The organism is Ferrovibrio sp., from assembly GCF_002796975.1.
Classification (GTDB): Bacteria; Pseudomonadota; Alphaproteobacteria; order Ferrovibrionales; family Ferrovibrionaceae; genus Ferrovibrio.
In genome coordinates, this window is the sequence record NZ_PEKV01000009.1 from 5,331 (window position 1) to 59,728 (window position 54,398).

A 54,398-nucleotide genomic window follows, 5' to 3' on the forward strand; every position below is an offset into this window, starting at 1 on the left:
GGTTTCGCTGCCTGCGGCCTTGGTGCCGTCGCGCACGTCCAGCGTCTCGCCGTTATACTGCGACAGCAACTGGGCGTAGACCTTGGTGAGGTAATCCTCGAACAGCGCGTCGTATTCCTTCTTCTGCTCGGGCGTGATGTTGCGGCTGTAGCGACCCAGGCAGAAACGGCCGACGGCATCCATGTCGAGATGATTGGTCAGCAGGTTGCGCACCAGACCTTCGCGCTTTTCCGTGGTGAGCGAACGATCGCCCAGCGCCTTCAGCGTCTCGGTGCCCACCTCGCGGATGAACTGGTCGGCTGTTGCGGCCTGCACCGGGTTGGCGGCGAAGAGCGCCAGGCCAGCCAGGGCAGCGAGCAGGAAGCGGCGGGAAAGGGTCAGGGAAGAGGGCATGGGCAACCAGCTAAGCTGTGGAGACTAATGATCTTTTGCATTGGCAATACGGCTTTAACGAGGCGAATACATAGCCCGCCCGCAGTATGAAGGCCATGATTCTTTTTGCTATGCGATTTAAGGCTACACAAATACATAAAGATATGTTTATATATAATCCATGAACGTAGAGCCGAGCTTTACCCTGGATGTCCTGATGGCTGCGCTGCGGGCTGCGGCCGAGCCGACGCGGCTGCGTCTGCTGGCCCTGTGCGCCGACAGCCAGCTGACGGTCTCCGAACTCACCCAGATCCTCGGCCAGAGCCAGCCGCGCGTCTCACGGCATCTGAAACTGCTCTGCGAAGCCGGGCTGCTGGAGCGCGTGCCCGAAGGCACCTGGGCCTTCTACCGCGTCGGCGACCGGCTGGCGGGAGCGCCGCTGGTCCGTGCGCTGGCGACGCTGCTGCCGGCGGGCGACCCGATCCTGGCGCGCGACGGCGAGCGGCTGATCGCCGTGAAGCGCGCCCGCAGCGAGGTCGCCGAACGTTATTTCCGCGACAATGCCGCGCAGTGGTCGGCGATCCGCTCGCTGCATGTCGACGAGGCACAGGTCGAAGCCGCTGTGCTCAAGATGCTCGACAACGGCCAGCCGATCGGCGATCTGCTCGATATCGGCACCGGCACCGGCCGTCTGCTGGAAATCCTCAGCCCCAGAGTGAAGCGCGGCCTCGGCGTCGATACCAGCCGCGACATGCTGAGCATTGCGCGCAGCAACCTGGAACGTGCCGGCATCAGGCATTGCCAGGTCCGTCAGGCCGATATGTATGCGCTGCCGCTCGACAGCAACAGCGTCGATGCCGCGGTGATCCACCAGGTGCTGCATTTCGCCGACGAGCCGCAGAAGGCGATCCAGGAAGCCGCGCGCGTGCTGAAATCCGGCTGCCCGCTGGTGATCGTCGATTTCGCCCCGCATGACCTGGAAGATCTGCGCGCCCGCCATGCGCATCGCCGCCTCGGCTTTGCCGATGCCGAACTGCGCCCCTGGTGCGCTGCTGCCGGGCTCGATCTCGAACCCGTTACCGCACTGCCGGGCCATCCGCTTACCGTTCATGTCTGGCGCGCCGCCAAGCGCGGCGCGCCGGTCACTGCCATATCGCAAAAGAGTGCTGCCGCATGACCACGCTGACCGAACCCAATGCCCATGCCGCGCGCCGCTCCGGACCGCTGAAGGTCTCGTTCGAGTTCTTTCCGCCCAAGTCGGCGGAAATGGAGGAAAGCCTGTGGCGCAGCGTCACGCGCCTGGCGCCGCTCGGCCCGCGCTTCGTCTCGGTCACCTATGGCGCCGGCGGTTCGACGCGCGAGCGCACGCATAACACGGTCGTCCGCATCCTCAACGAAACCGGCCTGAAGCCGGCGGCGCATCTGACCTGCGTCGGCGCCGCCAAGGGCGAGGTGGATGAGGTGGCGCAGCATTACTGGCAGGCCGGCATCCGTCATATCGTCGCCCTGCGCGGCGATGCGCCGGAAGGCAGCGGCGGTTTCCAGGCGCATCCGAGGGGCTATGCCAATTCCACCGAGCTGATTGCCGGTCTGAAGAAGATCGCCGATTTCGAGGTCAGCGTCGGCTGCTATCCCGAAGGCCATCCCGACACCGCGTCGCCGCGCGTCGAACTGGAGCATCTGAAACGCAAGGTCGATGCCGGCGCCACGCGCTGCATCACGCAATACTTTTTCGACACTGACGTCTATTTCCGTTTCCTCGACCGCGCCCGTTCGGCCGGGATCACCGTGCCGATCGTGCCCGGCATCCTGCCGGTGACCAATTTCCGCCAGGTGGTGAAGTTCTCGGCCGCCTGTGGCGCCAGCGTCCCGGCCTGGATGGCTGACCAGTTCGACGGTCTGGATGACGATCCGGAAACCCGCCGCATGGTGGCCGCGCATCTCGCCGCCGAACAGTGCCGCCGGCTGCTCGCCGCCGGGATCGACGAATTCCATTTCTACACGCTGAACCGCGCCGACCTGACCTACGCCATCTGCCATGTGCTGGGCGTGCGGCCGAAACCGGCCATCGCAGGCGAGGCGGCAGCCTGATGTTCGATACCCCGGAACAGCGCAAGGAACGTCGCGCCGCGCTGAAGGCGGCGGCGAAGGAGCGCATCCTGGTGCTGGATGGCGCCATGGGCACCATGCTGCAGCGGCGCAAGTTGACCGAGGCCGACTATCGCGGCGACAGGTTCAAAGGTGCGAATAGCGATCTCAAGGGTAATCACGACATCCTGAATATCACCCGCCCCGATGTGATCGGCGAGGTGCATCGCGAGTATCTCGATGCCGGCGCCGATATCATCGAGACCAACACCTTCAGCGGCACCTGGATCAGCCAGGCGGATTACCATCTTGAATCCGCCGTGCATGACATCAACCATGAGGGCGCGAAACTCGCGCGCCAGGCGGCCGACGAGTATACGGCAAAAACCCCGTCGAAGCCGCGCTTCGTCGCCGGTGCGGTCGGGCCGACCAATCGCACGGCCTCGCTGTCGCCGGATGTGAACCGGCCGGATTTCCGCAACATCACCTTCGACGAGCTGAAGGACGCCTATAAGGAACAGGCCCGCGGCCTGGTCGAGGGCGGTGCCGACCTGCTGCTGATCGAAACGGTGTTCGATACGCTGAATGCCAAGGCGGCGGCTTTCGGAGTTTATGAGCTGTTCGACGAACTGGGCGAAGAGTGGCCGATCATGATTTCGGGCACCATCACCGATCTGTCCGGCCGCACGCTGTCGGGCCAGACCACCGAAGCGTTCTGGAATTCGCTGCGCCATACCAGGCCGTTTTCGGTCGGGCTGAACTGCGCCTTCGGTGCCGAGCAGATGCGTGCCTATGTGGCGGAACTCAGCCGCGTCGCCGATGTGCCGGTCAGTGCCTATCCCAATGCCGGATTGCCCAACCAGTTCGGCGAATATGACGAGCCGCCGCATACCACCGCCGGCCATCTGCGCGAATGGGCCGAGCATGGCCTGGTCAATATCGTCGGCGGCTGCTGCGGCACCACGCCCGACCATATCAAGGCGATTGCCGACAGCGTAAAGGGCGTGAAGCCGCGCCGCATCCCGATCATCCCGCCGCAGCTCCGGCTCAGTGGCCTTGAACCTTTTGCAGTCCCCGCAGCATGACCGATACCGACGAGTCCTTCTCCCCTGAATCTGAAAACCGCGGCTTCAACGGCCCGGTCTTCATCAATATCGGCGAGCGTACCAACGTCACCGGCTCGGCCAAATTCCGCAAGCTGATCCTGAACGACGATTATGACGCCGCCCTGGCCGTGGCGCGTCAGCAGGTGGAGAACGGCGCGCAGATCATCGACATCAACATGGACGAGGGCATGCTCGACTCCAAGGCGGCGATGGTCAAATACCTGAATCTGATCGCCTCCGAGCCGGATATTTCGCGCGTGCCGATCATGATCGACAGTTCGAAATGGGAGATCATCGAGGCCGGCCTGAAATGCGTGCAGGGCAAGGCGATCGTCAATTCGATCAGCATGAAGGAAGGCGAGGAAGCCTTCCTGGATCATGCCCGCAAGGTGCGCCGCTACGGCGCCGCCGTGGTGGTGATGGCCTTCGATGAGCAGGGCCAGGCCGACACCGCCGACCGTAAATACGAAATCTGCGCCCGCGCCTACAAACTGCTGACCGAGAAGATCGGCTTCCCGCCGGAAGACATCATCTTCGACCCGAATATCTTTGCGGTCGCCACCGGCATCGAGGAGCATAATAATTACGCAGTCGAGTTCTTCGAGGGCGCCAGACGCATCCGCGAGAACCTGCCGCATTGCCACATCTCGGGCGGTGTCTCCAACGTGTCCTTCTCCTTCCGCGGCAACGAACAGGTCCGCGAGGCGATGCATGCCGTATTCCTGTACTACGGGATGCAGAACGGCATGGACATGGGCATCGTCAATGCCGGTCAGCTTCCGGTTTATGAAGATATACCTGCAGAGCTGCGCGAGCGGGTGGAAGACGTGCTGCTCAACCGCCGCCCGGATGCCACCGAACGCATGCTGGAAATCGCCGAGCGTTTCAAGGGCGGTGCCCGCACCCAGGAAGTCGACATGTCCTGGCGCGAGAAGGATGTGCGTGCCCGCCTGACCCATGCGCTGGTTCATGGCATTTCCGATTTCGTCGAACAGGACACCGAAGAAGCGCGCCATATCGTCGCCAAGCCGCTGGAAGTCATCGAAGGCCCGCTGATGGACGGCATGAACGTGGTCGGCGACCTGTTCGGCGCCGGCAAGATGTTCCTGCCGCAGGTGGTGAAATCCGCCCGCGTGATGAAGAAAGCGGTGGCTTACCTGCTGCCCTTCATCGAGGCCGAGAAGAGCAGCGGTCCGGCCAAGACGAACGGCAAGGTTCTGATGGCCACCGTGAAGGGCGATGTGCACGATATCGGCAAGAATATCGTCGGCGTCGTGCTCCAGTGTAACAACTACGAAGTGATCGACCTCGGCGTCATGGTGTCCTGCGCCCGTATCCTGGACGAGGCGAAGAAGCACAATGTCGACATTATCGGCCTCAGCGGCCTGATCACGCCGAGCCTGGACGAGATGTGCTATGTCGCCAGCGAGATGCAGCGCGAAGGGCTTCAGCTGCCGTTGCTGATCGGTGGCGCGACCACCTCGAAGGTACACACGGCCGTCAAGATCGCACCGAATTACAAGGGTCCGGTGGTCTATGTGACCGATGCCTCCCGTGCGGTCGGCGTCGCCGGACGCCTGGTGTCGGCCAACGACCGGCCGGTCTATGCCGGCGAAGTGGCCAACGAATACGCCAAGATCCGCGAGATCCATTCGCGCGAGCGCAATACCGGCCCGCGTCAGACCATCGCCGACGTGCGCAAGAACAAGGTGAAGATCGACTGGACCGGCTACCAGCCGCCGAAGCCGAATTTCACCGGCGTGAAGGTGTTCAGGGATTATCCGATCGAGCGGTTGATCGAGCGGATCGACTGGTCGCCTTTCTTTGCCTCCTGGGAGCTGCGCGGCAAGTATCCCGCGATCCTGCAGGATGAGGTGGTAGGCGAGGCAGCGCGTGGCCTGTTCAAGGATGCGCGTGCCATGCTGGACCGCATCGTGAAGGAAAAACCGATCCAGGCTGCGGCCGTGATCGGCTTCTGGCCCGCCAACCAGGTCAACGATGACGATATCGCGCTGTTCGACGAGGCAGGCCAGGGCGGCGAGATTACACGCCTGCACATGCTGCGCCAGCAGATGAAGCGCGACCGCGAGCGCGCCAACCATTGCCTGGCCGATTTCGTCGCACCGCAGGACACCGGCATCACCGACTATGTCGGCGCCTTTGCCGTCACCGCCGGGATCGGACTGGACGACTGGATCAAGCGCGAATTCACCGCCAAGCAGGACGATTACTCCGGCATCCTGGCGCAGGCGCTGGCCGACCGCCTGGCCGAAGCCTTCGCCGAACATATGCATGAGCGTGTGCGCAAGGAATTCTGGGGCTATGCCGGCGACGAGACGCTGGATAACGACGCCCTGATTGCAGAAGAGTATCGCGGCATTCGCCCGGCGCCGGGTTATCCAGCCTGCCCTGACCATACCGAGAAGGCGACGCTGTTCCAGCTGCTGAAACCGACCGAGAATGTCGGCATCCAGCTGACCGAGAGTTTCGCCATGTGGCCCTCGGCCGCGGTCAGCGGCTGGTATTTCAGCCACCCGCAATCGGATTATTTCGGCATCGGCCGCATCGAACGCGACCAGGTGGCGGATTATGCCAGGCGCAAGAATGTGGAACTGGCGCAGATGGAACGCTGGCTGTCGTCCAACCTTGCCTACGATCCGGGCCGGTTCGATGCCGAGGCCGCCGAGTGAAGTTCCGCCTTGCCACTGAAGCCGACCTGCCCGAGATCGTGCGCCTGCTGGCCGACGATCACCTCGGTGGCAGCCGCGAGCGCTACACCGATCCGCTGCCGCCGGAGTATGGCATCGCCTTTGCCGGTTTGCGGAAGATCGGTGCGGAGGTGATCCTGGCCGAGGATGAGTCAGGCAAAGTGATCGGTTGCCTGCAGTTGCTGGTGCTGCCGGGTCTCGGCAGCCTGGGCAAGCAGCGTGCCCAGATCGAAGCCGTGCGTATCGAGTCGAGCTTGCGCGGCAAGGGGCTTGGTTCGGACCTGATCCGCCATGCCATCGCGCGCGCGAAGCAGAAGGGCTGCAAAATGGTGCAGCTGACTTCCGACAACAGCCGTCAGGGTGCGCACCGGCTTTACGAACGGCTGGGCTTCAAGGCCAGCCATGTCGGTATGAAGCTGGCGCTGGATTAAGTAGTATATTTGCTGCCAGAGCACCCAGCTCCCGGAGACTGGATGATGACCTATAGCCGCGCCAACCCTAGCTCGCGTTACAACGAGTTGGTCGGTTTTTATAAGCAGATGCATGCCGAAGGGACGCAGTCGCCGAGCCAGTCGGTGGCTGCCAAGGATACTTTCACGGGCCAAAGTCTGTTGCCGCATGTCGGCACGATCAAATCGCTCGTCGATCAGTTCGGGATCAGGTCTGTGCTCGATTATGGTGCGGGCAAGGCCAGGTTCTACACCGCACCGTTGTTCACCCCGACCAATGGCGGTGAGAAGGTGGATCTGCGCAATTTCTGGGGGGTGAATGAAATCCGGCTGTACGATCCGGGTTATGAGCCGCTGTCTAAACTGCCGCTAGGCGAGACATTCGACGCGGTGATCTGCACCGACGTTATGGAGCATATCCCCGAAGAGGATATGGACTGGGTCATCGACGAGCTGTATGGCTTCGCCAGCAAGATGATCTATGCCTGCATCGCGACCTATCCAGCCGGCAAGACCTTTCCCAATGGCGAAAATGTGCATGTGACGCTGAAGGATCCGCAGTGGTGGGCCCGGAAGTTCGAGAGCCGTCGTGCCGCTCTGGGCATCGCGACGGATTACTTCCTGGTGGTTTTTGCCCGTAACGACGACCCCAGGCCCATCGCGATTACCTCCTGCCAGTGAGCGTCAGCGCCCGCCAGCGACGTCCAGCAGCGATGCCGTCAGATAGTCGCTTTCGTTCTCGATCAGCCAGATCGCCGCTTCGGCCACTTCATCGGCGGTGCCGGCGCGGCCCATCGGCGTGGTGACACCCAGCCGCGCGGCGCGATCCGGCTGGCCGCCGCTGGCATGGATCTCGGTATCGATCAGGCCGGGGCGGATCGCATTGACCCGGATACCCTCGGTCGCCAGTTCACGGGCCAGGCCGAGCGTCATGGTATCGACAGCGCCTTTCGAGCCGGCATAGTCGACATATTCCCCGCCGGCGCCGAGACGGGAGGCGATGGAGGAGATGTTGACGATACTGCCACCCTTGCCGCCGCGCGATTTCGACATGCGCCGGGCCGCTTCGCGGGCACAGAGATAGGCGCCCAGCACATTGATGTCGAAAATCCGCTTCATGCGGTCGAAGGAATAATCGGCGAAAGCCTGTTTCGGCCCGACGATGCCGGCATTGTTGACCAGCGCATCCAGCTTGCCGAAGGCCTTCCCGGTTGCGTCGAACATGGCGATCACATCGGCTTCCACCGCCACATCGCCCTGGATGGCAATACCGCGTCCACCGGCCTTTTGCACCGCCTGCACGGTTTCGAGTGCGGCTTTCTCGTTCCCGGCGTAGTTCACCCCGACCGACCAGCCACGCTGGCCCGCCATGATGGCGACGGCACGACCGATGCCGCGGCTGCCGCCGGTGATGAGGATATGTTTCGTGCCTGCCTGGCTCACCATGGAATTTCCCCGCCATCGTAGTTGTAGAATTTGCCGGTATCCTTGAGCGCGAGGCCGTCGATCACCTGTTTCAGGCCGGCCGCGCTGGTGGCGACGTCGATATCCGCGCCGGCACCGCCCATATCGGTTTTCACCCAGCCCGGATGCAGGGTGATGCAACTGATGCCGCTGGACTTCAGATCGAGCGCCAGATTGTGCATGCCGGCATTGATGGCGGCCTTGGAGGCCCGATAGGCATAGGCGCCGCCGCCGCTCTCCGCGATCGAGCCCATCCGGCTCGAGATCGTGGCGATTTTGGCGCCGCCCATCTTATTCCTATTCTGGGCTGCCTTCAGATGCGGCAGGAAGGCGAGCGCCAGTTTCATCGGCGCCACGCTGTTGACCTGCAGCACCTGCAGGTAGGTATCGAAATCGCTGACCTTCAGCGCGCCATCGCGGTGGCCGTAGATGCCGGCATTGTTCAGCAGCAGGTCGATGGCGGTGCCATCGTAGGTCTGCGCCAGTTTGTCCACGGCTGTATAATCCGTGACATCCAGCGCCTCGACCGAGACACCGCGTATGGCCTTCAGTGTCGTCGCCGATTGCGGTTCGCGGCAGGCAGCGATCACGGTCCAGCCATCGGCCGCATAGCGCTTGGTCAGTTCCAGGCCGATGCCGCGATTGGCGCCGGTGATCAGCAAAGTCGGCATGGTCTACTCCATCAGGTCTGTAGCGCCGCGACGCGGCGATAGATCGGCTGCAAGAGGCCGGGCAGCATATACATGGGCAACTGGCCCATGGCGAAGAATACCACCATGTCGAAAACGGCACGGTCGGCCAGCGACACCATCACCAGGCCCATGTTGCAGTTGCCAGCGAGGATCCCGAGCGTCAGTGCTGCGGCCTGGTCGAAGCGCAGCACAAAGCGTCCGACCGCATAGCCGATGGCCTGCAGCGACAGGTTGGCGATGAAGGCCGAGACGGTGGCGAGGATCACATAGCCGGGCTGCGCCATCAGCTTGGCGGTCACGCCGTCCATGATGGCGATGGCAAACAGCACCAGGGCCAGAACGGAGGACCCATCCATCAGCCGCCTGTTCGCCTGCAGCCAGCCGCGCGGCAGGGTGCGATGCGCGATCAGCGCGGCGGCAAAGGCAAAGCCGACCATCAGCGCCAGCCGGCCCATGAATTCCACCAGCGACATCTGCACTTCGATATTCAGCAACAGCAGTGCGAGCGGCGGCAGCGTGAAAGGCACCAGCGCGGTGGTGATCACCATGGCGATCACCGCCAGCGCGGCATCGAGGCCGAGGATCAGGGCGATGGCAACCGTGCCGGTGATCGGCGGCGCGGCCGCCATCAGCACGATGGCTTCCATCAGCGGACGCGACAGGCCGAGCGGCAGCAATGCTGCGAACATCAGCAGCGGGCAGATCAGCAGCAGGAAGATGATGATCGGGATGAACAGCAGCGGCCGGCGCGCATAGGACTGGAAGGCGCTCCAGTCGAGCCGCATCAGCGACAGCGTCAGCGGCAGCAGCAGGAAGACGACAAGGCCGGGGCGCAGCAGTTCTGCCAGCGGCGGAATGAGCAGGCCGACGAGTACGCCACCGAAGAGAAACCTGGTGGCATGCCGGCCCATGAAATCGAGCGGTGCGAAGATGAGGGCTTGAATCATGTGTGCGGGAAGATCATGGCGGGGGAGAGCGCTTTTCTCGTTTATCGATGAAAAGCATAGCCGTGCCATGAGCGGGTGCAAAGACCTTCTCTACCCCGCGGCAGTCACACCGGGTCTGCAAAATTGGCGGGTCTGTAAAATCGGCAATGGATCGCCGCATCACAAATATGTCCGGCGTCAATCGATTCGGTCACGGANNTGTCTATTCTCTGTCGCGTTTTGATGGAGGAGTAGAGCCATGCAGAACCAAAATGATGCGGCTGTCCGGACACCCGTTCTGGACCGGGAGACCTGGATGTCAGCCGGCAAACTGATTCAGGTCTATGGTCCGCAGGCCCTGACCAGGGCGGCGCGGGAAGTCGAATATTGCTCGAACCACGGCGATGCGGCGGCCGAGACCGCATGGAAGCGCGTGACCTCCGCCATTGTACTGCTCACCTCAACCGAGGGGCAGTTGCCGAACTGAAATCCGCCTAGCGGATGGCGAGGAGAAAGACCGCGCCCACCACAGCGGCAACGATCAGCAGCAGCGGCGTATGCCAGCGTCCGGATTGCGCCTTTGCATGATCGGGAGACCATGCTTCCTCGACATTGCGGTTGGCCGGCGTGAAGGTCTGCGCCGACTGGACTGCGGCTTCTTCATCGGGTCCCAGGTCGGGACCGGGAGTCGGTGGATACGGCATCTTGTCAGCCGGTCCACCGGGAAAGTTTGCAGTTTTCGAATTGTCCATGATGTCAGCCTCCGGGATACACCTGGAGTTAATTTCCTTCTGCTCGGGCAGTTCCCGCACACCACGGAATCGCCACAGCCAAGGACGATAATTTGTCAGACAACCTGACAAATTCGGCAGGTTGACTTTCATATTTTAAACATTTAAACATTTAAACAGATATTGAAATGTTTGATATGAGCCACCTCAACAGCAGCCATATCCACCAGCTCGCCGACATGTTCCGGCTGCTGGGCGATCCCTCGCGTCTGCGCCTGGTCATCGCCCTGTGCGGCGGCGCGCTGCCGGCAACGGCTGCGGCCGAGGCGGCCGGCCTGTCGCCGCAGCTGGCCAGCCATCATCTGCGCCTGCTCAAGGCGGCGCGTCTGGTGCGCGGCATCCGGCGCGGGCGGCAGATCTATTACGACGTCGCCGACGACCATGTGCGCCACATGCTGGCCGATATGGCCGAGCATGTTGCCGAGCCGCATCGGGAAGACATCGCACTCGACGATCATCTCGAACCCACCGCCTGAAGGACCGGATCGCCATGGGCGCTTCCTGCTGCACACCCTCGCATAACCACAGTCATGATCACGGTCATGGCGGCCACGATCACGGTCATGACCACGGCAATGCCGCGCGCCTCGCGCTGTGGATTGCGCTGATCCTGAATGCGGGCATGTTCGTCGTCGAGCTGGGCGCCGGCCTGACCGCGGGCTCGACTTCGCTGCTGGCCGACTCTGCCGATTTCCTGGGCGATGCCGCGAATTACGGCCTGGCGCTGGCGGTGCTGTCGATGGCGCTGGTCTGGCGTGCCCGCGTCGCGCTGCTGAAGGGCATCACCATGGGCCTGTTCGGCCTCTGGGTCGCCGGCATGACGATCAGCCACGCAATCGCCGGCACCGTGCCTGAGCCGGCAACGATGGGCATCATCGGCTTCGCTGCGCTGGCGGTGAATGTGCTGGTCACGGCGATCCTGTATCGTTTCCGCACCGGCGACAGCAACATGCGCGCGGTCTGGATCTGCAGCCGCAACGATGCGCTCGGCAATCTCGCCGTGATGGCGGCCGCCACCGGCGTCTTTGCCACCGGCACGGCCTGGCCCGATCTCGCCGTCGCCGCCTTCATGGCGATCCTCGCGCTCTGGGGCTCGGTGCAGGTGATGCGGCAGGCCAGCGCCGAACTGCGGCAGGAGCGGGCGGCGGCTACGGTGCAGGGCGCCGCTGATTAACGGCATAAAATTTACATAAAACCCGGTCTTGAAATTGCCGTAATTCGCAGTACATTCCCTCCCACGTCCGGGCCCCTCTGGCTGGCAATACGGGATGACAGTGATGTCGGACGGCTAACGCCATTATCCCGTTCGGACTCGCATCATGGATTTCTCCATCGATCTCTCTGTATTCATGTCTGTTTCCGGCCTCATTGCGCTGGTCGGACTTATTGCGCTCGAACTCGTTCTTGCGGTCGACAATCTGATCTTCATCACCATCGTCACCGGCCGCCTGCCGATCGAGCAGCAGCCGATGGCCCGTCGCCTCGGCCTGATCGGCGCCGTCGTCACCCGTATCATGCTGCTGCTCTCGGCGGCCTGGCTGATCACCCTGACGCAGCCGTGGTTCACCGTTTTCGACCTGGAAATCTCCGGCCGCGATCTCGTGCTGATCGTCGGCGGCCTGTTCCTGATCTGGAAGGCCACGACTGAAATCCACGAACGCGTCACCCCGCACGCCGAAGAAGCGGGCCATGACGCGGAAACCGGCAAGCCGGTGCAGAAGAAGTATCCGGCCTTCTGGCCCACCATCGGCCAGATCGCCATCCTCGACGTGGTCTTCTCGCTCGACAGCGTGATCACCGCCATCGGCCTGTCGCGCGACATCGAGATCATGGTCGTGGCCGTGATCCTGTCGGTTGTCATCATGGTCGCGCTGGCCGAACCGCTGGCGCGCTTCGTGAACAACAACCCGAACATCGTCATGCTGGCGCTGTCGTTCCTCGTCATGATCGGTATGGCACTGGTGGCCGAAGGTTTCGATGTCGCGATCCCGAAGATGCTGATTTATGGCGCGATGGGTTTCTCGGTGGCTGTCGAAGCCCTCAACATGGCGGCGCGGCGTGCGCAGAAGCGTAGTGCGCTGAGCGATATCCGCGACCGTAAAAAGCCGGAACCGTCGGAGGACTAAGCTTGAGTGCGGCACTGGCTGGGTCATTTCCCGGCCAGTGCCGCCATTTCGCCGCATTCGAAAGTCAGGGTGGCCTCTGTTACCGGAGGCCATTTTTTATGTCTGCAACTGACCGGATTCCCGCCCGGTACAGCATCGCGCGCGATCTTGCGCGAACTGCCCTGGGCCTGCTGACCCGCGATGGGCTCGGTGCGCTGGCCGGCCATTTTGTCGGGATCGCCAGCATGGCGCTATTCGTTATACTCGGAATCGGCCTGATCCGTGCCGGCACCGACTTCACCGACTGGCTGCTCTGGTAACCCAATGACGACCGCCGTTGTGATCAATGCTGCTTCCGGCACGGCGCGCCAGTATGGCGCCGCCGCCCTGCAGGATGTGATCCGCAGCGCTGCCGTTGCTGCCGGCCGCAGCGACGTGCAGGTGCGCGTGGTGCCGCCGAAGCAGCTGCCGTCTGCGCTGATTGCGGCGGCGGAGAGCAGCGACGAGATCTGGGTTGGCGGCGGCGATGGCACGCTGCGCTCGGCCGCCGAACTGGTCATGCGGCGCGATGGCGTGCTTGGCGTGCTGCCACTCGGCACCATGAACCTGCTGGCACGCGATCTGAACATTCCGCTGGAAATCGAGCAGGCCGTTGCCGCGCTGGCCGGCGCGACCATCGAGTCGATCGATGTCGGGCGCGTCAATCGCGGCATCTTTCTCAACAAGTCGGCCCTTGGCCTGTATCCCGAAATGATCGTGGATCGCGAACGGCGCCGCCGGCTGTTCGGCCTGGCGAAATGGCCGGCCATGCTGAGATCGGCCTGGCGGGCGGTGCGCCGTCACCGCCTGATGGAAATCACCATCGAGCATCGCGGCCAGCGCCGCGAAGTTGTCTCGCCGGCCGTGGTCGTCGCCGTGGGGGCTTACGAATTCCGTGCCGCGCAGCTGTTCACCCGTTCCGACCTGCAAAGCGGCGAACTGACGGTCTATGTCAGCCATGAGAAAAGCTGGCTCGGCTCGGCCGGCCAGCTCGCCAAGCTGTTCCTCGGCACGCTCGACAGCGACCCGTCGCTCGAAGTGATCAAGGCGCACAGCCTGAAGATCGACTTCAACCGCTCCAAGCCAGTGGCGAGCGACGGCGAGGTGGAGATGCTGCCCGGCCCAATCCGCTATGCCGTGGCACCGAAAGCGCTGAAGGTGCGGATGCCGGCGGAGGCGGATGTCACCTCCTAAACCTCATCATTGTCAGGCCCGGGCTTGACCCGGGCATCCCATTTTTCACCCCGGCAAAGCCCGATCCGCGATCGCGCGCGTATCCACGCCCTTCGGCAGCGTGCCGAAAGCATGGCCCCAGTCGCCGCCGAGGCGCGAGGCGCAGAAGGCATCGGCCACTGCAGGGGTGGAATGGCGCAGGAGAAGTGCGCCCTGGAGCGTCGCCATCATCTTTTCCACCACGCGTCGCGCGCGATGCTCGATCTCCGTCAGATCGGCGAATTCGACCTTCAGGTCGTTGATGGCAGCATCCAGCCGCTTGTCGCTGCCGCGTGCCGGCATCAGTTCGGCGAAATAGGCGTCCAGTCCGTCCTGGCCCTTCTGTAGGGCGCGCAGCACGTCGAGGCACATCACATTGCCCGAACCTTCCCAGATCGAGTTGAGCGGGATTTCCTTGTACAGCATGCCGAGCGGACCTTCGTCGACATAGCCATTGCCGCCATGCACCTCCATGGCTTCTACCACGGCGTTGGGCGAGCGTTTGCAGATCCAGTATTTCACCGCCGGTGTGCAGAGGCGGCGGAAGGCGGCCTCGGCCGGATCTTCCTCGGCACGATCGAAGGCGCGGGCCAGCCGCAGAGCCAGCATGGTGGCAGCTTCGGACTCGATGGCGAGGTCCGCCACCACATTGGTCATCAGCGGCTGATCGATCAGGTGGCGCTGGAAGGCGCGGCGATGCGCGACATGGTGCAGGGCCTGCGCGACAGCGCCACGCAGGAGTCCGGTCGAGCCAAGGGCGCAGTCGAGCCGGGTATAGGTGCCCATCTCGATAATGGTCGGCACACCGCGGCCTTCCTCGCCGAGCAGCCAGCCATGCGCGTTGTGGAATTCAACTTCGGAGGAGGCGTTCGACTTGTTGCCGACCTTGTCCTTCAGGCGCTGGATCTGCACCGGGTTCTTGCTGCCATCGGGCAGCCAGCGCGGCACGAAGAAGCAGCTCAGGCCGTTCGGCGACTGCGCCAGCACCAGATGCGCGTCATTCTGCGGGCAGGAGAAGAACCACTTATGCCCGGTGATGATATATTCACCGGCGTTTCCGCTTGGCGTGGCGACAGTGGTGTTGCTGCGCACATCCGAGCCGCCCTGCTTCTCGGTCATGCCCATCCCGATCAGCGCGCCGGTCTTCTGCGTCACCGGTTTATTGCTGCCGTCATACTGGCGCGAATAGATTTTCGGCAGCCAGGTTTCGCTCAGATGCCGGTCTTTCCTGATTGCCGGCACGCTGCCGTAGGTCATCGTGGTGGGGCACTGGCTGCCCGGTTCGATCTGCGCATGCATGATGTATGCGGCGGCACGGGCCACATGCGCGCCGGGCTTGGGCTCGGCCCAGGGTGCGGAATGCAGGCCCTCGCCGATGATCAGCGACATAATGCTGTGCCAGGCGGGATGGAATTCCACCTCGTCGCGGCGGTGGCCGAAACGGTCGAACAGCTTCAGCTGCGGCGGATGCTTATGCGCCAGCCGGCCATTCTCGATAGTTTCGGCATCGCCCAGCCGGCTGCCATAGACGGTGAGGCGATCCTTCGCCCAGCCGGCGCCATTCACCTCGGCTGCCTGCATCAGCGCCTTGTCGGTGGTGAACAGGTTGTAGTCCTCCAGCGCCGGCGGCTGGTTGAGAACCTCGAAAACGTCCGTCATGGCATGTCTCCCTGAGGCGGGAGAGTCTAGCAGCCTGTAGGCGCTTGGAAAGACTGCCGTTAGGGCAGGTTGGGCCAAGCAGCCATATTGTTGCCCACGGGCTTGACCCGTGGGCCCCATTTTTTGTCACCCGGTGGAATGTGTCCGAAATAATGGGATGCGCGGGTCAAGTCCGCGCATGACAAAACTTAGAACCGCATCGCCAGGTTGACGCGCGCCTGGGTCAGGAAAGGATCTTCGCTGCCGGCGAATTCATCCTGTGTCACCGTGTAGCCGGCCATGATGGTCATGGCGCGGCTGGCCAATGCGGCCGGCGTCCAGTGCAGTTGCAGGTCGAGGCTCTGCTGCTGGCCGTGGAAAGGCATCGCATTCTCGGCACCAAGGCTGCGTTTCTCGCCGACACCGAATTCATGGCTGGCAGTGAAGTTGAGCGAATCACCGAGCGGCACGCCGACCTGCAGGCCAACGATATTGAGGTCGCGTTCCTCCTGATAGAAATATTCGTTGCGCCGCTGCAGCGAGGCACCGAGCTTGTAGCCGCTGGAAAAATGCTGCGCGATGGCGACGCGGTGGCGTTCGTTGTCACGGACCGAATAGGGATCGCCGATGGTGCCTTCCGAGGTGTAGCCCGACGAGAGCGTCAGCGTCAGGTTGCGGGCCACCATGGCCGACACAGAATTGTCGATGCCGAAACGACGATGGCCGCTGCCGGCCAGGTCGCCCCAGTTGGCAGCGGCATTTGGGTTGACCTTGAAGGTCAGGCCATATTCCTGATAGGCGAGACCGAAGCCGCTGCTGGCCGAGCGGTTTTCTTCGCCCGGACGACCGTCCTGACTGATCGCGCTGGTGTTGGTGAGGGCAAGGCCGTCGAAGAAGGGGACGTCATAGGCGGACTGCAGTGCACCCGGCGCTGCATCGGCTTCGCTGTAAACCGTCAGCTTGTCGCCGCCGGTATCATAAGGCGCGGCGTCGATGGAATTGCCGCGCCGGCTCAGCAGCGAGATATCGCCCGGCGCGAACAACGGCTGCCGCGACAGCAGGTAGTGGCCCTCGTCGGGGTCAAAACTGAGCAGTGCCAGCTTGCGGCGCTTTTCTGCAAACAGGCTGTCGTATTTCGGCGGCAGCGGCGCCACCTGGCAGAAACCGGGATCGCGCGGCGTGACGATGACGGGGCAGGCCGGCAGCACGGCCTGTGCCCTAGCGGTGGACGATACCGTCACCACGCCGACAAGCAGGCATAACAGCCTTGCGCAGGATCTGGCGTGGCGAAACACGACACCTCTTCCCCGAAAACTTTCTGCAGCAGAGTCGAGTCTGCCACAGAGGTATTACCCAAGTTTTATCGGGATGCGCTGTGGCCGAATTAGGGCGGCAGCGAGGCGCGGCGATTGTTTTCGCAGGGAACCGCGAAAGCCCGCACTGTCCGGCTGCGCTGGGGCAGCCGGGCGGTGCGGACGGGAAAAAATTATTCGCCCGCCTGCCGTTCCGGCTTGCCGAAACCGCCGGCCGAGGGTGTCGAGATGACAAAGACATCGCCCGGCTGCATCGGAGTCGAGCAGCGGCCTTCCATCATGTCCTTCGCGCCCGAAGTGCGTTCCACCCACTGTTTGCCGGTCTCACCGGTCTCGCCGCCTTCAAGACCGAAGGGCGGCACCGTGCGATGCGAGGAGAGCAGCGTCGCCACCATGTCAGTGAGGAAACGCATGCGGCGGATGGTGCCGTCGCCGCCCTTGTGTTTACCCTTGCCGCCAGAGCCGCGACGGATGCGGAAAGATTCCAGCAGGACGGGGAAGCGGAATTCCAGAACTTCGGGATCGGTCAGGCGGGCATTGGTCATATGCGTGTGGACCGCGTCGCAGCCGTCGAAATCTGCGCCGGCGCCGCTGCCGCCGCAGATCGTCTCATAATACTGGTAGTCGTTGTTGCCGAAGGTGAAGTTGTTCATCGTGCCCTGTGCGGCCGACATCACGCCGAGCGCACCGAAGATGGTGTCGGTGATACACTGGCTGGTCTCGACATTGCCGGCCACCGTGGCAGCCGGATAGACCGGATCTAGCATCGAATTCTTCGGGATGATGATCTCCAGCGGTTTCAGGCAGCCGCCGTTCAGCGGGATGTCGCTGTCGACCAGGCAGCGGAAAGCATAGAGCACGGCGGCCACGCACACGGCTGTCGGCGCGTTGTAGTTGGTCGGATGTACGCCCGAGGTGCCGGTGAAGTCGATCTTCGCCGTGCGGTCCTTGTGATTGACCGAGACCTTCACCCTGATCTCGTAGCCGTCGTCCATCGGATAGGTGAATTCGCCATCCTTCAGGCGGCTGATCACGCGGCGCACGGATTCTTCGGCATTGTCCTGCACGTGGTTCATATAGGCGCGCACGACATCGAGGCCGAACTGGTCGACCATCTTGCGCAGTTCCTGCGCGCCCTTTTCGCAGGAGGCGATCTGCGCCTTGAGGTCGGCGATATTCTGCGCCGGATTGCGCGACGGATATTTGCCGCCTTTCAGCAGCGCCACCATCTCGTCTTCCAGCATGCGGCCGCCATCGACCAGCAGCACGTTGTCGAGCAGCACGCCTTCGTCTTCGACGGTCTTCGAGTCCGGCGGCATCGAGCCTGGCGTGGTGCCGCCGATGTCGGCGTGATGGCCGCGGCTGCCGAGATAGAACAGCACCTCCTTGCCGGCCTTGTCGAACACCGGCGTGATCACGGTGACGTCGGGCAGGTGGGTGCCGCCCGCGTAGGGCGCGTTCAGCACATAGACATCGCCCGGCTTCATCTGGCCGGCACGCTTGCGCATCACGGTCTTGATGCTTTCCGACATCGATCCGAGGTGCACCGGCATATGCGGCGCATTGGCGATCAGCTCGCCATCGAGGTCGAAGATGGCGCAGGAGAAATCGAGGCGCTCCTTGATATTGACCGAATAGGCGGTCTTCTCCAGCACGCTGCCCATCTGCTCGGCGATCGACATGAACAGGTTGTTGAAGATTTCCAGCATCACCGGATCGACACTGGTGCCGATCGCCTTGCGCTCGGGCAGGGCCTCGACGCGCTTCAGCACCAGGTCGCGGCGCTCGGTCAGGCGCGCCTGCCAGCCGGGTTCGACCGCAATGGTACTGGTCGGCTCGATCACGATGGCCGGGCCCTTGATGGTCTCGCCGGGACGTAATGCTGCGCGGTCATAGACCGGCGTGTCGCGCCACTGGCCGGCCATGTAGGACTGGCGCTTCGCCAGTACAGGGATCGCATCCTGCTGACGCGGATCGACGATCTTTTCGACCACATCGGGCGCGCGTTCGCCCTGGCCGACCACCTCGACGGCGACGCTGCCGGCGATCAGGGCTTTCTCGGGGCTGATGAAGCCGAAGCGCTGGCGATGCGCCGCCTCGAAGGCGGCTTTGATCTCGGCCAGCGTGCCGAACTCGACTTCCAGTGCCGAGTCAGAGCCGCCATAGCGCACATGCAGCTTGCGCAGCACGGTGATCTTTTCCGCTGGCACGCCCTGGCGCAGCATTTCCGCGCGGGAGTCTTCCGCCAGCAGGTCCAGTTCTTTCGCCAGCGACGGAAGCGCGCTGTCCTGCAGCGCCACTTCGGCCGACTTCTCCTTGAGCACGCGCTGATCTGCGAGCCCCATGCCATAGGCCGACAGCACGCCGGCGAGCGGATGCAGCAGCACCTCGGTCATGCCCAGCGCATCGGCGACCAGGCAGGCGTGCTGGCCGCCGGCGCCGCCGAAGCTGGACAGCACATATTTGGTGACGTCATAGCCGCGCGCGACGGAAATCTTCTTGATTGCATTGGCCATATTCTCGACGGCGATGGCGAGGAAGCCTTCAGCCATCTCCTCGATGCTGCGCGTATCGCCGCTCTCGGCTTTCACGCGCGCCTGCAGTTCGGCGAATTTCGTTTTGACGATGTCCGCATCCAGCGGCTGGTCGCCGTTGGGGCCGAAGACGGCAGGGAAGAAATCGGGCTGCAGCTTGCCCAGCACCACGTTGCAGTCGGTGACCGCCAGCGGCCCGCCGCGGCGATAGCAGGCCGGGCCGGGGTTGGCGCCGGCGGAATCCGGCCCGACACGATACCGCGCGCCGTCGAAATGCAGGATCGAGCCGCCGCCGGCCGCCACCGTGTTGATCATCATCATCGGCGCGCGCATGCGCACGCCGGCCACCATGGTCTCAAACGCGCGCTCGTATTCGCCGGCGTAATGGCTGACGTCGGTGGACGTACCGCCCATGTCGAAGCCGATCACCTTCTCGAAGCCGGCCCGGGTCGAGGTTTCGACCAGGCCAACCACGCCGCCGGCGGGGCCGGACAGGATGCTGTCCTTGCCCTGGAAGAAATGCGCATCGGCCAGGCCGCCATTCGACTGCATGAACATCAGGCGCAAGGCCGTATTGGCGGCATCCAGTTCGCCGGCAACCTGGTCGACATAGCGGCGCAGGATCGGCGAAACATAGGCATCGACCACGGTGGTGTCGCCGCGGCTGACGAATTTGATCAGCGGCGAGACCTGGTGGCTGGCGGAGACCTGGGTGAAGCCCAGCTTGCGCGCCAGTTCGGCGACCTCGGCCTCATGGGCGGTATAGCGGTAGCCATGCATGAACAGGATGGCGACCGAGCGGATGCCGTCCGCGTAAGCTGCCTTCAGCGCCGCTTCGGCAGCCGCCAGATCGAGCGGGGTTTCGATGCTGCCGTCGTTGCGCACGCGCTCAGGGATTTCCACCACGCGCTCGTACAGCATCTCGGGCAGCTGGATATGCAGCGCGAACAGCTTGGGCCGGGTCTGGTAACCGATGCGCAGCTGATCGCCGAAGCCTTCCGACACCAGCAGCAGCACCCGGTCGCCCTTGCGCTCCAGCAACGCGTTGGTGGCCACCGTCGTACCCATCTTCACGGCGGCGATCCTACCCTTGGGCAGTGCATCGCCGGCCTTCAGCCCGAGCAGGTCGCGGATACCCTGCACGGCGGCATCCTTGTAGCGCTCGGGGTTCTCCGACAGCAGCTTATGCGTGACGATCTCGCCGTCGGGCTTGCGGCCGACGATGTCGGTGAAGGTGCCGCCGCGGTCGATCCAGAATTCCCACTGCTGGCTGGCGGGCGAGGCGGGGGCGGCAGTCTGGGTCATGCAGGGCTCCGGAGGATGGCCAGTCGAGGTTAGGCGTCCGAGCGACAGTCACAAAACGTTGATAATTTGTCAACGTTGCCGGGAGGCTGCGGCGAGGCGGCAGCCTACAATGAAGCAGCAGAGCGGGCCGCCTGGTCGTAGGTGCCCGAGAGTGCCCGCATCAGTTCAGCCACCCGCGAAAGATCGCCCTGCGGCTTGCCCAGGCCGGGCTGGCCGATCAGGGCAAAGGCCTCGCCCAGCAGCTGCTCGCGGATCTTGCGGTATTCCAGGCAGAGCGTGCGGCCCTTCGGCGTGGCGGCGTAGAAGATTTCCTTGCCGCGCCGGGTGCCAGTGATCAGGCCGAGCCGTACCATCTTCTTAAGCCCGTAATTCACCGTGTGGGTGTCTTCCACATTCAGTACCAGGCAGAGATCGGCCAGCCGCTTGGAGCGGTCGCGATGGTTCACGCCATGCAGCACCATGACATCCAGCGCGGCGAGATCGCCCTGGCCGGCCGCAGTCATGCAGCGCACGATCCAGCGGTTGAAGGCGTTGGCGGTCATCATCAGGGCGAATTCGAATTCGCTCAGGCCCTCCAGTCGCTCGCTGGCGAGATGGGCCGAGGACACGATCGGGCGGCGTGCTGCCGGCTTGCCGGCCGGGGGGCGGGATTTTTTAGGAGCGGTTTTTGCCTTTGCCATGCCCTTGCCTTCCGCCATCTGTCCTGCATCGGCCCGTCATGCCTGCAATCCGAGCATAACCGCGGCATCAACAACCGGGGTGCCGCATACCCCCCTTGCGCTGAGCGCATGGCCGAACCGCAAAACAAACGTAGCCCGCGGCAGGCCGGCTTTGCTAGGGTCGCGCCCCATGAAGCCCCAGCACCTCTCCCTCATGCTGCTGATCTGCGCCATCTGGGGGTACAATTTCGTCGCCTCGAAGATTGCCGTGTCGCATTTCCCGCCGGTCTTCTTCACCGGGCTGCGTTTCCTCGGCCTCGCGCTGATCATGTTGCCCTGGCTCAAGTGGCAGAAGGGCCAGATGCAGCTTGTGCTCTGGGCTGCCCTGATGATGGGCACGCTGCATTTCGCGCTGATGTTCAACGGCATCGCCCTTGCGGATGACGTCGCCGTCGTGGCTGTGGTGGTGCAGCTTGGCGTGCCGATTGCCACGCTGCTGGCCTGGGGCTTCCTCAATGAGAAGGTGCGCTGGCGCCGGGGGCTGGGCATCTCGCTCGCCTTCCTCGGCACTATGGTGATCAGTTTCGACCCGAAAGTATTAGGCTACAAAGGTGCCATCGCGCTGTGCCTGATCAGCGTGATCGCGATGTCGATCGGCCAGATCCTGGTGCGTCGCATCAGCGATGTGAACACGCTGAGCATGCAGGCCTGGGTCGGCGTGATCAGCGGTCCCAGCCTGCTGCTGCTGTCCTATGTGGCCGAGAGCGGCCAGGTGGCCAGCATGCAGAATGCCGACTGGCAGCATTGGGGCGTGCTGCTCTATGCCATTCTCGGCGTGTCGCTGATCGGCCATGGCGGCGCTTATTTCCTGTTACGCCGCTATCCGGTCAGCATCGTCAACCCCGGTTTCACGCTGGCGCCGATCCTTGGCATCCTCTCGGGTATTTATTTCCTTGACGAGCGGCTGAGCGACCGAGTCATCATCGGTTCCGCGATGACTCTGCTCGGCGTCCTGATTGTTACCCTGCGTGAATCCAAGGCCGCTGTTGCTGCCGGGCGTCCCCCGGTCCCGCAACCCGTCAGCGACAAGGCAGCCGGCGAATGACGCTCAAACTGGTCGATCATCCCTCGCCGAATTTCGACGAGCGCAACTGCCGCCGCCCGGTAGACATGGTGGTTCTGCATTATACCGGCATGCCGACGGCGGCTGCGGCGCTGCAGCGCCTGACCGATCCGGAAAGCAAGGTCAGCAGCCACTACATGATCGATGAGGACGGCACGATCTATCGCCTGGTGCCCGAAGAGAAGCGCGCCTGGCATGCCGGCGTCGGCTTCTGGCGCGGCATCCGCGACGTGAATGCCCGCTCGATCGGCATCGAACTGGTCAATCCCGGCCATGAATTCGGCTATCGCGAATTCCCGGCCGTGCAGGTCGATGCCCTGATCGCACTGCTGAAGGATATTGCCAGCCGCCATGAGATGATGCCCGGCAACTATGTCGGCCATTCCGACGTGGCGCCGACCCGCAAGGAAGATCCGGGCGAGCTGTTCCCCTGGCGTCGTTTGCATGCCGCCGGCTTTGGCCGCTGGTGGACCGATGATTTCAAAATCTCGCCGAGTGCGCCCACGCTGCGCGCCGGCGAACGCGGCGGTGCGGTGCTGGAACTGCAGGTCGCGCTCGACAAGATCGGCTATGCCATCGAAGGCAGCGGCATCTACGATTCTCACACCGAGGCTGCCGTGCGGGCTTTCCAGCGCCACTGGCGTCAGGATCAGGTGAATGGCGTCAGCGATGCCGAAACCACCAGCCTGATTCACCACATCGCCGAACAGATGACGGTGCGCCGGATCAGCAGCGAACGCGCCGGCTGATCCTTTCCGCTTGACGTGGGGTGGCGCAGGGCCTACCTGTGCGCCGGTGCCAGACGGCTGGACGGTCGCGGCGTTCTTACGAACGTCGAGGAAAGTCCGGGCTCCACGGAAACACGGTGCCGGGTAACGCCCGGCGGGGGCGACCCCAGGGACAGTGCCACAGAGAGCAGACCGCCATGACCTGTCATGGCAAGGGTGAAAGGGTGCGGTAAGAGCGCACCGCGCGGCCGGTAACGGCAGCGGCATGGCAAACCCCACCGGGAGCAAGACCAAATAGGGATGGCAGCAGGTGCAAGCCTGCAGAACTGTTTCCGGTTCGTCATCCGGGTCGGTCGCGCGAGGCGTCCAGCGATGGGCGTCCCAGAGGAATGGCCGTCCAGCTTACGCAAGTGAGTGGACAGAACCCGGCTTACAGGCCGTCTGGCGCCATTTCCATTCCGAATTGACAGACTCGGCCAAGCTGTGCAATTTGCCGGCCAGACGGTGCCCGCAAGGGCCTAACTGGGAACGCGGTTCAATGCCGCGGCTGCCCCTGCAACTGTAAGCGGAGAGTCTTCCGTCACTAGCCACTGGGGTCGCAAAGCCCTGGGAAGGCGACTGAAGACGACGACCTGCGAGCCAGGAGACCTGCCGTCATCCGTGGTCACACGCGATCACATCGGGCAGGGTGCACCGGTGGGTTAGCTCACCTGCGTCCCTTCTTTGTAAGGATCCCAGGAGCGACCTCGAACGCGGTGACGTGCCACATGGCGAACCGCCGAGGTTTCTATGACTGTTCACTCCATGGCCCTTCAGGGCCGTACTCCGTCTATTTCCTGTCGTTATGCCTTTCTGACAACCGCTGCAGCGCTCAGCATGAGCATCGGCGGTCAGGCCGTCGCCCAGACTGCGACGGCACCGACGCAGCTCTCCGCAATTTCGGTGACGGCGAATATGACCGAAACGCCGGTGCAGGAAGTTGGCAGCGCCGTCACCATCATCACCGGCGAGGAACTGCAGCAGCGCCAGACGCAGCTGGTCTCCGATGTGCTGCGCGAAGTGCCCGGCATGGCCGTGAGCCGCACCGGCGGTGTGGGTGGCCCGACTCAGGTCCGCATTCGCGGTTCGGAAGGCAATCAGACGCTTGTTCTGATCGATGGAGTCGAGGTCAACAGCGTGGCTGGCAGCTCCGAATTCGATTTTGCTCATCTGCTGGCGGCTGACATCGAGCGTATCGAGGTACTGCGGGGACCACAGAGCGCACTCTACGGGTCCGATGCTGCCGGCGGTGTCATCAACATCGTCACCAGGCGCGGCTCGGGAAAGCCGATCTTCAGCGGCGCATTCGAGGGCGGCTCGTTCAACACCTACCAGACCAATGCCTCGGTGCGCGGTGGTAATGAACGTTACCACTTCCTGCTCAGCGGCGTGGATTACCGAACCGGGGGCATCACCAGGGCCACCGAGAGCCGCGGTAACTTCGAGAACGACGCGTACAGGAACAAAACCATCTTCTCGAAGTTCGGCGTCGCGCCGGCAGAGAACCTGAATTTCGATTTCGTCGGCCGCTATACCTATTATCAGGGCGAATACGATGGATCGGACACCTTTGCATTCGACGATACGTCACGCACCAACGGCAGCCAGATCTATGGTCGCGGGCAGGGAAAACTGGTCGTCGCAGACGGGCATTGGGAGCATATCGTGGGTACGGCCTATACCCAGAACGACACCAACAGCTACAACACGACCAGTTCCAGCTACGGCGACAAGGTCAAATACGACTATCGCACCAACGTACTGTTCGACACGCCATCTTTTGCTGACGCCCGCCACACCGTAACGCTACAGGCCGAACAGGAGAACGAGAGCTTCGTCAGCAGCTTCGTCACGCCTTACGTGGAGCGCGAAATCAGCAGTACAGGCTTTGTCGGCGTGTATAAGGTCGATTTCTTCAGGCAGTTATTCCTGACCGGCGCCGTACGTGAAGACCGCAATGACATTTTCCGCGATGCCCGGACGTATCGCGGTACAGCTGCCTACCGCTTCCTGAACACGGATACCAAGCTTCGTGGCGGTTATGGCACGGGTGTGAAAAATCCGACCATGTCCGAATTGTATGGTTTCACTTCGACCTTCACCGGCAATCCCAATCTGCAGCCCGAAGAAACCAAAGGATGGGATATTGGTGTGGATCAGGGTTTCTGGGGTAACAGGGGGCAGGTCGGTCTTACCTACTTCGACCAGCGCGTCGACAAGCTGATCCAGAACAGCGGCGCCACGGCCGCGAACGTGAACGGAGAATCGAAAATTCGCGGTATCGAACTGGAGGGAACGATCGAGCCGGTCACTAACCTGACTCTGCGGGCAGCCTATACCTACATGAAAACCGAAATGCCCATTACCGGCGAAGAACTGGTGCGGCGCCCAGCCCATGTCGGCAGCTTCAACGCCAACTACCGCTTCATGGAGAACCGCGCGAACGTCAATCTCGGTATCCTGTATAACGGACGGCAGGTCGATAATAACTTTGAAACCGGGTTCGGCGCGAATACGAGTCGCCAGACCCTGAACGGCTACGCCCTGGTGAATCTGGCTGCGGGTTACATGGTCACGGAGAATGTCGAAGTCTTCGGGCGCCTCGAGAATCTGCTCGATAAGCAATACGAGGACGTCTACACCTATCAAACACCCGGTCGTGCCATTTATGCAGGCGTAAGGGCAACTTTCTGATCGGGATGGCGGCGGGGCATGTCTCCGCCGCCAGGCGAGGGCCGACATATTTCATGCGCCGGACTGGCGCGAGCGGTTTGATCGCATCGCCGAAAGGGCGCCCTCCGAAGAGCGCCACGGCTAACCGTCGTTCAGCGATTGACGCGGAGAATGAAGGCGTCCGGAATCTGCTCCGGGCACTCGATGAACTGTGGCTCGAAGATCGCCGAGAAACCCTGCCGGGCGCGCGTATCGAGACACCATTTCTTGCCGTCGATGCCCCTGAGCGACAAACCGCCGCCCTTGATATCCCAGAGCTGTGGCAGCTGCTCCAGCATTTCGGTGTTCAGCGCGCAGGCCGATGCCACAAGAATTTGCGCGCGCGGTTCCATCGCCAGGCAGTAGCTCGGATTGGCGGCGAAGAAAATCTGGTAGGCGTCCTGCTGCAGCGGCCGGCTGATGAAAAAGCCCTGCGTCTGGTTGTCGATGTTGAACTCGCAGGGCGACAGCAGCACGTTGGCGCGCAGGCGCTTGACGTCATTGTTGACCAGCTGCGTGGTCAGGCACTGGTTGTTCGCGGTCGCCGCCACAATGGCAAAGCGCTTCAGAGCGGGCGCGTTGCGCGGCAGGAATTCATTAACGGAAGCGAAGGCTGCCGTGGCTGACATCAGCAGGATGAGGGCTGCCGCCCGAACCGATCGCCAATACCAGGTCGATCGCTTTCCGCTATTCCCCCGTCGCTCACTCATTCCGTGCCCTGTAACCCCTGTGCGCTGTCAGGAGGATGTAGGCCGGGGTGAGCCGGGAGATCAAGTGAAATGACGAGAACAAAAGAGAACATTAAGGGAATTTACTAGGACCTGATCGAATGCAAACCTCGGAGATCATTGGGCTATCAGCCCCTTAATTCTCCATACCAAACCGTTAATTTCCATTGACCCCCATATGAGCCCATGTTATCCCATCTCATCCCAGGTCAGGATGCCCAAGGGGGGCAGTTCGCCGGGAAGGAGCGCGGGGGCGCGGCGTGGAGCTGTTTCTCTCCACCTTTAAAAACCGGATCGACGCCAAGGGCCGTGTCTCGGTGCCGGCGCCGTATCGCGCCCTGCTGTCCCGTCGCCAGCCGGAAGGCGGCCTCATCCTCGGCCCCGATATTTCCGCCCCGGCGCTGGTCGCCGGTGGGCGCGACTATCTCGACGGCGTCAATCGCCGCATCGACCAGCTGCCGGATCTCGATCCCGAACGCGAAATGCTGATCGACGGCCTGCTGCCGTTCCTGAGCGAACTCACTCTCGACCAGGAAGGCCGCATCCAGCTGCAGCCGCAGTTCCTCGATCATGCCGGCCTGGCTTCGCCGGGCGAGGCAGTCTTTGTCGGCCGCCGGCACAGCTTCCAGATTTGGGAACCCAAGGCCTGGGAGGCGCGCGCCAGCGAGGCGCGGGCGAAGGCCGCGGCCTGGCTCAAGAACGGCGGCGCTTCTGGCTCGGGGGCAAAAGCGTGAGCCCGGCGGACCGTTTTCGTCCGCAAGATAAAAACGGCCATGAAAAAGCCGCAGGAACGGCTCATCTCTCCGTGATGTGCGGTGAGGTTGTCGCGGCGTTGGCGCCGCGCGCCGGTGAAGTGCTTGTGGACGGAACCTTTGGTGCGGGTGGTTATAGTTCGGCCTTGCTGGCCGCGGCGGAATGCCAGGTGATCGGCATCGACCGCGATCCCACCGTGCAGGGTCATGCCGACCGCGTCTCAGCCGCCCATCCCGGTCGCTTCCGCCTGCTGGCCGGCCGTTTCGGCGATATGGACATGCTGCTCAGCGATATCGGCATCCAGGGCGTCGACGGTGTCGCGCTGGATATCGGCGTGTCGTCCATGCAGATCGATCAGGCTGACCGCGGCTTTTCCTTCCAGCAGGACGGTCCGCTCGACATGCGCATGTCGGACCATGGCGAGACTGCTGCCGATATCGTCAATACCCGCGACGAAGCCGAGCTGGCCGACATCATCTATCTCTATGGCGAAGAGCGCCGCGCCCGTGCGGTGGCGCGCGCCATTGTGGCCGCCCGTACCGAGGCTCCGATCACCCGTACGCGCCAGCTGGTGCAGATCGTCGGCCGCGTGGTGCGCGCCACGCCCGGTATCAACCCGGCGACGCGGACTTTCCAGGCGCTACGTATCGTGGTGAACGACGAACTGGGCGAACTGCGCCGCGGCCTGGTGGCTGCCGAGAAACTGCTGAAGCCGGAAGGCCGGCTGGCTGTTGTGTCGTTCCATTCGCTGGAAGACCGTGTGGTGAAGCATTTCCTCGACCGCCGCTGCGGCAAGCAGACCGGCGGTTCGCGTCATTTACCGGAGGCGACCAAGGCGCCACGCGTACCCAGCTTCGAACTGCTGCACAAGGGCGCGCTGGCGCCGACTGACACCGAGGCTGCCGCCAATCCGCGCGCCCGTTCCGCCAAGCTGCGTGCCGCCAAGCGTACCGCTGCGTCCGCCTGGCCCGATGACGATATGCGGGAGGCAGCATGAGCCGCGGCCTTTCCATTATCGCATTGCTGCTGCTGGCCGTGGTGTCGTTCGGCCTTTACCAGCTGTCTTATGAAGTGCAGCGCCTGGAAGAGGAACTGATCGAGCTTAATCGCGCGCTCAGCCAGGAACGCGAGACCATCGGCGTGCTGCAGGCGGAGTGGAGCTATCTCAGCCGCCCGGACTATCTGCAGGACAAGGCGCAGCGCCTGCTCGAGATGCGTCCCGCCACCGCGAAGGACATCGTCGCCATCGAGGCGCTGCCCTGGCGCCAGGATCGCGGGCCGGCTGCGGGTCCGCAGGCGCCTGCCGTTGCCGTTCCGGCATTGCCGCCGATGGCTGCCGCGCCGGCCCCCGCCGCACCTTCGATGCAGGTCGCTGTGAAGCCCGGTGCCGAAGCGCCGGCGGCTTTCGATGCCGAAGTCGCGGCCGTGCTTGGCGCGATGCAGCGCACCGGCAAAGAACCGCGGAGGGCGCAGTGATGGGTCTGTTCCGTCGCACGCCGAAGCACCAGCAGCCGAAGCTGAAGCCGCGCCCGCCCTGCACGCCAGCCGACATGCCGGGCAGCCCGGCAATGGTGCGTCTGGAGGGCGCCGCCAAGCAGGCACTGGATGCCAGCCACGGCCGTCTGGTGATCGGCATCGGCCTGTTCTCGCTGGTCTTCCTGGTGCTGGGCGGTCGGCTGGTCGAACTCACCGTGATCCGCAGCGCCGCCGAACCGGCCGTCGCACGCGGCTTCAATCCCGAGCTCGGTGCCAGGACGGCGCTGATGGAGCGTCAGCCGATCGTCGATCGCAACGGGCAGATCCTGGCGACCAACCTGAAGATCGCCTCGCTCTATGCCGATCCGCGCAAGGTGCAGAATCCTGTCAGCGCCGCCACGCGTCTGGTCCAGGTGTTGCCCGAACTCCCTGTCGGCGAAGTGCAGGCCAAGCTGGCCTCGGGCAAGAGTTTCGTCTGGCTCAAGCGCGGCCTCACCCCGCGCGAGCAGTATGAGGCCAACCGCCTCGGCATCCCGGGCCTCTATTTCCATAACGAGCAGCGCCGCATCTATCCGCAGGGTTCGCTCGGCGTGCATGTCGTCGGCTACACCGACATCGATGGCAAGGGCATTTCCGGCATCGAGCAGCATTTCGACGAGCAGCTGAAGGATCCGGCCCGCACCGGCGACCCGCTCGAACTCAGCATTGACCTGCGCGTGCAGCATGTGATGCGCGACGAGATCGCCCGCACGATCGAATATTTCAACGCCATCGGCGGCGGCGGCATCGTCATGGACATCTACACCGGCGAGATCATCTCGCTGGTCAGTCTGCCCGATTTCGATCCGGCCGAACCCGGCGCGGCGAGCAAGGAGGCGCGTTTCAACCGCATCACGCTCGGCGTCTATGAAATGGGTTCGACCATGAAGACGCTGAATACGGCGATGGCGCTGGAATACGGCAGCGTCAAGCTGAGCGGCGGCTACGACGCCAGCCGGCCGATCCAGATTTCGCGTTTCACCATCAAGGACGACCATCCGAAGAATCGCTGGCTCAGCGTGCCGGAAATCTTCATGTATTCGTCCAATATCGGTTCGGCCAAGATGGCCGTCGATGTCGGCCCGGAGCGCCAGCGTGAATTCATGCAGCGTCTGGGCATGCTGAACAAGCCGGCGCTGGAACTGCCCGAAATCGGCGCGCCGCTGATCCCGCGCAACTGGAAGACCGTTGAGACGATGACGATCTCGTTCGGTCATGGCCTGTCAGTCACGCCGCTGCAACTGGCCACCGCCACTGCGGCGATCATCAACGGCGGCGTGCTGCATCCGCCCACCCTGATCAAGCGCCCGCCCGGCATGCCCGCGCCGGGCCGCCAGGTGATCCGTCGCGAGGTCAGCGACATCATGCGCAAGCTGATGGTGCTGGTCGTCGAAGACGGCACCGGCAAGAAGGCCGCCTCTGAAGGCTATCTCGTTGGCGGCAAGACCGGCACCTCGGAAAAGGTCAACGACCGCGGCGGCTACAACAAGAAGGCTTTGTTCAACACCTTCGTCGCCGGTTTCCCGATGAATAATCCGCGCTACGTCGTGCAGATCATGATCGACGAGCCGAAAGGACAGAAGAGTACCTACGGTTTCGCCACCGCCGGCTGGACTGCCGCACCGGCCGTCGGTCGCGTGATCGGCCGTATCGCGCCGATGCTGGGCGTGCCGCCGGTGGATGAGAATTCGCCGGCCATGCGCCAGGCGATGTATGTGCCGATCCCGGGCCAGCCGGTGCCGAATTTCAGCGCACCAGTTGCCACAAATGCAGTGCCCGCCCATGCAACCGCCAGGACGCAGGAGAAGAAACTTGCGTCTCAGTGATCTTTGCGCCGATCTCCCGCTCGACCCCCGCGCCGCCGCGCTGGATGTCGCCGGCCTGACCGCTGACAGCCGCGCCGTGCGTCCGGGCTTCGTCTTTGCCGCGCTGAAGGGCGCCCTGGCAGACGGCCATCGCTTCATTCCCGATGCGCGCGAGAAGGGCGCTGTTGCCGTGCTGAGCGATCATGTCGATCCGGCCTTCGTCGATCAGATCGCCTTCGTCACCGATGCCAATCCGCGCCGTCGCCTGGCGCTGATGGCGGCCAGCTTCTTCGGTGCGCAGCCGAAGCATATTGCCGCCGTCACCGGCACCAACGGCAAGACCTCGGTGGCGAATTTCACCGCGCAGATCTGGGCGAGGCTCGGGCACAGGAGCGCCAGCCTCGGTACGCTCGGCCTGCATGGCACGGATCTGAATGTGCCGGTGGCGCATACCACGCCCGATCCGGTGCGCCTGCACGAATTGCTGAGCATGGCACAGCAGGCCGGTGTCGAGCATCTGGCGCTCGAGGCTTCGAGCCATGGCCTCGACCAGTTCCGCCTCGATGGCATCCGGCCGCAGGCTGCCGCCTTCACCAACCTGACCCGCGACCACATGGACTATCACGCGACGGTGGAGGACTACTTCAGCGCCAAGCTGCGGCTGTTCGACACGCTGCTGCCGGCCAGTGGCGCCGCCGTGATCAACATGGATGCCGCGCTGGGCGCGAAGGTCGAACAGCTCTGTGCACGTCGCGGTCAGCGCCTGATCCGCTATGGCCAGCTCGGCACCGAACTCAAGCTGCTGTCCGCCGTGCCGCATGCCGGCGGGCTGCAGGTCGAAGCCGAAGTCTTTGGCGTGCGTCGCCATGTCGATCTGCCGCTGATCGGCGGCTTCCAGGCTGGCAACGTGCTGGCGGCGCTCGGTCTCGTGGTCGGCTGCGGTGTGCATGCCGCAGCCGCCTGGGAAACACTGAGCTCGCTCGACGGCGTGCCCGGTCGCATGCAGAAGGCGGCGCAGCGCAAAAACGGCGCGGCCATCTTTGTCGATTACGCGCATACCCCCGATGCGCTGGACACCGTGCTGAGGGCCGCGCGACCTCATACCGTGCAGCGCCTCGTGGTTGTGTTCGGCTGCGGTGGCGATCGCGATCGCGGCAAGCGTCCGTTGATGGGCGAGGTGGCGACGAAGCTTGCCGACCGCGTCTTTGTCACCGACGACAATCCGCGCAGTGAAGATGCCGCCGCCATCCGTGCTGCCGTTATGGCGGCAGCGCCGGGCGCAACGGAAATCGGTGACCGCCGCGCGGCGATTTTTGCTGCAGCGAATGAATTGCAGCCGGGCGATCTGCTGCTGATTGCCGGCAAGGGCCATGAACAGGGACAGATCGTCGGCAGCGAGGTGCGTCCGTTCGACGACCTGCTGGTGGCACGCGAAGCCGTGTCTACTGCGGAAAAAGCGTCTGGTTCGGGCAGCGCACCATACGGAGGTAAAGGTTAATGGAAGCTTTCGCGCTGTGGACGTCTGCCGAAGCTGCCTCTGCCTCGCATGGACAGGGCACCGGGTTCTGGACCGCATCGGGTGTGTCGATCGACAGCCGCACCGTCGGTTTCGGCGATCTGTTCATCGCCATCCGCGGTCCGAATTTCGACGGTCACGTCTTTGTTGCCGATGCGCTGGCGAAAGGTGCTGCTGCAGCGATGGTCGATAGCGGTCCGCAGACTCTGCCGGGCGGCAACCTGCTGCATGTGAAAGACACCTTCCAGGGCCTGAACGATCTGGCTGCTGCGGCACGCCAGCGCAGCGGCGCCAGGGTGATTGGCGTGACCGGCAGCGTCGGCAAGACCTCGACAAAGGAAATGCTACGCCATGTGCTGGCCGCACAGGGCGCGACCCATGCCTCTGTCGGCAACCTGAACAATCACTGGGGTGTGCCGCTGACGCTGGCGCGCATGCCGGTCGATACGCGTTATGCCGTGATCGAGATGGGTATGAACCACGCCGGCGAAATCGCGCCGCTGTCGAAGCTGGCACGTCCGCATATCGCCATCATCACCACTATCGAACCAGTGCATCTGGAGAATTTCTCCAGTATCGAAGGTATCGCGGATGCCAAGGCGGAAATCTTTGCAGGCCTTGAGCCAGGCGGCATCGCCATCATCAACCGCGACACGCCGCATTTCGAGCGCATCGCGGCTGCCGCTCGTGCCGCTGGCGCCGCCGAGGTGATCGGTTTTGGCGAGCATCCCGAGGCGCAGGCCAAGCTGGTGAAATACGCGCCGCATTCGGCCTGCTCCTGCGTGGCCGCCGAAATCCTTGGCCATCCGATGACCTTCAAGATCGGTGCGCCCGGCCGCCACTGGGTGCTGAATGCGCTCGGCGTGCTGGCGGCTGTACATCTGGCCGGTGGCGATCTTGCCGAAGCGGGCATGGCGCTGGCCGAGGTCACCGCGCCGAAGGGCCGCGGCGAACGCCATACGCTCGACTGGCGCGACGGCGGCCAGCTCGACCTGATCGATGACAGCTACAATGCCAGCCCGCCCAGCATGCGCGCTGCCTTCGCCGTGCTGGCGATGGCCAAACCGAGCAATACACGCGGTCGCCGCATCGCCGTGATCGGCGACATGCTGGAACTCGGCCCCGAGGAACAGTCGGCCCATGTCGGCCTCGCTGCCGATCTGGTGCGCGAAAAGATCGATCTGGTCTTTGCCTGCGGTCCGCTGATGAAGGGTTTGTACGACACGCTGCCGCCGCAGATGCGCGGTCACTATGCGCCGAATTCGCTCGAACTGATCCAGCCGCTGCGCCGCGCCGTCCGCTCGGGCGATGTGCTGCTGGTGAAGGGCTCGCTCGGCAGCCGCATGGGCAAGATCGTCGAAGACATACTGAATCCGGCGCCGCAGCCGCGCGCCGCCAACGGTTGGTAAGGAAAGTTTAGACGAATGCTGTATCACCTGCTGTATCCGCTGGCGGACGAGGTCAATATCCTCAATCTGTTCCGCTACATCACCTTCCGCACCGGCGGCGCCATCCTCACTGCCATGGTGCTGTCGTTTGTGATCGGCGAGCCGCTGATCAACTGGCTGCGCGCCAAGCAGGGCAAGGGTCAGCCGATCCGCGAGGACGGCCCGGAAGGCCATCTGATCAGCAAACGCGGCACGCCGACCATGGGTGGCTTCCTGATCCTGCTCGGTATCGGCGTCGGCACGCTGCTCTGGGCCGACCTGAGCAACCGCTATATCTGGGTCGTACTGCTGGTTACTTTCGGTTTTGGCCTGATCGGCTTCTATGACGACTATCTCAAGGTCACGAAACAAAATCCGAAAGGCGTGCCGGGCAAGCTGAAGCTCGCCCTGCAGGTCGTCATCGCCGGCGTCGCCGCTGCCTGGATCAACCAGATTGCCTCCGCGCCGCTCAACACCAGCCTGGCTGTGCCCTTCCTCAAGGACGTGCTGCTCAATCTCGGCTGGTTCATGATGCCGTTCGCCGCCTTTGTGATGATCGGTGCGTCGAATGCCGTGAACCTGACCGATGGCCTCGATGGCCTTGCCATCGTGCCGGTGATGATCGCTGCCGCCAGCTTTGGCCTGATCTGCTACCTGGTCGGCAATACCGTGTTTGCCAATTACCTGCAGATTCATAATGTCGCCGGTGCGGGCGAACTCGCGGTCTTCTGCGGCGCGCTGGTCGGCGCCGGCATCGGCTTCCTCTGGTTCAACGCGCCGCCCGCCATGGTTTTCATGGGCGATACCGGTTCGCTGTCACTCGGCGGCGCACTCGGCACCGTCAGCGTCATCGTCAAGCACGAACTCGTGCTGGCAATCATCGGCGGGCTTTTCGTCCTCGAAACCGTGTCGGTGATGGTGCAGGTCGCCAGCTTCAAGCTGACCGGCAAGCGCGTCTTCCGCATGGCACCGCTGCATCATCACTACGAAAAGAAGGGCTGGAAAGAGCCGACCATCGTGATCCGCTTCTGGATCGTCGCGGTGATCCTGGCGCTGGTCGGCCTCTCCACCCTGAAGCTGCGGTGAGCCACGAATGATCGCTCTCACCCATACACGCGGACAGACCTGGGCGGTATTCGGCCTGGCGCGCAGCGGGCTGGCAACAGCACGCGCGCTGCTGGCCGGCGGTGCCGAGGTGCGTTTATGGGACGATACCGAAGCCTCGCGCGCCGCGGCAGCCGTGGCCGGTTTCCAGCCGATGCAACTGCATGAGGGTGCGCTGGTCGGCTGCGCCGGTCTGGCCCTGGCACCGGGCGTGCCGCTGACCCATCCGGCGCCGAACCAGGTGGTGGCCAATGCGCAGCGCGCCGGTGTGGCTGTTGTCGGCGATATCGAACTGCTGCTGCGCGAGTTGAAGCCCACCGTCTATGGCGTCACCGGCACCAACGGCAAGTCGACCACCACGGCTTTGCTGGCGCATGTGCTGAAGGCGGCGGGCCGTTCGATTGCGATGGGCGGCAATATCGGCCAGGCCGTGCTCGAACTGCCGCGTTTTGAGAACGACAAGGCCGGCAGCTACATCATCGAGATGTCGTCCTTCCAGATCGACCTGACGCCGGGCTGGCATGCGCGTATCGCGCTGCTGCTCAACATCACGCCCGATCATCTCGACCGCCATGGCAGCATGGAGAATTACGCCGCCATCAAGGCACGGATTTTCGCCAACCAGGCTGCGGGCGACACCGCCGTGATCGGCGTGGACGACGAGTATTGCCGCGCCATTTACGCGGCACTGATCAAGGAGAATACCGGCCGCGGCATCGTGCCGATCTCGATCCGCGAAATCCTGGCGCAAGGTGTCAGCACCGCGAACGGCCAACTCTATGAAAACGGCAAGGTTGTCTTTGCGCTCGATTTCCCGGCACTGCCGGGCGCGCATAACGGTCAGAATATCGCCGCAGCTTTTGCCGCTGCGCGCGCCGCCGGTCTGGATGTCGAAACCATCCGCGCCGGGATTGCGTCTTTCCCCGGCCTGAAGCATCGCCTGCAGCGCGTCGGCTGCATCGACGGCATCGCCTGCATCAATGACTCCAAGGCCACCAACGCGGACTCGACCGAGAAGGCGCTGGCGGCGTTTGAAAATGTCTACTGGATTGCCGGCGGCAAGGCCAAGGACGGCGGCATTGCCAGCCTGAAGACGCTGTTCCCGCGCATCCGCCGCGCCAGCCTGATCGGCGAGGCGGCAGCCGACTTTGCTGCGACGCTCGGCGCTGTGCCGCATGCGCTCTGCGGCACATTGGATAAAGCGCTTGATGACGCGCTGGCTGCCGCGCGCAAGGACCGCATCAAGGATGCCGTCGTGCTGCTGTCGCCGGCCTGCGCGTCTTACGATCAGTTCAAGAGCTTCGAGCATCGCGGCGACGAATTCATCCGCCTGGTGCAGGAACGCGGCGCAGATGAACAGGGAGCCGCGGCATGATCACCTTTTCGCGCACTGACACATCCATTCTCGGCCGCTGGTGGTGGACCGTCGACCGCTGGTTGCTGGTGGCGATTGCCGTGCTCATCGCGGTCGGCACCGTGCTGACGCTCGCGGCGTCTCCTGCCGTGGCCAACCGCATCGGCCTGGCCAATTTCCATTTCGTGCAGCGCCAGATGATCTATCTGGTGCCCGCCATGCTGATCATGGTGGCCACCTCGTTGCTCGACCCGGTCGGCATTCGCCGTGTTGCCACTGTCGTCTTCCTCGGTTCGCTCGCCGGGATGTGCCTCACCTTCGTGATGGGCATGGAAGTGAAGGGTGCGCATCGCTGGATCAATTTCGGCGGCCTGTCGCTGCAGCCGTCGGAATTCGTCAAACCGGCCTTTGCTGTCGTCGCCGCCTGGCTGTTTTCGGAATGGCGCAAGGGCACGGGCTTCCCCGGCTGGGCGATTTCCACCGTGCTCTGCGGCCTGGTGGTAGGCGTGCTGCTGATGCAGCCCGATCTCGGTATGGCCATCGTCGTGGCAGCCGTGTGGATGGCGCAGTTCTTCATCGCGGGTCTGCCCATTGTGCTCGTACTTGCACTGGGCGCGCTCGGGGTTGCCGGCATCTTCGGTGCCTATCTGGTCTTCCCGCATGTCGCCGCCCGTATCGACAAGTTCATCGATCCGGCCGCGAAGGAGAATTACCAGATCGAACGTGCCATGGAGGCCTTCGCTGCCGGCGGCATCTGGGGCCGCGGCCCGGGCGAGGGTGCGGTGAAGAGCGTGCTGCCCGACGCGCACACCGACTTCATCTTCGCCGTGGCCGGTGAGGAATTCGGCCTCTTCGCCTGCCTGTTCATCATCGGCATCTTCGCCTTCATCGTGCTGCGCTGCTACTCGCGCCTGATGACCGAGAACAACCTGTTCGTGCTGCTGGCCGCGGCCGGCCTCACCACGCAGTTCGGCCTGCAGGCGATCATCAATATCGGCGTCAACCTGCATCTGCTGCCTACCAAGGGCATGACCTTGCCCTTCATCTCCTACGGCGGTTCGTCGCTGCTGGCGCTCGCCCTAGCCATGGGCATGCTGCTGGCGCTGACACGCTGGCGCCCGGATAACGGAGCTGTGCGATGAGCAGCACAGCCGAGAATCCGATCCTGCTCGCCGCTGGCGGCACCGGCGGTCATGTGTTTCCGGCCGAGGCACTGGCAGCCGAACTGCTGCGCCGCGGCCATCGCGTCGGCCTCGTCACCGACACGCGTGGCAAGGGGTTCGGCCAGAACTTGCCGGAGCTGCCGCTGTATCGCATTCCTGCCGGCACGCCGAGCGACCGTTCGCTGCCGGGTAAGATCATGAGCCTGTTCGAGATCGGCCATGGCGTGATCTCGGCGCTGACTTTGCTTGGCCTGACCAAGCCCGTCGCCGTCGTCGGCTTCGGTGGCTATCCGGCGCTGCCGCTGCTGCTGGCCGCCCGTCTGCGCAAGATTCCTATCCTGGTGCATGAACAGAATGCCGTGCTCGGTCGCGTCAATCGCCTCGTCGCGCGCTTTGCCGCTCGTATCGCCACGTCTTTCCCGGCCACGCATTTCTTGCCCGAAGAGGCCGTTGTCACCGTCACCGGCAATCCGGTGCGCCCGGCGATCCTTGCTGCCGCCGATGTGCCCTATACCGCGCCGGACCAGACGCTGCGCCTGCTGGTGATGGGCGGCAGCCAGGGCGCGCGCGTATTATCCGACTCTGTGCCTGCCGCACTGGCCAGCCTGCCGGTTGAGACGAAGAAGCGCCTGCGCATCGTGCAGCAGTGCCGGGCCGAAGACCTGGAGCGCGTGCACGCCACCTATGCAGCGGCCGGCATCCAGGCGGAGACCGCCACCTTCTTCAACGACGTGGCGCAGCGGCTGGCCGTTGCGCATCTGGTGGTCAGCCGCTCCGGCGCTAGCAGTACTGCCGAAATCGCGGTGATCGGCCGGCCCAGCCTGCTGGTGCCTTATGCCCATGCGATGGACGACCATCAGACCGCCAATGCCCAGGCGCTCGCCCATGCCGGCGGTGCGGAAGTGATCGCGCAGGACAAGTTCACGCCCGAGCGTGTCGCAGCAGCTTTCAACGACCTGTTGGCCGATCCGGCGCAGCTGGCTGACATGGCCGCCCATGCGCGCAGTGTCGGCCGGCCGCTGGCGGCTCAGGCGCTGGCCGATCTGGTCGAACGCGTGGCCACCGAATATCGCCGTGCTGCCGCGACTGCGCAGCCGGCATCCCGGGATCATTCAGTCAAGAGGACCGCAGCGTGAGGGCTTTACCGCTCGATATCGGCATCATCCATTTCGTGGGGATCGGCGGCATCGGCATGTCCGGGATCGCTGAGGTGATGCACAATCTCGGCTATCAGGTGCAGGGTTCCGACCTCAGCGCCAATTATAACGTCAAGCGGCTGCGCGATCTCGGCATCAAGGTCTTCGAGGGCCATCGCGAGGAGAATGTCGCCGCCGCCGAAGTGCTTGTGGTCTCGACTGCCGTAAAGGCGGACAACCCGGAAGTGAAGACGGCCCGCGCGCGCCTGATCCCGGTGGTGCGCCGCGCCGAAATGTTGGGTGAACTGATGCGCCTGAAATGGGCCATCGCGATTGCCGGCACCCATGGCAAGACCACGACCACCTCGCTGGTTGCCGCTTTGCTCGAAGCCGCCGGCATGGACCCGACCGTGATCAACGGCGGCATCATCAATGCTTATGGCACCAATGCGCGCCTCGGTGCAGGCGAATGGATGGTGGTGGAAGCCGACGAGAGCGACGGCACCTTCCTCAAGCTGCCGGCGACGATCGCCGTGGTCACCAATATCGACCCGGAGCATCTCGACCATTACGGCACCTTCGACAAGGTGCGCGACGGCTTCAAGCAATTCGTCGAGAGCATTCCCTTCTATGGTTTCGCCACGCTCTGCATCGACCATCCCGAAGTGCAGGCGATGATCGGCCGCATCACGGACCGCCGCGTCATCACTTATGGCTTCTCGCCGCAGGCCGATGTGCGGGCCGTGAACGTGACCTTCAACAATCGCGGCGCACTTTACGACGTGCAGATCACCGACCGTACGCGCGGCACGACGGATACGATCGGCGGCATCCATCTGCCGATGTTCGGCCGTCATAACGTTCAGAATTCTCTCGTCGTGGCTGCCATCGCCAAGGAGATGGGCTTCAGTGGCGATGTGGTGAAGAAGGCGCTCGGCGGTTTCGGCGGCGTGAAGCGCCGCTTCACCATCACCGGCGAGGCTGCTGGCATTACTGTGGTCGACGATTACGGCCATCACCCGGTGGAAATTTCCGCCGTGTTGTCGGCCGCCCGCCTTGCATTGGGAGACCGCCCGGAAGCCAAGGTGATCGCCGTGGTGCAGCCGCATCGTTATACGCGCCTGCGTGACCTGTTCGAGGATTTCTGCTCCTGCTTCAACGATGCCGACACAGTAATTGTCACCGATGTGTATGCTGCCGGCGAAGCGCCGATCGAGGGCGTCAGCCGTGACGCGCTGATCGAAGGCCTGCGTAATCGCGGCCATCGCCGTGTGCTGGCATTGCAGTCGCCCGAGCAGTTGGCCGAACTGGCCAAGCAGGAAGCCTCCGCCGGCGATCTCGTCGTCTGCCTCGGCGCGGGCAATATCACCACCTGGGCCAATGCGCTGCCCGGCGAGCTGCAGGCCCTTTACGACAAGGGGGCGGCATGATGGCCGCAGAGCTGGTCCGGCAGGACGGTCTGATCGCGCGGCTGCCCGCCGTGCGCGGTCGGCTGTCGGCCGCTGCCGGCCTGGCCGAGATCACCTGGTTCCGCGTCGGCGGTCCGGCGGAGGCGATGTTCCGCCCGGCCGACCGCGACGACCTGGTTGCCTTCCTGAAGAATAAGCCGCGTGACGTGAAGGTCACGGTGTTGGGTGTCGGTTCCAACACGCTGGTGCGCGATGGCGGCATCGACGGCGTGGTGCTGCGGCTTGGCCGCGGCTTTGTCGAGATCGAAGCTGAAGATGACGAGATCATTGCCGGCGCCGGCGCGCTGGATGTGAATGTGGCGCAGACCGCGCAGATGCACGGCATCGCCGGCTTGGAATTCCTGCGTGGCATTCCCGGCACGGTTGGCGGCGGGTTGCGCATGAATGCCGGCGCTTACGGCACCGAATTCAAGGATGTGCTGCTCTGGGCCGAAGCGCTGGACGGGCAGGGTAATCTGCATCGGCTCACGCCGGCCGAGATGAAATTCGGCTATCGCCATTGTGGTGTGCCGGAAGACTGGGTTTTCCTCGGCTGCCGCCTGAAGGGCCGTGCTGGCGACAAGGCTGAGATCCAGAAGCGCATGGACGAGATCCAGGCCGCTCGCGAAGGCAGCCAGCCGATCCGCTCGCGCACCGGTGGCAGCACCTTCGCCAATCCGGAAGGTCACAAGGCCTGGCAGTTGATCGACGCGGCCGGTTGCCGCGGCCTGATCCTCGGCGACGCGCAGGTGTCCGAACAGCATTGCAACTTCCTGATCAACCGCGGCAGCGCCACGGCGGCCGATCTCGAGACACTGGGCGAAACCGTACGCGAGCGCGTCAAGGCGCAGAGCGGCGTCGAGCTGCGCTGGGAAATCAAACGCATCGGCAAGGGGATTGGCGCATGAAAAACCATGTGGCGGTCCTGATGGGCGGCTGGTCGTCGGAGCGCGAAGTGTCGCTCACGTCGGGTCGCGCTGTATCCAAGGCGCTGAAGGAAGAAGGTTTCAAGGTCAGCGAGATTGATGTCGACCGCGACCTCGCCACCAAACTGGCCGTCGTGAAGCCCGATGTGGCCTTCAACGCGCTGCATGGCCCCTTCGGCGAGGACGGCACGGTGCAGGGTCTGCTCGAACTGCTCGCCATTCCCTATACGCATTCGGGCGTGCTGGCCTCGGCGCTGGCGATGAACAAACCGATGGCGAAGGATGTCTGGCGCAATCACGGCCTGCCCATGGCCAATGGCCAGGTGGTGCACCGTTCGGCCTTCCACGCCGGCCCGGTGATGCCGTTCCCCTATGTGATCAAGCCACTCAACGAAGGTTCTTCCGTGGGCGTGCATATCGTCTTCAACGGCGACAACTATCAGCCGCAGGACGATGCCAGCTGGCATTTCGGCGAGTATGTGCTGGTCGAGCAGTATATCCCCGGCCGCGAAATCCAGATCGCGGTGCTGGGCGACCGTGTGCTGGGCGCCATCGAGATCAAGGCGCATGGCCGTTTCTACGATTACGAGGCGAAATACACCGACGGCAAGGCCACGCATCTGATGCCGGCACCGCTGCCGCAGGCCGTTTACGACGACATCTGCGCCCAGGCGCTTAAGGCGCATCAGACGCTCGGCTGCCGCGGCGTCACGCGCTCCGACTGGCGCTACGACGATACCGGCGGCAGCGGAAAATTCTACCTGCTCGAGATCAACACCCAGCCGGGCATGACGCCGCTGTCGCTGGTGCCGGAAATCGCCGCGCACCAGGGCCTCTCGTTCGGCCAGCTGGTGCGCTGGATGGTGGAGGACGCCTCATGCGATCGCTAGTCGTTCTGCCGGATGACCGCCCCTGCGCACCCTGCGCGCCCACGTTGCCGCCGGCACGCCCGAAGGGCTATTGCCGTCCGCTGCCGCCGGCGCGCAAGCGTCCGAAGTCGGTGCTGTGGCGCCGCGTCAGACAGACGGTCGCCGTGCTGCTGGTTGCCACGCTCACCGGCGGCGGCGCGTATGTGTGGCTCAGGACCGATCTGCCGGCGCAGGTGCGGCTGGCGGCACAGGACATGATCGGCGATGCCGGCGCCACCGTGGATATGCGGCTGGGCGAAGTGAATGTGCAGGGCCGTGTGCATGCACCGCTGGAAGCGCTGGCCGATGCGGTTGGCGTCGAGCGTGGCGATCCGATCCTGTCGCTCGATCTTGATGGTATCCGCCACCGCGTGGAATCGATCGGCTGGGTCAAGCAGGCGACGATCTGGCGCCAGCTGCCCGACACGCTGCATATCGAGATCGTCGAGCGCGAGGCTTTCGCGCGCTGGCAGATTGGCGGTCGGGTCTACCTGATCGATGCCGAAGGCAAGGTGCTGGAAGAAGGCGACCGCGCCGACTTCCACAACCTGTTCCTGCTGGTGGGTGAGGGCGCGTCCGACAAGGCGCATGACCTGCTGGACATGCTGCAGACCGAACCTGTTCTCGCATCACGCGTGGTCAATGCGATCCGCGTGCGCAATCGCCGCTGGGACGTCGAATTCGACAACGGCATTGTCGCGCGTCTGCCCGAAGAAGGTGCTGCGGCGGCATGGCATCGACTGATCGAACTGGAGCGCAGCTATGGCCTGCTGCGCCGCGACATCAAGGTGGTCGACCTGCGGCTGGACGACCGGCTGATCGTGCAGCTGAACCCGGACGCCGAACCGCCGCCGCCGACCACCAATACGCCGCGCAAGGCGGGGAAACGGACATGAACATGAGCATTGCTCGCAGGGGGAACTAGACATGGCTGTCTCGCGCAACGGACTGATTGCCGCCCTGGATGTCGGCTCGTCCAAGGTCTGCTGCTTCATCGCCCGCAGCGACGGCGGCACGCTCCGCGTCATCGGTATCGGCCACCAGCTGTCGCGCGGGCTGCGCAACGGCAACGTGATCGACATGGATGCCGCCGAACAGTCGATCCGTGCGGCTGTCGAAACCGCCGAGCGCATGTGCGGCGAAACCATCCGCGACGTCTTCGTCAGCGTGAATGCCGGCAATCCGCAGTCGCACAGCGTCGGTGTCGAAGTCGCCATCGACGGCCACGAGGTCACCGAGCATGACGTCGCGCTGGTGCTCGACCAGGGCCGCCGACACGAACATCCGGGCGACCGCGAGATCGTGCATTCGATCCCGGTCGGCTACACCATCGACGGCTCGCGCGGCATCAAGGATCCGCGCGGCATGGCCTGCGAACGTCTCGGCGTGAACATGCATGTGATCACCGCCGGCTCGGGCCCGCTGCGCAATCTCGCCACCTGTGTGGCGCGCGGCCACCTGCGCATCGCCGGGCGGATCGTCTCGCCCTTCGCTGCTGGCCTGGCCTGTCTGGTCGAGGACGAGATGGATCTCGGCGTCACCCTGCTGGATATGGGCGGCGGCACGACAAGCCTGGCCGTGTTCTATGATGGCCAGCTGGTCCACGTGGATGTCGTGCCGCTGGGCGGCCACCATGTCACCAACGACATCGCCCGCGGGCTTTCGACTCCGCTGGCCCATGCCGAGCGGCTCAAGACGCTGTATGGCACCGTGCTGCCGTCGCCGTCGGACGATACCGAGACGATCGACGTCCCCCAGGTGGGCGAGACCGACGATCATGCCCATAACCAGGTGCCGCGCTCGATTCTGACCGGCATCATCAAACCCCGACTCGAGGAAACCCTCGAGCAGGTGCGCGAGCGACTCGCGCAATCCGGATTCGAGAAGCTGGCTGGCCGCCGTGTGGTGCTAACCGGTGGCGCCAGCCAACTGCAGGGCGTGCGCGAACTCGCCGCCCGCATTCTCGACAAGCAAGTGCGCCTGGGCCGTCCGATTCGTGTCGGCGGCCTGGCAGAGGCAACTGGCGGTCCGGCCTTCTCGGCCTGCGCCGGATTGCTCTCATACGCTCAACAGCAGGCGGCCGAGCGCATGATCCGTCTGCCCGAACCAGAGCCCGCACCCAACGGCACGATCTCACGAATCGGCCGCTGGCTGCGGACCAACTTCTGATCGCGTGGTGAAGACAATGGAGACCGTTCAAAAAATCACCAGCAACCACGCGATTTTTTCAATGTCGCTTGCATCACGCAGCGACATTGGTCAAAGCAACATGTAACCCTGGAGGAGAACATGGGTATCAATTTAAGCATGCCGACCACGCGGGAACTGAAGCCTCGCATCGTCGTCTTCGGCGTCGGTGGCGCCGGCGGCAATGCCGTCAACAACATGATTGCGGCTCAGCTTGAAGGCGTGGAGTTCGTTGCGGCGAATACCGACGCCCAGTCGCTGAACATGTCGCTTACCGAGCGGCGTATCCAGCTGGGCACTGCCCTGACCCAGGGCCTGGGCTGCGGTGCCCGGCCGGAAGTCGGCCGCGGCTCGGCGGAAGAATCGATCGACCAGATCATTGAGCACATGCAGGGCAGCCATATGGCCTTTGTGGCGGCTGGCATGGGCGGCGGCACCGGCACTGGTGCGGCCCCCGTGATCGCCCGCGCCGCCAAGGAAATGGGCATCCTGACCGTGGGTGTCGTGACCAAGCCCTTCTCGTTCGAGGGCAGCCAGCGCATGAAGCTGGCCGAGGCCGGCATCCGCGAACTGCAGCAGTATGTCGATACCCTGATCATCATCCCGAACCAGAACCTGTTCCGGGTGGCCAACGAAAAGACCACCTTTGCCGATGCCTTCAAGATGGCGGACAACGTTCTGCAGTCGGGCGTGCGCGGGATCACCGACCTGATGGTGATGCCGGGTCTGATCAACCTCGACTTCGCCGACGTCCGTTCGGTGATGAGCGAGATGGGCAAGGCCATGATGGGTACCGGCGAGGCCGAGGGCGATCATCGCGCCATCGAGGCCGCCGAGCGCGCCATCGCCAACCCGCTGCTGGACGATATCTCGATGAAGGGCGCCCGCGGCGTGCTCATCAACATCACCGGCGGCCCGGATCTGACGCTGTTCGAGGTTGACGAAGCCGCCAACCGTATCCGCGAGGAAGTCGATCCGGAAGCCAACATCATCGTCGGTTCGACGCTGGACGCGCATATGGAAGGCCGCATGCGGGTTTCCGTCGTCGCCACCGGCATCGATGCTGCCGCCCAGCAGGCCGGTCAGCCGCAGCAGGCGTCGCCGGCGCTGCGTCTGGTCACACCGCCGCAGGCCAAGCCGGTCAACTTCGGTGCCATGCCGCGTCCAGGTCAGTCTTTGGCTGCTCCCGTTGCAGCTCCTGCCATGCAGGCCGCGCCTGCCATGGCGCAGCCCGTCGTTGCACAGACCATCGTGGCTACGGCCCCGATGACGGCGGGAGCCACAGCGCTCGCGATGCCGGACCCGGTTGCGATTATCCCGGAACCGGCAATGGAACTGCCGGCACCCGCCGCCCTGCCGGAAAGCGCAATGATTGCGCCGGACATGCCGCTTGCGGCTGATCCGGCGGCCTTCGTCGCCGCCGCTCCGGTAGCTGACGCAGCCGCACCGCGTCCCTTCGCGGCGCAGCTGGCCGAAGCCCAGGCAGTGCAGGCGGCCTTCATGCCGCCGGCAGCCCAGGCGATGCCGGCACCGGTTCAGGCACCCGCAGCGATGCGTCAGCCGGATCCGTTCGCGGAAGCCGACATGGTCAACAAGCCGGCCGAGCCGAAGAAGAAGGCCAGCCTGTTCGACCGCATCACCGGCGTTGCCCGCCGCACCGAGGTCGAGCCAGCCCCGATGCTGCGCCAGGCCGAGCCGCAGTTCACCCGCCAGCCGGCTGCGCCGGTGGCCGCGCCTGTCGCGACCGTGCGGGTCGAGCCGCCGCGCCAGGCCGATCTCGGCCTGACCGCCACTGCGGAACGGACCACCCCGACCCGGCCGCAGGACGATCTGCTGGACATTCCGGCCTTCCTGCGCCGGCAGGCGAACTGAGGATCGAAAATCGCCGCTAAGTATAGGATTTTATTAATAAAAGCGGCGTTACAACTGGTAACATAGAGTGATTTGTTGAAGCCGGGAGTGGTTGATAAAACCATTCCCGGTTTTCTTTTGCGCGAATTCCGTCCGATTCGCGATCCAGTTCAAGGAGTTCACCCAGTGCTCAACGCCGGCAAGATCGCCCAGAAGACGCTGAAGAACCGCATCAAGTGCTCGGGCATCGGCCTGCACAGCGGTGCGAAGGTCACGCTGGTGCTGAATCCGGCTGCCCCGGATACCGGCGTGGTGTTTCGTCGCGTCGATCTACCGGGCCGTCCGCTGGTGAGCGCCCGCTACGACCAGGTCACCGATCTGCGCATGTGCACGACGGTCGCGGCCGGCGAGGGTATCGCGATCGGCACCGTCGAGCATCTGATGGCTGCGTTGTCCGGCCTGGGCATCGACAACGTTCTGATCGACATCGACGGCCCGGAAGTGCCGGTGATGGATGGTTCGTCTGCACCCTTCGTTTTCCTGATCGAATGCGCCGATGCCATCGAGCAGGTCGCGCCGCGCAAGTATCTCAAGGTGCTTAAAGCCATCGAAGTCAGCGAGGGCAATGCCACCGCCGCGCTGCTGCCGGCCGATGGTTTCACCATCGATTTCGAAATCGAATTCGCCAACAAGATGATCGGCCGCCAGAGCGCCGAGTTCCAGCTGGAGCCGGGCCGCTTCAAGGCCGATATCGCGCGTGCGCGCACCTTCGGTTTCGTGCAGGAAGTCGAACAGCTGCGCGCCATGGGCCTTGCCCGCGGCGGTTCGCTGGAGAATGCCGTTGTGCTGGGTCATGACCGCATCCTGAACGACGACGGCCTGCGCTATGACGACGAATTCGTGCGCCACAAGATCCTCGACGCGCTGGGCGATCTCTATCTGGCCGGTGCCCCGCTGATCGGCCGCTATATCGGCCGCCGCTCGGGCCATGCCGTCAACAACAAGCTGCTCAAGGCGCTGTTCGCCGACCAGAGTGCCTATGCCTGGACCACGCATGCCAAGGTTCGTGACACGGCCTGGATCATGCCGGTGGCGGAAGCTGGCGGTCGCCAGCGCCAGGTTGCCGCCGAAGCCGCGCTGTAATCGACGCTCCATACCGGATTGCAAAAAAGCCCCGCGTAAGCGGGGCTTTTTTCGTTTCGGCGCTTGGCTTCATGCAAAGAAAAAGCCCCGCTTGCGCGGGGCTTGTCTCAAACCGGCGAAATGTTGGCTGGCTCAGCCCTGCTGCTGGGTCGCCGTAGCGTCGAGTTCTTCATCCTTGTAGCGGCTGGCGATGCTCTTGATCAGGCCGGCCACCGCGGAGCGGATGGTGTTGTCTTCGATGTCGCTGAAGTTGCGCACCAGTTCGATGGTCGAACGGTTCTTGCCGCCATGTTCCATCGGCCGGCTTTCCAGGCGGGCTTCCAGGCCCTCGAAGAAGTAGGCCATGTCGACCTGCAGGCGCTGGGCGATCTCGAACAGGCGGCCGGCGCTGACGCGGTTGGCACCGGTCTCGTACTTTTGCACCTGCTGGTAGGAAATCTTCAGCGAGTTGGCCAGCTCTTCCTGGGTCAGGCCGAGTTCGGTGCGGCGGGCACGGATGCGCTCACCCACATACTCGTCGACGCGCGTTGCGATTTTACCCATTGAATCACCTCATGGTGGGCCGGAAACACCGGCTGGCCTCTATATCTATGCCCGGGGGCCAGATCAACCGACTGTTACACAACTGTCGATCCGCCGCCGGCTGGCCGATATTTCGTACTTTTCTGACCGCTTATACCGCCGCTGGCTACTCGCGGGGCGGGATTGAACCCAAGCGGAAACCGTACAAAACCGGGTACCGATACAGGTAATAGGCGAATTCGGCCCCGGAGAAAATCGTTCAGAAGTATAAGCCGCAACCGCAGGTAAAAAGCACAGCAATTATGGATAGATAGCGGAATTACCCCCAGATCGCCGTTCAAAAGGCGTAGTCCGCCCGGTCAAGGATAGCCTGTTCAGGCTATTTCGATCGGGGCAGAGGGAGCGGGAGGGGCGCCTGCCGGCACTCGATTTTCCCAATCGTCTTAAGGCCCAATCTTGATTTTGAGGGGGGGGCATGTCACAGAATCTGGCCATGCCTGTGCTCACCAAACTGGATTCGTCGCGGCTGGTTCCGACCGCGCGACGCCTCGTCTCCGCCCTGCTCCTGCTGCTGGCTGTTGCGGCCTGTGGCGGCAAGGAAAAGCCGTATGTCGAGCGGCCGGTCGAAGAACTGTACAACCAGGCGATGGACGCGCTGGCGGTCAGCGAATGGGAAGCGGCGGCCAAGGGCTTCGATGAAGTCGAGCGTCAGCATCCCTATTCGGTCTGGGCCAACAAGGCCCAGCTGATGGCAGCCTATTCCTATTATCAGAAGAATATGTACACCGATGCCATCTCGGCAGCGGAGCGCTTCATCCAGCTGCATCCCGGCAGCAAGGAAACGCCTTACGCCTATTATCTGGTGGCAGTCTGCTATTACGAACAGATTACCGATGTCGGTCGCGACCAGAAGACCACCCAGCAGGCGCTCAGCTCGCTGGAAGAAGTGGTGCGCCGCTATCCGACCAGCGAATACGCCCGCGATGCGCGGCTGAAGATCGACCTCACCCGCGACCATCTCGCCGGCAAGGAGATGACCATCGGTCGCTACTATCTGCGCAAGAACCAGCAGATCGCGGCGATCAATCGCTTCAAGTCGGTGATCGAGAAATACCAGACCACGACGCATGTGCCTGAAGCGCTGCATCGCCTGGCCGAGGCTTATATGAGTCTCGGTGTGCTGGAAGAAGCGCAGAATGTTGCCGCCGTGCTCGGCTACAACTATCCGGGCAGCGAATGGTATGTCGACACCTATACGCTGGTGAGCGGCCAGGAGGTTCCGACCGCCTCGTCGGAAAAGAAATCCTGGTGGAACATCTTCTGACGCAGCCGGCAGCCCATTCATGCTGACCAGCCTGGGCGTTCGCGACATTGTCCTGATCGAAAAGCTCGACCTTGTCTGTGCGGCCGGCCTCGGTGTGCTGACGGGCGAGACCGGTGCCGGCAAGTCGATCCTGCTGGATGCACTGGGGCTTGCGCTCGGTCGCCGTGCCGATGCCGGGCTGGTTCGGCAAGGCGCCGCACAGGGCGTGGTGACCGCCGCATTCGACCTGCCGGCGAAGCATCCGGCGCATGCTTTGCTGGAAGAACATGGGCTGGAAGGCGGTGACGAACTGGTGCTGCGTCGCGTGGTGGGGCAGGACGGCAAGAGCCGTGCCTTCGTCAACGACCAGGCGGTCAGCGTCACGCTGCTGCGCAGGCTCGGCGACACGCTGGTCGAGATCCACGGCCAGAATGACGAGCAGGGCCTGACGGACGCCACGGTGCATCGTGCCTTGCTCGACGATTATGCCGGGCTGGAGAAGGATGTTGCCGGCCTCCGCGATGCCTATCAGACCTGGCGCGAGGCCGAGAGCAAGCTGAGCGAGGCGACGCAGTCGGCCGAACAGGCGCGGCGCGAGGAAGATTTCCTGCGCCATGTCGTCGGCGAACTCGAAAGCCTCAAGCCGCAGCCCGGCGAGGAGCAGGAACTGGCCGCACAGCGCAGCCTGCTGCAGTCGGGCGAGAAACTCGCCACCGCGATGCAGGAAGCACAGAGCGCACTTGAACAGGGCGGCGGCGTCGATGCGCGACTGCGTGCCTGCCTGCGCGCGCTCGAACGCGTGGCAGATAAGGCCGCTGGCAAGCTGGATGCCGTGGTGGCGCAGGCCGATGCCGTGCTGGTGCAGGCTGGCGAACTGGCCGCATTGCTGGATCAGACTGCGCGCGACCTCGATCTCGATCCGCAGAAGCTGGAAAAGGCGGAGGAGCGGCTGTTTGCCCTGCGCGCCGCCGCTCGCAAGCATAACGTGCCGGTCGATCAACTGGCTGCACTGGCCGAAAGCTATGCCGAGAAGCTCAACCTGATCGACAATACCGCCGCCTCGCTGGGCAAGCTTGCGAAAGCTGCGGCTGTGGCGAAGGCGGCGTATCAGGGCAAGGCCGAGGCGATCTCGGTGACGCGTCGCAAGGCAGCCACCGAACTCGACAAGGCCGTGGCGGCCGAACTCGGCCCGCTGAAGCTGGGTGCTGCGAAATTCTCGACCTCGGTCGACTCGTTGCCGCCCGACCAGTGGAGCGCCGAAGGCGCCGACCGCGTGCAGTTCCTCGCCAGCACCAATCCGGGCACCGCACCGGGGTCGTTGGCTAAGATCGCCTCGGGTGGCGAACTCAGCCGTTTCATGCTGGCGCTGCGTGTCGTGCTGGCCGGGCGCGGCGCGGCCGGCACACTGATCTTCGACGAAGTGGATCGCGGTGTCGGTGGTGCGACGGCCGCCGCTGTCGGCCAGCGACTCGCCCGGCTGGCGGAACGCGTGCAGGTGCTGGTCGTTACCCATTCGCCGCAGGTGGCGGCCAAGGGCGGCCAGCACTGGCGTATTGCCAAGCGCGAGGCGGGTTCGGCCAAGAACCGCACCACGCTGACCGAAGTCTCGCCGCTCAGCAGTGCCGGCGACCGCCGCGAGGAAATTGCCCGCATGCTGGCTGGCGCAACCATTACAGACGCCGCGCGCGCCGCTGCCGACAGCCTGCTCGCGGGCCAAGAGGCTTGAGATTATGAGTCGTCAGCGTGCGAAACCGGTGGCCGAGTTAAGCCCCCGCCAGGCAAAGCTGGAACACGGGCGGCTGGAAGAAGAGATCGCCGCGCATGACAAGCGCTATCATCAGCAGGACGCGCCGACGATTACGGATGCCGAATATGACGCGCTGAAAAAGCGCCTGTTCGAACTCGAAGCGACATACCCTGAACTGAAGACCATGCTGGGCGCGTCCAGTCGCGTCGGCGCGGCGCCGGCGGCCGGCTTCGCCAAGGTGAAGCACAGCAAACCGATGCTGTCGCTCGACAATGCCTTCGCCGAGGAGGATGTCGCCGATTTCCTTGGCCGCATCCGCCGCTTCCTCAACCTGAAGGACGGCGACGATCTCACTCTGGTGGCCGAACCGAAGATCGACGGGCTTTCTGCTTCGCTGCGTTATGAGAATGGCGAACTGGTGCGCGCCGCCACGCGCGGCGACGGGCAGGAAGGCGAGGATGTCACTGCCAATATCCGTACGCTGAAGCAGGATGTACCGCATAAGCTGAGCGGCAAGGGCTGGCCCGAGGTTTTGGAAATCCGCGGCGAGGTCTATATGACGCGTGCCGATTTCCTGAAACTGAACGAGGCGCAGGAGGCCGCCGGGCAGAAGATCTTCGCCAATCCGCGCAATGCCGCGGCCGGCAGCCTGCGCCAGCTTGATTCTTCGATTACGGAGAAACGCCCGCTGCGCTTCTTCGGCTACAACTGGGGCGAGGTCTCTGAGCCTTTCACGGGCAAGCTCAGCGACGTGCGCAGGAAACTCGGCAGCTGGGGCTTCACGCTCAATCCCCATGTCGAACTCTGCCACAGCGTCGACGACCTGATGGCCTATTATAACGATATCGCCTCACGCCGCGCCAAGCTGGCTTTCGATATCGACGGCGTGGTCTACAAGGTCGATCGGCTCGACTGGCAGGAGCGGCTGGGCTTTGTCAGCCGCAGTCCGCGCTGGGCGGTGGCGCATAAATTCCCCGCCGAACAGGCGCAGACCCTGCTGGAGAATATCGACATCCAGGTCGGCCGCACCGGCACGTTGACGCCGGTCGCCAAGCTGAAGCCCGTCAATGTCGGCGGCGTGCTGGTGTCGAATGCCACGCTGCATAACGAGGATGAGATCAAGCGCAAGGATGTACGCATCGGCGACACCGTGATCATCCAGCGTGCCGGCGACGTGATCCCACAGGTGGTCAGTGTCGTCTTGGATAAGCGGCCCAAGGGTGCCGTGGAATATGCCTTTCCCACCAAATGTCCGGTCTGCGGGCAGCCGGCCGAGCGCGAGGTCGATGCCTCGGGTGCCGAAGACGTGCGACGGCGCTGCACCGGCGGTGTGTCCTGCCCGGCCCAGGCCATGGAAGGCCTGCGCCATTTCGTTTCGCGCAATGCCTTCGACATCGAAGGCATTGGCGAGAAGCAGATCGCGGCCTTCTACGAATGGGGCTGGATCAAGGAGCCGTCCGACATATTTAAACTACCGAAGCAACACTCGGCCGACCTGCGCAAGAAGGAAGGCTACGGAGACACTTCGGTGGACAACCTGATCCGCTCGATCGACCAGCGCCGTACCATCGGCTTCGACCGTTTCCTGTTTGCGCTCGGCATCCGCCATGTGGGGCAGGAGCGCGCCCGTCTGGTGGCGATGCATTACGAGACGCCGGAACGCTGGCTCGCCGCGATAGACGAAGCGGAGGCCCGCCATGGTGAGGCCTGGGGCGATCTCAACAGCATCGACAAGATGGGCGATGTGGTGGCCGAGGCCATCGTCGGTTTCGCCACGCGTAAACAAAGCCGCGCAGTGATCGACCATCTGCTGAAGGAACTGACCGAAGTCGTGCCGCCGGAAAAGCCCACCACGGATTCTCCGGTCGCCGGCAAAACCGTGGTGTTCACCGGCAGTCTGGAGAAATTCACCCGCGACGAGGCGAAAGCCCGGGCACTCAGCCTCGGCGCCAAGGTGGCGGGCTCGGTGTCTAAAAAGACCGACTATCTCGTGGCCGGGCCAGGTGCGGGCTCGAAACTGGCCGAAGCGCAGAAGCACGGCGTGCTGGTGCTCAGCGAAGACGATTGGCTCAAGCTGATCGGCGGATAAGCCGATGCATGAACAGATTCAGCTGCCGTCGCTTGCCGAGACACTCGGCGCCACGGCGATTGCGCTGGATTTCGAAACCGCCAGCGGCACGCCGGGCAGCATCTGCGCCATCGGCCTCGCCTGGATCAAAGACGGGCAGGTCAGCCATGTGGCGCACCGCCTGGTGCGGCCGCATGACATGCGGTTCCTGCCGAGTTTCATCGGCATCCATGGCATCTATCCCTATCATGTCGAGCATGAGCCGGAATTCCCGGCGATCTGGGACGAGCTGCTGCCACATCTGGAAGCCGTGCCGCTGCTGCTGGCGCATAACGCGCCTTTCGATATCGGCGTGCTGCGCGCCGCGCTCAGGCATTACGGCCAGCCCTGGCCGACGCTCAGCTATCTCTGCACCGTGAAGATCGCACGCGCCGCCTGGCCGGATCTCGCGACCGGGCATGGCCTCAGCAGCGTGGCGGCGCATCTTGGTCTTGAACTGCGCCACCATGCCGCCGACAGCGATGCGGCGGCCTGCGCCGGCATCGCCCTGCGCGCCGCCACCGAGGCCGGCGTGACCGATATCATGGAGGCGCTGCCGCGCTGGAGCATCAAGGCCGGACGGCTGGAACCGGACTATCACGAAGGCTGCACGACCCTGCGCGATCGCGCAGGCGCACGCAGCCGGGCCCGCATTCCGCGCTGGCTGCGACAGATCTGAGGCGCGGCTACTTCTTTATCTCTTTCTCGTAACGCGCCTTGGTCTCGGCATTGGGCGGATAGAGGCCCGGCAACGGAATGCCTTTGTCGACCTCGCCCATGATCCAGGTTTCCAGCCGTTCCTGTTCGACGGACTCTTTCGTGACCTCTTCGACCAGCGCCTGCGGGATCAGCACGGCACCGTCGGCATCCAGCACGATCACGTCGCCGGGATAGACTGCCACGCCGCCGCAGCCGATCGGTTCCTGCCAGTTCACGAATGTCAGCCCGGCCACGCTCGGTGGTGCCGCGGCGCCGTCGCACCACACGGGAAGATTGGTGCCAATCACGCCGGCCACGTCGCGCACCACGCCATCAGTAACCAATGCCGCCACACCCTTTTTCTGCATGCGCGCGCAAAGGATGTCGCCGAAGATACCCGCATCCTTGATGCCCATGGCATCGACCACGGCGATGCAGCCTTCCGGCATGTCCTCGATGGCGCCGCGCGTGCTGCGCGGCGAGGCCCAGCTGGCCGGCGTGGCGAGATCTTCGCGGGCCGGCACGAAACGCAGCGTGAAGGCTTCGCCGACAATCCGCTTGGCCTGGGGCGTCAGCGGCTTCGAACCGCGGATCCAGACATTGCGCAGGCCTTTCTTGAGCAGGACGGTGGTGAGCGTGGCGGTGGTCACCAGTTCCAGCGCGGCCTTGATGCGTGCGTCGAGCATACTCGTTTCTCTCCCGATGTTTTGATTAAGCAGCTAGGGGCGTGGTTGCCTGTTTCAGCCAGCCGCGCGTTGCATCATCCACATGCCCGGCGACATCCTGCCAGACCTGCGCGTGATAGGCATCGACCCAGGCGATTTCCTCGGTCGTCAGCAGCGACAGTTCGATCAGCCGGCGATCATAGGGCGCACGCGTGATGGTCTCGAAGCCGAGCCAGCGTTTGCCATTCTCGGCTTTCTCGGTCTCGACGCGCACCACCACCAGATTCTCGATGCGGATGCCATAGCCGCCGGTCTTGTAGTAGCCCGGTTCGTTGGAAACGATCATGCCGGGTTTCAACGGCACCGGACTGCCGGCCTTGGCGATGCG

Annotated in this window: 47 protein-coding genes, 1 other RNA gene, 1 pseudogene and 1 riboswitch; of the genes and pseudogenes, 36 read left to right on the plus strand and 13 right to left on the minus strand. The window is 63.8% G+C overall.

Annotated features, from left to right (window positions below):
* Positions 1–393 (minus strand): phospholipid-binding protein MlaC (locus CTR53_RS10715; protein ID WP_290812673.1); only part of this gene is annotated, 393 nt, incomplete at its 3' end.
* Between the two features lie 196 nt (positions 394–589).
* Here CTR53_RS10715 and CTR53_RS10720 point away from each other — a divergent pair.
* The 5 genes and pseudogenes from CTR53_RS10720 to CTR53_RS10745 all read left to right on the plus strand — a co-directional run bounded on the left by CTR53_RS10720 (position 590) and on the right by CTR53_RS10745 (position 7,404).
* Positions 590–1,549 (plus strand): metalloregulator ArsR/SmtB family transcription factor, encoded by a 960-nt coding sequence (locus CTR53_RS10720; protein WP_290812676.1) that lies wholly within the window; start codon positions 590–592, stop codon positions 1,547–1,549.
* Positions 1,546–2,463 carry a methylenetetrahydrofolate reductase [NAD(P)H] gene (gene metF / locus CTR53_RS10725; RefSeq protein WP_290812679.1) on the plus strand — a complete coding sequence of 306 codons (918 nt, stop codon included), beginning with the start codon at positions 1,546–1,548 and terminating at the stop codon, positions 2,461–2,463. The genes CTR53_RS10720 and metF overlap by 4 nt, the downstream gene beginning before the upstream one ends.
* Before the next feature lie 86 nt (positions 2,464–2,549).
* Positions 2,550–6,256: pseudogene (gene metH / locus CTR53_RS10735) on the plus strand (methionine synthase).
* Complete coding sequence (locus CTR53_RS10740) at positions 6,253–6,705, plus strand: GNAT family N-acetyltransferase (RefSeq protein ID WP_290812687.1); 453 nt, start codon at positions 6,253–6,255, stop codon at positions 6,703–6,705. Before metH ends, CTR53_RS10740 begins: the two are co-directional and overlap by 4 nt.
* A 42-nt stretch (positions 6,706–6,747) precedes the next feature.
* The gene (locus CTR53_RS10745; RefSeq protein WP_290812690.1) at positions 6,748–7,404 is read left to right on the plus strand and encodes a class I SAM-dependent methyltransferase; all 657 of its coding nucleotides are present in this window, start codon (positions 6,748–6,750) and stop codon (positions 7,402–7,404) included.
* Between the two features lie 3 nt (positions 7,405–7,407).
* Here the strand turns inward: CTR53_RS10745 and CTR53_RS10750 are convergent, their stop codons facing one another.
* Genes CTR53_RS10750 through CTR53_RS10760 form a run of 3 tightly spaced genes read right to left on the minus strand, consistent with a single transcriptional unit; the run spans position 7,408 to position 9,826 of the window.
* Positions 7,408–8,169 carry an SDR family oxidoreductase gene (locus tag CTR53_RS10750; protein ID WP_290812693.1) on the minus strand — a complete coding sequence of 254 codons (762 nt, stop codon included), beginning with the start codon at positions 8,167–8,169 and terminating at the stop codon, positions 7,408–7,410.
* Complete coding sequence (locus tag CTR53_RS10755) at positions 8,163–8,858, minus strand: SDR family oxidoreductase (RefSeq protein WP_290812696.1); 696 nt, start codon at positions 8,856–8,858, stop codon at positions 8,163–8,165. The genes CTR53_RS10750 and CTR53_RS10755 overlap by 7 nt, the downstream gene beginning before the upstream one ends.
* 11 nt (positions 8,859–8,869) lie before the next feature.
* Positions 8,870–9,826, minus strand: a complete 957-nt coding sequence (locus CTR53_RS10760) for a hypothetical protein (RefSeq protein WP_290812699.1) — start codon at positions 9,824–9,826, stop codon at positions 8,870–8,872.
* Between the two features lie 295 nt (positions 9,827–10,121).
* Between CTR53_RS10760 and CTR53_RS10765 the strand changes: the two genes are divergently transcribed.
* Positions 10,122–10,292 (plus strand): hypothetical protein, encoded by a 171-nt coding sequence (locus CTR53_RS10765; protein WP_290812704.1) that lies wholly within the window; start codon positions 10,122–10,124, stop codon positions 10,290–10,292.
* A gap of 7 nt (positions 10,293–10,299) precedes the next feature.
* Here the strand turns inward: CTR53_RS10765 and CTR53_RS10770 are convergent, their stop codons facing one another.
* The gene (locus CTR53_RS10770; RefSeq protein ID WP_290812707.1) at positions 10,300–10,689 is read right to left on the minus strand and encodes a hypothetical protein; all 390 of its coding nucleotides are present in this window, start codon (positions 10,687–10,689) and stop codon (positions 10,300–10,302) included.
* Between the two features lie 44 nt (positions 10,690–10,733).
* Here CTR53_RS10770 and CTR53_RS10775 point away from each other — a divergent pair, with 44 nt between their 5' ends.
* From CTR53_RS10775 to CTR53_RS10795, 5 genes are all read left to right on the plus strand, one after another.
* Positions 10,734–11,072 carry a helix-turn-helix transcriptional regulator gene (locus CTR53_RS10775; RefSeq protein WP_290812710.1) on the plus strand — a complete coding sequence of 113 codons (339 nt, stop codon included), beginning with the start codon at positions 10,734–10,736 and terminating at the stop codon, positions 11,070–11,072.
* Positions 11,073–11,086: 14 nt separating this feature from the next.
* Complete coding sequence (locus tag CTR53_RS10780; protein ID WP_290812713.1) at positions 11,087–11,770, plus strand: cation transporter; 684 nt, start codon at positions 11,087–11,089, stop codon at positions 11,768–11,770.
* A 145-nt stretch (positions 11,771–11,915) separates the two neighbouring features.
* On the plus strand, positions 11,916–12,722 hold the full coding sequence (locus CTR53_RS10785; RefSeq protein WP_290812716.1) for a TerC family protein: 807 nt from the start codon (positions 11,916–11,918) through the stop codon (positions 12,720–12,722).
* 98 nt (positions 12,723–12,820) lie between these two features.
* The gene (locus tag CTR53_RS10790) at positions 12,821–13,021 is read left to right on the plus strand and encodes a hypothetical protein (RefSeq protein ID WP_290812719.1); all 201 of its coding nucleotides are present in this window, start codon (positions 12,821–12,823) and stop codon (positions 13,019–13,021) included.
* A 4-nt stretch (positions 13,022–13,025) separates the two neighbouring features.
* Positions 13,026–13,934: a diacylglycerol kinase family protein gene (locus CTR53_RS10795; protein ID WP_290812722.1), complete on the plus strand. Its 909-nt coding sequence runs from the start codon at positions 13,026–13,028 to the stop codon at positions 13,932–13,934.
* Positions 13,935–13,979: 45 nt separating this feature from the next.
* Here the strand turns inward: CTR53_RS10795 and CTR53_RS10800 are convergent, their stop codons facing one another.
* The 4 genes from CTR53_RS10800 to CTR53_RS10815 form a co-directional block, all read right to left on the minus strand.
* Positions 13,980–15,611: an isovaleryl-CoA dehydrogenase gene (locus CTR53_RS10800; protein WP_290812725.1), complete on the minus strand. Its 1,632-nt coding sequence runs from the start codon at positions 15,609–15,611 to the stop codon at positions 13,980–13,982.
* A 188-nt stretch (positions 15,612–15,799) separates the two neighbouring features.
* Positions 15,800–16,885: a hypothetical protein gene (locus CTR53_RS10805; protein ID WP_290812728.1), complete on the minus strand. Its 1,086-nt coding sequence runs from the start codon at positions 16,883–16,885 to the stop codon at positions 15,800–15,802.
* A gap of 191 nt (positions 16,886–17,076) precedes the next feature.
* Entirely contained in the window at positions 17,077–20,742 is a 3,666-nt protein-coding gene (locus CTR53_RS10810; protein ID WP_290812730.1) for a hydantoinase B/oxoprolinase family protein, read from the minus strand.
* A gap of 104 nt (positions 20,743–20,846) precedes the next feature.
* Positions 20,847–21,422: a winged helix DNA-binding protein gene (locus CTR53_RS10815; RefSeq protein WP_290812732.1), complete on the minus strand. Its 576-nt coding sequence runs from the start codon at positions 21,420–21,422 to the stop codon at positions 20,847–20,849.
* 169 nt (positions 21,423–21,591) lie between these two features.
* Between CTR53_RS10815 and CTR53_RS10820 the strand changes: the two genes are divergently transcribed.
* The 4 genes from CTR53_RS10820 (at position 21,592) to CTR53_RS10835 (ending at position 25,985) form a co-directional block, all read left to right on the plus strand.
* A complete protein-coding gene (locus CTR53_RS10820) occupies positions 21,592–22,506 on the plus strand; it encodes a DMT family transporter (protein ID WP_290812735.1) in 915 nt (304 codons plus the stop codon).
* A complete protein-coding gene (locus CTR53_RS10825) occupies positions 22,503–23,273 on the plus strand; it encodes an N-acetylmuramoyl-L-alanine amidase (protein WP_290812738.1) in 771 nt (256 codons plus the stop codon). The genes CTR53_RS10820 and CTR53_RS10825 overlap by 4 nt, the downstream gene beginning before the upstream one ends.
* 49 nt (positions 23,274–23,322) lie before the next feature.
* Positions 23,323–23,701, plus strand: an RNA gene (rnpB, locus tag CTR53_RS10830) — RNase P RNA component class A.
* Between the two features lie 36 nt (positions 23,702–23,737).
* Positions 23,738–23,923, plus strand: a riboswitch (cobalamin riboswitch).
* A 205-nt stretch (positions 23,924–24,128) separates the two neighbouring features.
* Positions 24,129–25,985: a TonB-dependent siderophore receptor gene (locus CTR53_RS10835; RefSeq protein ID WP_290812741.1), complete on the plus strand. Its 1,857-nt coding sequence runs from the start codon at positions 24,129–24,131 to the stop codon at positions 25,983–25,985.
* A 131-nt stretch (positions 25,986–26,116) separates the two neighbouring features.
* On the opposite strand, the gene CTR53_RS10840 is transcribed toward CTR53_RS10835, so the two are convergent.
* The gene (locus CTR53_RS10840; RefSeq protein ID WP_290812744.1) at positions 26,117–26,632 is read right to left on the minus strand and encodes a hypothetical protein; all 516 of its coding nucleotides are present in this window, start codon (positions 26,630–26,632) and stop codon (positions 26,117–26,119) included.
* Between the two features lie 359 nt (positions 26,633–26,991).
* On the opposite strand from CTR53_RS10840, the gene CTR53_RS10845 reads away from it, so the two are divergent.
* The 17 genes from CTR53_RS10845 (at position 26,992) to lpxC (ending at position 46,967) form a co-directional block, all read left to right on the plus strand.
* Positions 26,992–27,465, plus strand: a complete 474-nt coding sequence (locus CTR53_RS10845) for an MraZ family transcriptional regulator (RefSeq protein WP_290812746.1) — start codon at positions 26,992–26,994, stop codon at positions 27,463–27,465.
* A gap of 71 nt (positions 27,466–27,536) precedes the next feature.
* Positions 27,537–28,481: a 16S rRNA (cytosine(1402)-N(4))-methyltransferase RsmH gene (gene rsmH, locus CTR53_RS10850; RefSeq protein ID WP_290812749.1), complete on the plus strand. Its 945-nt coding sequence runs from the start codon at positions 27,537–27,539 to the stop codon at positions 28,479–28,481.
* A complete protein-coding gene (locus CTR53_RS10855; protein WP_290812752.1) occupies positions 28,478–28,960 on the plus strand; it encodes a hypothetical protein in 483 nt (160 codons plus the stop codon). The genes rsmH and CTR53_RS10855 overlap by 4 nt, the downstream gene beginning before the upstream one ends.
* Complete coding sequence (locus tag CTR53_RS10860; RefSeq protein WP_290812754.1) at positions 28,960–30,825, plus strand: penicillin-binding protein 2; 1,866 nt, start codon at positions 28,960–28,962, stop codon at positions 30,823–30,825. The genes CTR53_RS10855 and CTR53_RS10860 overlap by 1 nt, the downstream gene beginning before the upstream one ends.
* Positions 30,812–32,302, plus strand: coding sequence for a UDP-N-acetylmuramoyl-L-alanyl-D-glutamate--2,6-diaminopimelate ligase (locus CTR53_RS10865; RefSeq protein WP_290812757.1), 1,491 nt, complete (start codon positions 30,812–30,814; stop codon positions 32,300–32,302). The genes CTR53_RS10860 and CTR53_RS10865 overlap by 14 nt, the downstream gene beginning before the upstream one ends.
* Positions 32,302–33,729, plus strand: a complete 1,428-nt coding sequence (locus tag CTR53_RS10870) for a UDP-N-acetylmuramoylalanyl-D-glutamyl-2,6-diaminopimelate--D-alanyl-D-alanine ligase (protein WP_290812760.1) — start codon at positions 32,302–32,304, stop codon at positions 33,727–33,729. Before CTR53_RS10865 ends, CTR53_RS10870 begins: the two co-directional genes overlap by 1 nt.
* A gap of 15 nt (positions 33,730–33,744) precedes the next feature.
* Positions 33,745–34,833: a phospho-N-acetylmuramoyl-pentapeptide-transferase gene (mraY, locus tag CTR53_RS10875; protein WP_290812763.1), complete on the plus strand. Its 1,089-nt coding sequence runs from the start codon at positions 33,745–33,747 to the stop codon at positions 34,831–34,833.
* Between the two features lie 7 nt (positions 34,834–34,840).
* Complete coding sequence (gene murD, locus CTR53_RS10880; protein WP_290812766.1) at positions 34,841–36,226, plus strand: UDP-N-acetylmuramoyl-L-alanine--D-glutamate ligase; 1,386 nt, start codon at positions 34,841–34,843, stop codon at positions 36,224–36,226.
* Positions 36,223–37,347 carry a putative lipid II flippase FtsW gene (gene ftsW / locus CTR53_RS10885; protein WP_290812768.1) on the plus strand — a complete coding sequence of 375 codons (1,125 nt, stop codon included), beginning with the start codon at positions 36,223–36,225 and terminating at the stop codon, positions 37,345–37,347. Before murD ends, ftsW begins: the two co-directional genes overlap by 4 nt.
* Entirely contained in the window at positions 37,344–38,504 is a 1,161-nt protein-coding gene (gene murG, locus CTR53_RS10890) for an undecaprenyldiphospho-muramoylpentapeptide beta-N-acetylglucosaminyltransferase (RefSeq protein WP_290812771.1), read from the plus strand. The genes ftsW and murG overlap by 4 nt, the downstream gene beginning before the upstream one ends.
* A complete protein-coding gene (gene murC, locus CTR53_RS10895; protein WP_290812774.1) occupies positions 38,501–39,934 on the plus strand; it encodes a UDP-N-acetylmuramate--L-alanine ligase in 1,434 nt (477 codons plus the stop codon). The genes murG and murC overlap by 4 nt, the downstream gene beginning before the upstream one ends.
* Entirely contained in the window at positions 39,931–40,860 is a 930-nt protein-coding gene (gene murB, locus CTR53_RS10900) for a UDP-N-acetylmuramate dehydrogenase (protein ID WP_290812777.1), read from the plus strand. The genes murC and murB overlap by 4 nt, the downstream gene beginning before the upstream one ends.
* The gene (locus tag CTR53_RS10905; protein WP_290812780.1) at positions 40,857–41,768 is read left to right on the plus strand and encodes a D-alanine--D-alanine ligase; all 912 of its coding nucleotides are present in this window, start codon (positions 40,857–40,859) and stop codon (positions 41,766–41,768) included. The genes murB and CTR53_RS10905 overlap by 4 nt, the downstream gene beginning before the upstream one ends.
* Entirely contained in the window at positions 41,756–42,682 is a 927-nt protein-coding gene (locus CTR53_RS10910) for a cell division protein FtsQ/DivIB (RefSeq protein WP_290812783.1), read from the plus strand. The genes CTR53_RS10905 and CTR53_RS10910 overlap by 13 nt, the downstream gene beginning before the upstream one ends.
* Positions 42,683–42,713: 31 nt before the next feature.
* Positions 42,714–43,955 (plus strand): cell division protein FtsA, encoded by a 1,242-nt coding sequence (gene ftsA, locus CTR53_RS10915; RefSeq protein ID WP_290812814.1) that lies wholly within the window; start codon positions 42,714–42,716, stop codon positions 43,953–43,955.
* A 120-nt stretch (positions 43,956–44,075) separates the two neighbouring features.
* Complete coding sequence (ftsZ, locus tag CTR53_RS10920) at positions 44,076–45,845, plus strand: cell division protein FtsZ (RefSeq protein ID WP_290812817.1); 1,770 nt, start codon at positions 44,076–44,078, stop codon at positions 45,843–45,845.
* A gap of 165 nt (positions 45,846–46,010) precedes the next feature.
* Complete coding sequence (gene lpxC, locus CTR53_RS10925) at positions 46,011–46,967, plus strand: UDP-3-O-acyl-N-acetylglucosamine deacetylase (RefSeq protein ID WP_290812820.1); 957 nt, start codon at positions 46,011–46,013, stop codon at positions 46,965–46,967.
* Positions 46,968–47,099: 132 nt separating this feature from the next.
* Here the strand turns inward: lpxC and CTR53_RS10930 are convergent, their stop codons facing one another.
* On the minus strand, positions 47,100–47,510 hold the full coding sequence (locus tag CTR53_RS10930; RefSeq protein WP_290812823.1) for a helix-turn-helix transcriptional regulator: 411 nt from the start codon (positions 47,508–47,510) through the stop codon (positions 47,100–47,102).
* Between the two features lie 454 nt (positions 47,511–47,964).
* Between CTR53_RS10930 and CTR53_RS10935 the strand changes: the two genes are divergently transcribed.
* The 4 genes from CTR53_RS10935 to CTR53_RS10950 are packed head-to-tail and all read left to right on the plus strand — an operon-like array spanning position 47,965 to position 53,325.
* Positions 47,965–48,813, plus strand: a complete 849-nt coding sequence (locus CTR53_RS10935) for an outer membrane protein assembly factor BamD (RefSeq protein WP_290812826.1) — start codon at positions 47,965–47,967, stop codon at positions 48,811–48,813.
* Positions 48,814–48,832: 19 nt separating this feature from the next.
* Positions 48,833–50,518: a DNA repair protein RecN gene (recN, locus tag CTR53_RS10940; protein WP_290812829.1), complete on the plus strand. Its 1,686-nt coding sequence runs from the start codon at positions 48,833–48,835 to the stop codon at positions 50,516–50,518.
* Positions 50,519–50,522: 4 nt separating this feature from the next.
* Positions 50,523–52,628 carry an NAD-dependent DNA ligase LigA gene (gene ligA / locus CTR53_RS10945; RefSeq protein ID WP_290812830.1) on the plus strand — a complete coding sequence of 702 codons (2,106 nt, stop codon included), beginning with the start codon at positions 50,523–50,525 and terminating at the stop codon, positions 52,626–52,628.
* A 4-nt stretch (positions 52,629–52,632) separates the two neighbouring features.
* On the plus strand, positions 52,633–53,325 hold the full coding sequence (locus CTR53_RS10950) for a 3'-5' exonuclease (RefSeq protein WP_290812833.1): 693 nt from the start codon (positions 52,633–52,635) through the stop codon (positions 53,323–53,325).
* A gap of 7 nt (positions 53,326–53,332) precedes the next feature.
* Here the strand turns inward: CTR53_RS10950 and CTR53_RS10955 are convergent, their stop codons facing one another.
* Positions 53,333–54,031 carry a ribonuclease activity regulator RraA gene (locus CTR53_RS10955; RefSeq protein WP_290812836.1) on the minus strand — a complete coding sequence of 233 codons (699 nt, stop codon included), beginning with the start codon at positions 54,029–54,031 and terminating at the stop codon, positions 53,333–53,335.
* 25 nt (positions 54,032–54,056) lie between these two features.
* Positions 54,057–54,398 (minus strand): M24 family metallopeptidase C-terminal domain-containing protein (locus CTR53_RS10960; protein WP_290812839.1); only part of this gene is annotated, 342 nt, incomplete at its 5' end.

What these genes read in the sequence shown, in the direction of transcription:
- CTR53_RS10795 (WP_290812722.1), top strand. Translation starts at nt 13,026, where the DNA reads ATGACGACCGCCGTTGTGATCAATGCTGCTTCCGGCACGGCGCGCCAG.
- ftsZ (WP_290812817.1), top strand. Translation starts at nt 44,076, where the DNA reads ATGGGTATCAATTTAAGCATGCCGACCACGCGGGAACTGAAGCCTCGC.
- CTR53_RS10820 (WP_290812735.1), top strand. Translation starts at nt 21,592, where the DNA reads ATGAAGCCCCAGCACCTCTCCCTCATGCTGCTGATCTGCGCCATCTGG.
- CTR53_RS10905 (WP_290812780.1), top strand. Translation starts at nt 40,857, where the DNA reads ATGAAAAACCATGTGGCGGTCCTGATGGGCGGCTGGTCGTCGGAGCGC.
- ftsA (WP_290812814.1), top strand. Translation starts at nt 42,714, where the DNA reads ATGGCTGTCTCGCGCAACGGACTGATTGCCGCCCTGGATGTCGGCTCG.
- CTR53_RS10755 (WP_290812696.1), bottom strand. Translation starts at nt 8,858, where the DNA reads ATGCCGACTTTGCTGATCACCGGCGCCAATCGCGGCATCGGCCTGGAA.
- CTR53_RS10810 (WP_290812730.1), bottom strand. Translation starts at nt 20,742, where the DNA reads ATGACCCAGACTGCCGCCCCCGCCTCGCCCGCCAGCCAGCAGTGGGAA.
- CTR53_RS10760 (WP_290812699.1), bottom strand. Translation starts at nt 9,826, where the DNA reads ATGATTCAAGCCCTCATCTTCGCACCGCTCGATTTCATGGGCCGGCAT.
- CTR53_RS10955 (WP_290812836.1), bottom strand. Translation starts at nt 54,031, where the DNA reads ATGCTCGACGCACGCATCAAGGCCGCGCTGGAACTGGTGACCACCGCC.
- CTR53_RS10950 (WP_290812833.1), top strand. Translation starts at nt 52,633, where the DNA reads ATGCATGAACAGATTCAGCTGCCGTCGCTTGCCGAGACACTCGGCGCC.
- CTR53_RS10790 (WP_290812719.1), top strand. Translation starts at nt 12,821, where the DNA reads ATGTCTGCAACTGACCGGATTCCCGCCCGGTACAGCATCGCGCGCGAT.
- CTR53_RS10745 (WP_290812690.1), top strand. Translation starts at nt 6,748, where the DNA reads ATGATGACCTATAGCCGCGCCAACCCTAGCTCGCGTTACAACGAGTTG.
- murD (WP_290812766.1), top strand. Translation starts at nt 34,841, where the DNA reads ATGATCGCTCTCACCCATACACGCGGACAGACCTGGGCGGTATTCGGC.
- ligA (WP_290812830.1), top strand. Translation starts at nt 50,523, where the DNA reads ATGAGTCGTCAGCGTGCGAAACCGGTGGCCGAGTTAAGCCCCCGCCAG.
- CTR53_RS10835 (WP_290812741.1), top strand. Translation starts at nt 24,129, where the DNA reads ATGAGCATCGGCGGTCAGGCCGTCGCCCAGACTGCGACGGCACCGACG.
- CTR53_RS10800 (WP_290812725.1), bottom strand. Translation starts at nt 15,611, where the DNA reads ATGACGGACGTTTTCGAGGTTCTCAACCAGCCGCCGGCGCTGGAGGAC.
- CTR53_RS10855 (WP_290812752.1), top strand. Translation starts at nt 28,478, where the DNA reads ATGAGCCGCGGCCTTTCCATTATCGCATTGCTGCTGCTGGCCGTGGTG.
- CTR53_RS10870 (WP_290812760.1), top strand. Translation starts at nt 32,302, where the DNA reads ATGGAAGCTTTCGCGCTGTGGACGTCTGCCGAAGCTGCCTCTGCCTCG.
- mraY (WP_290812763.1), top strand. Translation starts at nt 33,745, where the DNA reads ATGCTGTATCACCTGCTGTATCCGCTGGCGGACGAGGTCAATATCCTC.
- CTR53_RS10935 (WP_290812826.1), top strand. Translation starts at nt 47,965, where the DNA reads ATGTCACAGAATCTGGCCATGCCTGTGCTCACCAAACTGGATTCGTCG.
- metF (WP_290812679.1), top strand. Translation starts at nt 1,546, where the DNA reads ATGACCACGCTGACCGAACCCAATGCCCATGCCGCGCGCCGCTCCGGA.
- CTR53_RS10930 (WP_290812823.1), bottom strand. Translation starts at nt 47,510, where the DNA reads ATGGGTAAAATCGCAACGCGCGTCGACGAGTATGTGGGTGAGCGCATC.
- CTR53_RS10775 (WP_290812710.1), top strand. Translation starts at nt 10,734, where the DNA reads ATGAGCCACCTCAACAGCAGCCATATCCACCAGCTCGCCGACATGTTC.
- CTR53_RS10825 (WP_290812738.1), top strand. Translation starts at nt 22,503, where the DNA reads ATGACGCTCAAACTGGTCGATCATCCCTCGCCGAATTTCGACGAGCGC.
- CTR53_RS10815 (WP_290812732.1), bottom strand. Translation starts at nt 21,422, where the DNA reads ATGGCAAAGGCAAAAACCGCTCCTAAAAAATCCCGCCCCCCGGCCGGC.
- CTR53_RS10750 (WP_290812693.1), bottom strand. Translation starts at nt 8,169, where the DNA reads ATGGTGAGCCAGGCAGGCACGAAACATATCCTCATCACCGGCGGCAGC.
- CTR53_RS10720 (WP_290812676.1), top strand. Translation starts at nt 590, where the DNA reads ATGGCTGCGCTGCGGGCTGCGGCCGAGCCGACGCGGCTGCGTCTGCTG.
- CTR53_RS10785 (WP_290812716.1), top strand. Translation starts at nt 11,916, where the DNA reads ATGGATTTCTCCATCGATCTCTCTGTATTCATGTCTGTTTCCGGCCTC.
- CTR53_RS10765 (WP_290812704.1), top strand. Translation starts at nt 10,122, where the DNA reads ATGTCAGCCGGCAAACTGATTCAGGTCTATGGTCCGCAGGCCCTGACC.
- ftsW (WP_290812768.1), top strand. Translation starts at nt 36,223, where the DNA reads ATGATCACCTTTTCGCGCACTGACACATCCATTCTCGGCCGCTGGTGG.
- CTR53_RS10770 (WP_290812707.1), bottom strand. Translation starts at nt 10,689, where the DNA reads ATGAAAGTCAACCTGCCGAATTTGTCAGGTTGTCTGACAAATTATCGT.
- murB (WP_290812777.1), top strand. Translation starts at nt 39,931, where the DNA reads ATGATGGCCGCAGAGCTGGTCCGGCAGGACGGTCTGATCGCGCGGCTG.
- murG (WP_290812771.1), top strand. Translation starts at nt 37,344, where the DNA reads ATGAGCAGCACAGCCGAGAATCCGATCCTGCTCGCCGCTGGCGGCACC.
- CTR53_RS10860 (WP_290812754.1), top strand. Translation starts at nt 28,960, where the DNA reads ATGGGTCTGTTCCGTCGCACGCCGAAGCACCAGCAGCCGAAGCTGAAG.
- CTR53_RS10910 (WP_290812783.1), top strand. Translation starts at nt 41,756, where the DNA reads ATGCGATCGCTAGTCGTTCTGCCGGATGACCGCCCCTGCGCACCCTGC.
- CTR53_RS10840 (WP_290812744.1), bottom strand. Translation starts at nt 26,632, where the DNA reads ATGTCAGCCACGGCAGCCTTCGCTTCCGTTAATGAATTCCTGCCGCGC.
- CTR53_RS10780 (WP_290812713.1), top strand. Translation starts at nt 11,087, where the DNA reads ATGGGCGCTTCCTGCTGCACACCCTCGCATAACCACAGTCATGATCAC.
- recN (WP_290812829.1), top strand. Translation starts at nt 48,833, where the DNA reads ATGCTGACCAGCCTGGGCGTTCGCGACATTGTCCTGATCGAAAAGCTC.